This is a genomic window from Streptomyces wedmorensis (assembly GCF_000716445.1).
GTDB lineage: Bacteria > Actinomycetota > Actinomycetes > Streptomycetales > Streptomycetaceae > Streptomyces > Streptomyces wedmorensis.
In genome coordinates this window covers 1-41,246 of record NZ_JNWK01000064.1, presented here as the reverse complement: position 1 = coordinate 41,246, position 41,246 = coordinate 1, and the positions used below count along the sequence as shown (strand labels likewise).

Here is a 41,246-nt window from a genome sequence, read left to right as displayed (position 1 = left end):
CCCCCGACCCCAGCCCCGGCGTCCCCGCCCCCAGCCCCAGCGGCCCCGACACCGAAACCGGTCCCGGCGGCCGCGTCGCGGCGGATCGCGTCGTGGACGACGAGCGTCTGCGCCGCTGGCGTCTGGTGCTGGGGGGAGGGGAGGCGGACGGGACCGGGCGGGTGTTGGCGGGGACCGACGCGGCGATGGACGGGGCGCTCACCGCGTTGTACGAGAGCAAGGGGCAGGGCGGCGACCGCAGGGGGCGGGACCGGTCGGCGGGGCTGGGGGCCTCGGCGCCCTCCGTCGCCCGGTGGCTCGGCGACATCCGCACGTACTTCCCCAGCTCCGTCGTCCAGGTCATGCAGCGCGACGCGATCGACCGGCTCGGCCTGGCCACGCTCCTCCTGGAGCCGGAGATGCTGGAGGCCGTCGAGGCCGACGTCCACCTCGTCGGCACCCTGCTCTCCTTGAACAAGGCCATGCCGGAGACGACCAGGGAGACCGCGCGGGCCGTGGTGCGGAAGGTCGTCGAGGACCTGGAGAAGCGCTTGGCCACCCGCACCCGGGCCACGCTCACCGGTGCGCTGGACCGTTCCGCCCGGATCAGCCGCCCCCGCCACCGGGACATCGACTGGGACCGGACGATCCGCGCCAACCTCAAGAACTACCTGCCCGAGCACCGCACGGTCGTCCCCGAGCGGCTCGTCGGCCACGGGCGCGCCTCACAAGCGGTGAAGAAGGAGGTGGTGCTGTGCATCGACCAGTCCGGCTCCATGGCCGCCTCCGTCGTCCACGCCTCCGTCTTCGGTGCGGTCCTCGCCTCGATGCGGTCGATCGCGACCCGGCTCGTCGTCTTCGACACCGCCGTCGTCGACCTGACCGACCGGCTCGACGACCCGGTCGACGTCCTCTTCGGCACCCAGCTCGGTGGCGGCACCGACATCAACCGCGCGCTCGCGTACTGCCAGTCCCGGATCACCCGGCCCGCCGACACGGTGGTCGTCCTCATCAGCGACCTGTACGAGGGAGGGATCCGCGACGAGATGCTGAAGCGGGTCGCGGCGATGAAGGCGGCGGGCGTCCAGTTCGTGGCGCTGCTCGCGCTCTCCGACGAGGGCGCGCCCGCCTACGACCGCGACCACGCGGCGGCGCTCGCCGAGCTCGGCGCCCCGGCCTTCGCCTGCACCCCCGACCTCTTCCCGGAGATCATGGCGGCGGCTCTGGAGAAGCGCCCCCTGCCGATACCGGCGACCTGACCGCTACCACGCCGCGAGCGGCCCCGGGTACGGAATCCGCAACCCGGCACCACCCCCGCGGGTGCGGAATCCGCAGCCGGCGGACCACCCGCACGGGTGTGTGAGAGGCGACTGAGTCCTATATCACACAAGGGCCCGAGCGGCCCTCACCCCGGATCCGGGCGCGTCGTGAGGGGCCCGGAGGCCAGGCCCCGCCTGCCGCGAACGCCGCACGTCGGTACCCGGGACCCCCTACGGACCGCCCCGTGTTCCCTACGTTCTGTGACCCGGATCACCGCTCGGTTGTGACCTGCGATTTAGGGACCTACGTCCCACGGGGATAACCTGCGAGACGGACATGCCGCGTCCACGGACTCCGTGCACGCCTCCCTTGTGACAGCGCAGTCACGTTGCCCTTCGCGGCACGCCCACGCAGACAACGAACCGCGATCATCAGAAAAGGGACGGACGCGCGTGGACCTGTTCGAGTACCAGGCGAGGGACCTCTTCGCCAAGCACGGTGTACCGGTGCTGGCCGGTGAAGTCATCGACACGCCTGAGGCGGCGCGCGAGGCCACCGAGCGTCTTGGCGGCAAGTCGGTCGTCAAGGCGCAGGTGAAGGTCGGTGGCCGCGGCAAGGCCGGCGGCGTGAAGCTGGCGGCGAACCCGGACGAGGCCGTCGCCCGCGCGACGGACATCCTCGGGATGGACATCAAGGGCCACACGGTCCACAAGGTGATGATCGCCGAGCTGTCCCCGGAGATCGAGGCGGAGTACTACGTCTCGTACCTCCTCGACCGCACCAACCGCACCTTCCTCGCGATGGCATCGGTGCAGGGCGGCATGGACATCGAGGAGGTCGCGGAGAAGACCCCCGAGGCCCTCGCGAAGGTCCCGGTCAACGCCGTCGACGGCGTCGACATCGAGAAGGCCCGCGAGATCGTGGCCCTGGCGAAGTTCCCGGCCGACGTGGCCGAGGGTGTCGCCGAGGCCCTGGTGACCCTGTGGAAGACCTTCGTCGCCGAGGACGCGCTCCTCGTCGAGGTCAACCCGCTGGTGAAGACCAAGGACGGCCGCATCCTGGCCCTGGACGGCAAGGTGTCTCTCGACGAGAACGCCGACTTCCGTCAGCCCGACCACGAGGCGCTCGAGGACAAGGCCGCAGCCAACCCGCTCGAGGCTGCCGCCAAGGCCAAGAACCTCAACTACGTCAAGCTCGAGGGCGAGGTCGGCATCATCGGTAACGGTGCCGGTCTGGTCATGTCGACCCTGGACGTCGTCGCGTACGCCGGTGAGAACCACGGCGGCGTGAAGCCGGCCAACTTCCTCGACATCGGTGGCGGCGCCTCCGCCGAGGTCATGGCGAACGGCCTGGAGATCATCCTGGGCGACCCGGACGTCAAGTCCGTGTTCGTCAACGTCTTCGGCGGCATCACCGCCTGTGACGAGGTCGCCAACGGCATCGTCCAGGCCCTGGAGCTCCTCGCCTCCAAGGGCGAAGAGGTCACCAAGCCGCTGGTCGTGCGCCTCGACGGCAACAACGCGGAGCTGGGTCGCAAGATCCTGTCGGACGCGAACCACCCGCTCGTGCAGCGCGTGGACACCATGGACGGCGCGGCCGACAAGGCCGCCGAGCTCGCGGCTGCGAAGTAAGGGACGAGGTCAGAACACCATGGCTATCTTCCTGACCAAGGACAGCAAGGTCATCGTCCAGGGCATGACCGGTGCCACGGGCATGAAGCACACCAAGCTCATGCTGGGTGACGGCACCAACATCGTCGGCGGCGTGAACCCGCGCAAGGCCGGCACGACCGTCGACTTCGACGGCACCGAGGTCCCGGTCTTCGGCTCCGTCGCCGAGGCGATGAAGGAGACCGGCGCCAACGTCTCGGTCCTCTTCGTCCCGCCGGCCTTCGCGAAGGCCGCCGTGGTCGAGGCGATCGACGCCGAGATCCCCCTCGCCGTCGTCATCACCGAGGGCATCGCGGTCCACGACTCCGCCGCCTTCTGGGCGTACGCGCAGGCGAAGGGCAACAAGACCCGCATCATCGGCCCGAACTGCCCCGGTCTCATCACCCCGGGCCAGTCCAACGCCGGCATCATCCCGGGCGACATCACGAAGCCGGGCCGCATCGGCCTGGTCTCGAAGTCCGGCACGCTGACGTACCAGATGATGTACGAGCTCCGTGACATCGGCTTCTCGTCCGCCGTCGGCATCGGTGGCGACCCGGTCATCGGCACCACGCACATCGACGCCCTCGCGGCGTTCGAGGCGGACCCCGACACCGACCTGATCGTCATGATCGGTGAGATCGGCGGCGACGCCGAGGAGCGTGCGGCCGACTTCATCAAGGCGAACGTCACCAAGCCGGTCGTCGGCTACGTCGCGGGCTTCACCGCGCCCGAGGGCAAGACCATGGGCCACGCCGGCGCCATCGTCTCCGGCTCCTCCGGCACCGCCCAGGCGAAGAAGGAGGCCCTTGAGGCCGCGGGCGTCAAGGTCGGCAAGACGCCGACCGAGACGGCCAAGCTGGCGCGCGCGATCCTCGCGGGCTGACACCAGCGGTAGCTGTACGCGAGGGCCCCGCCCCCGCCCGGACATCCGGGCGAGGGCGGGGCCCTTTCGCGTACGGCGGCTACTCGGTCGTCGGGACCAGGCGTTCGGGGCCCGGGTGGGGCTCGGAGCGCAGCCTGTCGCGGAGTTCCAGGTCCTCGGGGCGGAGCTTCTGGGGGCCGCCGCGCACCGGCACCCCGTTGACGGTCTCGCCGGGGGCGTTGACCGGGATGTAGTGGGTCGGCGCGGTCGCGGCCGCGAAACCCGTGACGCCGATGAGGACCGCCGTCACCCCGAGCACCGCCCGCACCCAGGTGCGGCCCCGCCGCTCGCTGCCCGACCGGACGGTGCGGGCGGCCGGGAGGGTCGCCGTCGGGGCCTCCGCGACCAGCTCGCTCAGCCGCCGCTGCAGTGCCTCGGGTTCGGCGAGCTCGGGGATCCGCTGCCCGAGGACGGTGCGGGCGTGCAGCAGCCGGTTGGCGGCGGCGGGGGTGCTCGCCTCGGTCTCGGCCGCCGTCTCGGGCAGGTCGAGGCCGAGTCCGTCGTAGAGCAGGACGGTTCGGCGGTACGCCGGCGGGAGTTCGAGGAGCGCGCCGAGCAGGGTCCGCCGGCTCGCCTCGGTCGGCGGGGTGTCGGGGTGCTTGTGGGCGCGGCGCAGCCGGTGCCACGGGGAGAGGGCGTACTCGTACGCCGCCGCCCGCACCCAGCCCACCGGATCGGCGTCGACGGCGACCTCGGGCCAGTGGTCCCAGGCGTGGTGGAAGGCGTGCTCGACGGCCTCGCGGGAGAGCCGCCGGCGCCCGGTGAGCAGATAGGTCTGGTGGACGAGGCCGGGTCCGGCGTACGCGTAGAGGGCGTCGAACGCCTCCTCGGGAGTGAGGCCCGGCACCGCGGGAGCGGCCGCCGGGGCCTCCGGTGCGGGCACCGGCCGGGTCTCCTCCGCCGCCACCGGTTTCAGGCGCTCCTGCGGCCTCTGGGTGGCTTTGCGGGCGGGCCAGGGGGCGATCGCGGGGGCGGGGGACGGGGCCTTCGGCGGTTTGGCGGCCCGCTTCACCGCGGCCTTCGGGCGAACGTTGGGCGAGGCGGTGAGCGGCGTGGCCGGGCCGCCGGTCGCGGCCGGGGTGCCGGCCGGCTTCGGCGTCGTGCCCGGCGTCGTGGTGCCGGTGCCGGTGCCGGTGCCGGCGCCGGTCGCCTCCGGGGCGCGCGCGGCCGTCCGGGTGGACTCCGTCGTGGGGGTCGGCGCGGGCCCCTGGGGCTCCGGAGCGGAGGGTGCGTCGTGCTCGTCGCACGCGCCGAGCAGCTTCGCGTACGCCTCGCGCTTGCGGCCGCGGGGCGCGGAGCGCCCGGTCTCCCAGGCCTTGATCGTGGCCTTCGTGACGCCCATGGCCTCGGCGACCTGCTCCTCGCTGAGAGCGAGGGCCTCGCGCAACCTGCGCCGCTCCTTCGGGGGCGGCAGGGTGTCGGAGGGGGCGGAATCCGCGGTGCTCCGGCTCATCGGTGTCGACCTCCCGCAGCGCTTCTCTGGGCGGAAAAGTACATAAACGTATCTTGAGCGACACAACGGAACTTTGCCTGTTACGTCGCAAAAGCGCGTGTCGTTGGCAGCATGATCCCGTGACCCACGTGACCGAGCACCCCCTGGTCCAGGGCGGCCGTTCCGCCGCGCTCGCCACCGCCTGCGTCCGCGGCGGGGTCGCCGCCGGGCTCGGCCTCGGCGGGCTCGCGGTCCTGGTGACCGCGGCCTGGATCAGCTCCCCGTACCCCGACGGCGGCCCCGGCGGAGTGCTGCACCTGGCCGCCGGACTCTGGCTGCTCGCCCACGGGGTGGACCTGGTCCGCACGGACACCCTGTCGGGCCTGCCCGCGCCCCTCGGCGTCGTCCCGATGCTCCTCGTCGCCCTGCCCGTCTGGCTCGTCCACCGGGCCGCCCGCGACACCCTCGACGCGGCGGACGGGGACGGCCGTCCGCGCACCTCGGCGAGCGGCGCCGTGGCGTCGGTCGCCGGTGGGTACCTGCTGGTCGCGGCCGTGATCGTGGTCTACAGCGAGAGCGGCCCGCTGGCGGCCGACCTGATCACGGCCGGGCTCTGGCTGCCCGGCGTCGTCGTGGGCGCGGCGGGGGCCGGGGTCTGGACGGCGCTCGGCCGCCCTCTCCCCGGCGGGCGGCACACGGCCGCCGCCCTGCGCGCGGCCGGGCTCGGACTCGTCACGCTGCTCGGCGGCGGAGCGGTCGCAGCGGCCGTCTCGCTGGCCTGGCACGCGGGAGAGGCCCAGGCGGTCTTCACGGGCCTCGCGGGGGAGTGGTCCGGGCGCGTGGCCGTCCTGCTGCTGGTCCTGGCGCTGCTGCCGAACACGGCCGTCTGGGGGGCCGCGTACGGGCTCGGGCCGGGCTTCACCCTCGGCACGGGCGCCCTCGCGACCCCGTTCGGCCTCGTCGGCGACCCCGCCGTACCGCCCTTCCCGCTGCTGGCCGCACTGCCCGCCGAGGGGCGCGGCACCTGGGTCCACTGGCTGGCCGTCGCCGCCCCGCTGGCCGCCGCCGCCGTCCAGGGCGGGCGCGTGGGCCGTGCGGCGCGGACCTGGGCGGCCCGGGACGCCGCCCTCACGGCCCTGGGCGCCGCCTGGGGCTGCGGGGCGGCCGTCGCGGTCCTCGCCGCCGCCGCGGGCGGCCCGCTCGGCAGCGGCCGGCTCTCGGCCTTCGGTCCCGTCTGGTGGCAGGCGGGCGCCGCGACGGTGCTCTGGGGCGCCTGTCTCGGCGTCCCCACGACGCTTGCGGTACGGGCCTGGGGCCGTCGCGTCCCGCGCCCGAAGAACCTGCCGGTGTCGGCCCCCGCGTCCGGCGGCGCGTCCGTGCCGGGCCCCGCCGCGGCGAGCGGCATCCCGGCCCGCACCGCGTCCTCCGGCGCCTCCACCCCGGGCCGGTCGGCCCGCACCGCGTCCTCCGGCGCCTCCACCCCGGGCCGGTCGGCCGGGGTCGCGGGCCGGAAGTCCTCCGCGGACCGGCCCCGCGGTGCAGAAGCCGCGGCTCAGGACCTCGCCGACCTCGACGACGACTCCGGCTACGAGCCGTACGACTACCTCCCGGCGGCCTGGGAGCCCTCGCCCCCGATCCCGCTCCGGGCCTCGGCCCGGCCCTCGGCCGTCCCCCCGGACCTCGACCCGGTCCGGCCCCCGGCCCCGTCCTCCGACGGCACGCCGGAGCGGGCTGCCGGCCCTGCTCGGGCCACCGTCGAGCCGGAGGTCCCGCCGCCCGCGGACACCCCCTGAGCGCGCTACTCCCGGACGCCGAAGCCCGCGCGCAGCGGCTTGGGGAGGAGGTCGTTGCAGGCGAGCTGGCCCGCGTGGGTGAGGGCGTCGTCACGGCACTCGTAGAAGTCGCGGTAGACGACCTGCATGGTGAAGCCGACCGCGACGATCATCAGGGCGACGCTCGCCGCGACCAGACCGCTGATCGCGGCCGTGCGCATCGAGCGGAGCGGGGCGCCCGCCGCGGACGCGCCCTGCCCGGAGGCCTGACCCGGCAGCGGCCCCTGACCGGGGGCCGTTCCGCCGGTCCGACCCTGGACCTGGCCGGGGACCTGTCCCGAGGCCTGGGACGCCGGCTGTGATGTCGGCGACAGATCGGCCGCCGGCTTCGGCTTGGCGCGGAGGGAGCTGATCGCCCAGTAGAGGCCGAGGGCGCCGAGCAGCAGGGCCAGCTCCGGGATGTCGAAGATGGCGAAGAAGAAGGCCCACATGCCCGCGAGGATCGCGTACCGCGCCCGCCGCTGCGCCGGGTCCGTCGGGTCCCAGCGGAGCCCCTGACGCCCGGGCCCGCTCTGGCCGGGACCGCCCTCCGGTCCGCCCTGGCCGCCGCCCTGCCGCTCCGGACCGCGACCGAAGCCGTCCGTCGAGGGGCCGGGCTGGCGCGGGCTCCAGCGGCCGTCGGACGGGCCCGACGCGTCCGGGCTCCCGGACGCGTCGTCGTCCGAACCCTCCGGCCGCCGCGGCTGCCACGGCTGGTCGGGGCGCCCCTCGGGCGGCGGTGCGAACGGGTTGTCGTCGTTCGTGGACTGGCGTTCCGGCATCTGCTGAACGTCTTCCCTCTGTCGTCGCGACCACGGCCGCATCCGTGGTCTCCACTGCTGTCTCGTCCGCCGCTCTGCGCTGATCGCCAGGCGTCGGACCCTGACGCTACCGCCCTGCTCCGCCCCCGTCCCGTGGGGGCCGTCCCGTGTGCCGGTATCGTTGCTGACGGTCGAGCCATTCGTAGGGTTCCCCGTATCGAGGGGCACGATTCGTTCGTACGACCGTACAAACACCACGGAAAGTAGTGACCCAGTGGCTGCCGCCCGCCTCGTCGTCCTGGTCTCCGGGTCCGGTACCAATCTGCAGGCCCTCCTCGACGCCATCGCCGCCGACCCCGAGGGGTACGGAGCGGAGGTCGTCGCCGTCGGTGCCGACCGCGACGGCATCGTCGGCCTGGAGCGCGCCGAGCGCGCCGGGCTGCCCACCTACGTGTGCCGGGTCAAGGACCACGCCACCCGCGAGGAGTGGGACCGCGCCCTGACCGAGGCCACCGCCGCCCACGAGCCGGACCTCGTCGTCTCGGCCGGCTTCATGAAGATCGTCGGCAAGGAGTTCCTCGCCCGCTTCGACGGCCGCGTGGTCAACACCCACCCGGCCCTGCTGCCCAGTTTTCCCGGTGCCCACGGAGTGCGCGACGCCCTCGCGTACGGCGCGAAGGTCACCGGATGCACCGTCCACTTCGTCGACGACGGTGTCGACACCGGCCCGATCATCGCCCAGGGCGTGGTCGAGGTGCGGGACGAGGACGATGAAGACGCTCTCCACGAGCGCATCAAGGAAGTCGAGCGCTCGCTGCTCGTCGACGTCGTGGGGCGCCTCGCCCGGCACGGCTATCGCATTGAGGGACGAAAGGTTCATGTCGGTGAACACGGACACCGTTAAGCCCATCCGCCGCGCGCTGGTCAGCGTCTACGACAAGACGGGGCTCGAAGAGCTGGCCCGCGGTCTGCACGAGGCCGGTGTCGAGCTCGTCTCCACCGGCTCCACGGCCGGGAAGATCGCCGCCGCGGGCGTGCCGGTCACCAAGGTCGAGGAGCTGACCGGCTTCCCCGAGTGCCTGGACGGCCGCGTCAAGACCCTCCACCCGCGCGTGCACGCCGGCATCCTCGCCGACCTGCGCCTCGAATCGCACCGCGAGCAGCTCGCCGAGCTCGGCGTGGAGCCCTTCGACCTGGTCGTCGTGAACCTCTACCCGTTCCGCGAGACGGTCGCCTCCGGCGCCACCCCGGACGAGTGCGTCGAGCAGATCGACATCGGCGGCCCGTCCATGGTCCGCGCCGCGGCCAAGAACCACCCGTCCGTGGCCATCGTCACCAGCCCCGAGCGGTACGCCGACGTGCTCGCGGCCGTGCAGGCCGGCGGCTTCGACCTGACCGCCCGCAAGCGCCTCGCCGGCGAGGCCTTCCAGCACACCGCCGCGTACGACGTGGCCGTCGCCTCCTGGTTCGCCGACGACTACGCCGCCGCCGACGACTCCGGCTTCCCCGACTTCCTGGGCGCCACCTACACGCGCAACAACGTCCTGCGCTACGGCGAGAACCCGCACCAGGGCGCCGCGCTCTACGTCGACGGCACCGGCGGCCTCGCCGAGGCCGAGCAGCTGCACGGCAAGGAGATGTCGTACAACAACTTCACGGACACCGACGCCGCGCGCCGGGCCGCGTACGACCACACCGAGCCCTGCGTCGCGATCATCAAGCACGCCAACCCGTGCGGCATCGCGATCGGCGCCGACGTCGCCGAGGCCCACCGCAAGGCGCACGCCTGTGACCCGCTGTCCGCGTTCGGCGGCGTCATCGCCGTCAACCGCCCGGTGTCCGTCGCGATGGCCGAGCAGGTCGCCGAGATCTTCACCGAGGTCATCGTCGCCCCCGGCTACGAGGACGGCGCGGTCGAGATCCTCGCCAAGAAGAAGAACATCCGCGTCCTGAAGGCCGAGGGCGCCCCGGCCAACCCCGTCGAGGTCAAGCCCATCGACGGCGGCGCCCTCCTCCAGGTCACCGACCGCCTCCAGGCCGAAGGCGACGACCCGGCGAACTGGACCCTCGCGACCGGCGAGGCCCTGTCCGCCGACGAGCTCGCCGAGCTGTCCTTCGCCTGGAAGGCCTGCCGCGCGGTCAAGTCCAACGCGATCCTCCTCTCCAAGGACGGCGCCTCCGTCGGCGTCGGCATGGGCCAGGTCAACCGCGTCGACTCCGCCAAGCTGGCCGTCGAGCGCGCCGGCGAGGAGCGGGCGCGCGGCGCCTACGCCGCCTCCGACGCCTTCTTCCCCTTCCCCGACGGCCTGGAGATCCTCACCGCGGCCGGCGTGAAGGCCGTCGTCCAGCCCGGCGGCTCCGTCCGCGACGAGCAGGTCGTCGAGGCCGCCAAGCAGGCCGGCGTCACGATGTACTTCACCGGCACCCGCCACTTCTTCCACTGAGAGTGATCCCACAGGGCCCCTCCTCCGGGAGGGGCCCTGTGGGCTTCCCGGAGCAGCCCGTGGGCTTCCCGTGGGCTTCCTGTGGGCGGATCCGCCGAACGGGTGGACTCTGGTCTAATGGGTTGCTCTTTTGTCGGCCGCCGGTGCTGGGGGACGTGGTGTTGGACGTACTGAACAGGCCCGCTGCGGAGACCACCGGCGCGGAGCCGTCCGACGGCCTCTCCCCGGCGCCCCTGCGCCCGTACCTGATACTCGCGGGCGTCCTGTGCGGCCTGTACTTCCTCTACTCCTGGGTCCAGTACACGCACTTCAGGACCCCCTCGTGGGACCTCGGGATCTTCGGGCAGTCCGTCCGGGCGTACGCCGAGTTCCGCGCGCCCGTCGTCGACATCAAGGGCCCCGGCTTCCACATACTCGGGGACCACTTCAGCCCGGTCACCGCGCTCCTCGCGCCCCTGTACTGGATCTGGCCCTCGCCGGTCTCGCTGCTCTTCGGCCAGGCCGCGCTCTTCGCCGCGTCCGCCGTCGTCGTGGGCCGCACCACCCAGCAGGTCCTGGGCAGCCGCGCCGCCGGCATCGGGCTCACCGTCGCGTACGGGCTGTCCTGGGGCCTCCAGGAGGCGGTCAAGTCCGACTTCCACGAGATCGCGTTCGCCGTCCCGCTGCTCGCCCTGACCTGCCGGGCCCTGATCCTCGGCCGCTGGACGGCGGCCGTCGCCTGGTCCGTCCCGCTGGTCCTGGTCAAGGAGGACATGGGGCTCACCGTCGCCATGGTCGGCGCGGTCCTCTTCCTGAAGGGGCAGAAGCGGCTGGGCGCCGCCCTGGCCGGGTTCGGAGCGGCGGCCTTCGCCCTCACGGTCCTCGTGCTGATCCCGGCGGCGAGCTCGCTCGGCCAGTACGACTACTGGTCGAAGATCGAGAAGACCGGTCAGGGCGCCGAGACCTCGTTCGGGCAGGTCATCGGCGACGCGCTCGCCTCGGGGGAGCGGTGGGAGATGGTCTTCTACCTGCTCGCCATCACCGGCTTCCTGGCCCTGCGCTCCCCGCTGATCCTGCTCGTCCTGCCCACCCTCGGCTGGCGGTTCCTCTCCCAGGACGCCAACCACTGGGGCATGCACTGGCACTACAGCGCCATCCTCATGCCGATCGTCTTCCTGGCCCTCGTGGACGCCGCCCGCTCCGTGCGCACCTCGCCGCGGGCCTGGCTCGCCTCGTACGGGAAGGTCGTCGTCCCCGTCGCGACGGCGGTCGCGCTCGTGCTGGCCGCGAACCTGCCGCTCCGGGAGCTGTTGAAGTCGGAGACGTACGCCACGGACGTCCGGGCCGAGCAGGCTCGGGCCGCGGTGGACGCGGTCCCCGACGGGGCGAGCGTCGAGGCGGACGTCTCGCTCCTCGCCCACCTCACGGCGGACCACCGGGTCTACTGGGTGGGCACCTCGAAGGGCGCCACCCCGGACTACCTCGCGTTCGACCTGCGCGGCTGGGGGCAGCAGGTCTCCGACCCGGCGCAGCTGGCTTCGCAACTGCATCCGGAGGCGCGGTACGAGATCACGTACCGATCGGACGGGTTCGCGGTGCTCAAGCGGGTGTGACCCGGAGGGAACGGCGGAGGGGCCGGGTTCCGCGCCTCTCGGTGCGGAACCCGGCCCCTCACGGGTTCGTGCTCAGTACTGCTGCTTGTTCCGGTTGAACCAGGCCGCGCCGTCCGACTTCGCCACGAAGACGATGACCAGGACGGAGAGGGCCAGGCTGACGATGCCGAGCGGCAGCGAGAAGAGGCTGAACAGCGCGCCGATGGCGCCGTAGACGATCGAGCCGATGCGGATGCCGTTGCCGCCGGAGCGGAACTTGGCGGCCAGCACCATGCCGACGGCGGCGAAGACCAGCGAGATGACGCCCGCGACGATCAGGATGCCCTGACCGAAGTCGGCGAACGCCTCGGCGTCGGCCGACGAGGCGCCCGACTTCTCCAGCTCGCTGTCGACCGCGAAGGACAGACCGATGATCGCGATGCCGCCGATCAGGTTGAAGGCGCCCAGGATCCACAGCATCACGCGCGCGGCCTTCACACCGCCGGGCATCTCGGTCGGGCCTGCCGGGTAGCCGCCGTACGGGGAGACCGGCGGGGCGGCCGGGTAGCCGTAGCCGCCCTGCTGCGGGGGCACGCCCTGGGGGGCCTGCTGCGGGTAGCCGTAACCGGGCTGCTGGCCCTGGCCCTGCTGGCCGTAGGGGTTGTTCGGGTCACCGAAGCTCATCGCGGGTTTCCTCCGTGAATTTTCTCTGTGCGGGGACGACGCGGCCCGCGCGGAGGACTTTCACGGCATTTCAGCGGATTTCCCCCCGGCACTTTCCGCGGTACTGCGCGGATCATCGTCGTCGCACCGTCGACTCCTTGTCCAGTCGATACGTGGTGGAGTTGTGCAAGTGCAACCTGTCGCTCCGGATGACGGTGGCCTCGGCGGGAGCGAATTGGAACAAGGCGGGGGTCATCCGGGAGGATGTCTCCATGAGCGCCCAGATTCTCGATGGCAAGGCCACCGCAGCCGCGATCAAATCCGATCTGACCGTCCGTGTGGCGGCCCTCAAGGAGAAGGGCATCACGCCCGGCCTCGGCACCGTCCTGGTCGGCGACGACCCGGCCAGCCAGAAGTACGTGGCCGGCAAGCACCGCGACTGCGCGCAGGTCGGGCTCGCCTCGATCCAGCGCACGCTGCCCGCCACCGCCACCCAGGAGGAGATCGAGGCGGTCGTTCGGGAGCTCAACGAGGACCCCGCCTGCACCGGCTACATCGTCCAGCTCCCGCTGCCCAAGGGCATCGACGAGAACCGCATCCTGGAGCTGATGGACCCGGCCAAGGACGCGGACGGCCTGCACCCGACCAACCTCGGCCGACTCGTGCTCAACGAGCCCGCCCCGCTGCCCTGCACGCCGAACGGCATCGTCACCCTGCTCCGCGCCCACGGCGTGGAGATCAACGGTGCCGAGGTCGTCGTCGTCGGCCGCGGCGTCACCATCGGGCGTCCGATGCCGCTCATCCTGACCCGCCGCTCCGAGAACGCGACCGTGACCCAGTGCCACACCGGCACCCGGGACCTCTCGGCGCACCTGCGCAACGCCGACATCATCGTCGCGGCGGCCGGCGTGCCGCACCTCATCAAGCCGGAGGACGTGAAGCCGGGTGCCGCCGTCCTCGACGTCGGCGTCTCGCGCAACGGAGAGGGCAAGATCCTCGGCGACGTGGACCCCGGCGTCGCCGAGGTGGCCGCCTGGATCTCCCCGAACCCGGGCGGCGTGGGCCCGATGACCCGCGCGCAGCTCCTCGTCAACGTCGTCGAGGCCGCCGAGCGCGCGGCCGCGGCGCTCTGACGTGACCTCCGGGACCCCGGGGACACCCGGGAACCCGGCCGGGGCGGCGGACACGGCGACGGACGAGGCGACCGGTCCCGGGACGCCGGACTCCGCGACCTCGGGCGCCTCCGGCTCCGGGGATCCGGGCGCCGGGGTTACCGGCGCCGGGACCTCGGGCGTCGGGGACACCGCTTCCGGAACGGTGGACGGCGCGGCGGCGGAGGCAGGGGCGAAGAGCGGTCCGTGGAAGCGGCCGGCGCCGACCCTCACCACCGACACCGCGCGGCCCGAGGGCGGCGGCCGGGCGGCGCCCGGCGACGCTCCGGCACCCGCTCGGCAGTGGCCGCTGCTCACCGTTCTCGGCCTCGCCGGGATCGGTCTGGTCGTGGTGGGCACGGACCCGTTCCCGAAGGCCTTCCGGGTGGGGGTGATCCTGGTCGGGGCCGCGCTCCTCGTCGGTGCCGTGCTGCGCCGGGCCCTGCCGTCGGTCGGCATGCTGGCCGTCCGGTCCCGTTTCACGGACATGATCACGTACGGGGTGATGGGCGCCCTGATCGTGTTCCTCGCGCTGATGGCGCAGCCGGAGCCCTGGCTGCGGATCCCGTTCCTGGAGGACGTGCTCCACCTGACGGTCACCTGACCCGGCGAACCTCACGACGGCGCCCGCCCTCTCCCCCGTGGGAGGGCGGGCGCCGCCGCGATCAAGGGTCATGTACGTGCCAACGGGGATTCAAGATCCGTCGGCGCGCTGTGGCACGGAAGTGACCATTCCGGTACCTCGGCCGCGCATCCGGGTACGGAGCACCCCCGGACCTGCCATCCTTCGGGGAGGCAGGGGACAAGGGGGATCGCACATGCCTCGCTGGAAGGCGCTTCCGGACGAACTCGACCCGGACATCCGCGCGTTCACGGAGCGGCTCCGCCGCCTCGTCGACCGCAGCGGCCTCGGCGTCGCGGCCGTCGCCGAACGCACCGGACACGAACGGTCCGCCTGGGACACGTACCTGAGCGCCCGTCTGCCCGTGCCCAGGGGTGCCGTCGTCACCCTCGCCGAACTCACCGGCGGCGACGCGGGCAGCCTCGCCGCCGACTGGGAACGCGCCGAACACGCGTGGTCGCGGACGGGACGACCGCCGCTTCCCGCCCTCCCTGACGCCGAGGCCGACTCCGACTCCGAGACCGGCTCCGGCTCCGACTCCGAGACCGGCTCCGGCTTCGAGGCCGGCTCCGAGACCGGCGCCGGTGGCGACCGCACCCTGCAGATCCGCCGCCTCGACCGCGTACCCGCCCCCGGCGGCGCCCCGGCCCCGGCCCAGGTCCCCGCACCTCCCCCCGCCTCCTCCGCGCCCCGCTCCCGTCGCTCCGTCGTGCTCCTCTACGCGGCCGGGATCATCGGCGCGCTGCTCGTCGTCACGGCCGCGCTGCTGCTGGTGGACCTCGGCGGCGCGGGCGGCGCGGACGGGCCGACGGCCGCCCCGCCGGTCACGGCGACCCCGAGCGCGGCGCCGCGCACCAGCCTGCCGGCGGGCGTGGAGTGCGCGGGAGCCGACTGCACGGGGCAGGACCCCGAGGCCATGGGCTGTGGCGGGCCGCTGGCCGAGACGGTCGCGCGGGTCCGCGTCGGCGCCGCGCTGGTGGAGGTCCGGCACAGCGGGACCTGCGCCGCCGTATGGGCGCGGATCACCGGCGCGGCGCCGGGGGACGCCGTCACGGTGGAGGCGGCGGGCGCGGTCGAGCGCGTCGTGCTGCCCGAGGGTGCCGACACCGACGCGTACACGCCGATGCTCGCCGTCACGTCCGCGGCGGACGCGCGCGCGTGCGGCACGCTCGTGGACGGGCGTGTCGGATGCACCGTGAACCCGTGACGGCGGAAGGACCCGAACGGGCCCCGGACAGAGGCCCGGAGGGGCTACCGGACGGGTGGCAGTGAGCCGGACCACAAGGGGGTGGGGGTTCGCGGGGCCTCGGGTCGGATAGCCTGACCGCTGGAATTCTCTTCACGTCGAGACACCGATCGATCACAGCGATCGATCGTCGATCGTCGATCAAGGAAGGGACGTCCAGCACCAGGGGCAGGGACCCCCACCGCCAGCTGTCTTACGGAGATCGCCATGACCCGCACTCCCGTGAATGTCACCGTCACCGGCGCGGCCGGCCAGATCGGCTACGCGCTGCTCTTCCGCATCGCCTCCGGCCACCTGCTCGGCGCGGACGTGCCGGTCAAGCTGCGCCTCCTCGAGATCCCGCAGGGCGTGAAGGCCGCCGAGGGCACCGCCATGGAGCTCGACGACTGCGCGTTCCCGCTGCTCAAGGGCATCGACATCTTCGACGACCCGAACAAGGGCTTCGAGGGCGCCAACATCGGTCTGCTCGTGGGCGCCCGCCCGCGTGGCCCGGGCATGGAGCGCGGCGACCTGCTCGCCGCCAACGGCGGCATCTTCAAGCCGCAGGGCGAGGCCATCGCCGCCCACGCCGCGGACGACGTCAAGATCCTCGTCGTCGGCAACCCGGCCAACACCAACGCCCTGATCGCCCAGTCGGCCGCCAAGGGCGTCCCGGCCGAGCGCTTCACCGCGATGACCCGCCTGGACCACAACCGCGCGCTGACGCAGCTGGCCAAGAAGACCGGCTCCTCGGTCACGGACATCAAGCGCCTCACCATCTGGGGCAACCACTCCGCGACCCAGTACCCGGACATCTTCCAGGCGCAGATCGCCGGCAAGAACGCCGCCGAGATCGTCAACGACGAGGCGTGGCTGGCCGACGACTTCATCCCGACCGTCGCCAAGCGCGGCGCCGCGATCATCGACGCCCGTGGCGCGTCCTCCGCCGCCTCCGCCGCGAACGCCGCCATCGACCACGTGTACACGTGGGTCAACGGCACCGCCGAGGGCGACTGGACCTCCATGGGCGTCCCGTCCGACGGCTCCTACGGCGTCCCGGAGGGCCTGATCTCCTCCTTCCCCGTCACCTGCAAGGACGGCAAGTACGAGATCGTCCAGGACCTGGAGATCAACGACTTCTCCCGCACCCGCATCGACGCCTCCGTGCGCGAGCTCTCCGAGGAGCGCGACGCCGTTCGCGAGCTCGGCCTGATCTGAGCCCCGGCCCGACCCGGGCCCACGCTCCAAGTGCTCGGTGCCCCCGGGCCGCACGACCGACCGTGCGGCCCGGGGGCACCGTTTTTCGCGCCGACGCGGAACTGCGACCTCCCTTATGCTGTCCCACCGGTCCCGGCCAACTCGGCCGAAAACACGGACGGTTCCATACAATCGGGGGAGACTTGTCGCAATCTTTCGTGCCCCAGCAGCCCAGTCGGCCGCCGAGCGCGCCGCCGGTCGCCGACCCGCGCCGCTTACCCGCCACCAGCGAGGCGACCCGGCTGCTCTGCGCCGGCACGTACCTCGACGACGGGTTCCGTGACGCGGTCATCGACCAGCTGTACGTCCACGAGGAGCGCTTCGCCGCCCCGTCCCTCGGCTACGACGCGAGCCGCGTCCTCGCCCACGCGCTGCGCGCGCGCCGCGTCGAACTCGGCTGGGCCGCCGGGATCGTCGCCCTCTGGATCATCGCGATCCCGCTCACCAAGGGCCTGGTCAGCCTCCTGATCGCGCCCTTCCTCATCCTCGGCCTGGCCCGCTGGATCCGCGGCCGTTCGGCCACCGCCCCGGTCTACCGGCTCGTCCCCGCGTTCGTCCTGCGCTGGTACGGGCGGCTCACGTTGCTCCAGTCCGCACTCCTCCTCTTCGTCCTCGTCTCCGGCGACGACGAGTCCGGCGGGGACCTCCTGGAGGAGCTGCTCGACCCGGACGGCGTCCTGGGCTTCATGGTCGGCCTGGCCGCCCAGGAGCTGTGGGGCGTCGGCAAGCTGGAGGCGTGGATCACCGTCGCCGTGCCGCTGCTCGTGGCCTGGGCGGTGGCCACCCAGCGCGGCCAGTTCGCCCGCGCGCTGACCCGGGAGCTCTCCCGCGAGCGCTTCCCCGACCAGCGCTCCGACCCGGCCGAGCAGGCCGAGGGCGCCCGGTCGCGCCGCCTGCGCGACCGGATCCGCGTCGAACAGCACGCGCGGCTCGTCCTGTACGACGCGGACCGCCCGTTCTGCGGGGCCGGCGAGCCGTACGAACCCTGGTCGCTCTCCGTCGAGCTGCGCCCCCGCAAGAACCTCGACGGCAAGGCGCCCGAACCGCTCGACAACAGCGCCATCATGCGTCACGTCGTCCCGCTGGTGGAGGCGCTGCGCACGCCGTCCCCGCACGGGTCGCCGCAGATCCAGGCCGCCGTCCGGGACCGGCTGCGCGAACTGGAGATCGACGAGGTCGTGTTCCTGCCGGTCGACGGGCTGCCGGACCGCACGGCGGCGCCGTACACCCCGGAGGGCTTCGAGGCGCACCGTTCGGGCGCGATCGAGGAGGGCGGCGAGACCCGCCGCCACTTCCTCCGGATCAGGGTCGGCGGCTGGGGCGAGGAGATCGTCACGACCGTCTTCGTCCGCGTCCACACGCAGGGCGGCATGCTGATGCTGGAGGTCGCCCCGCACGTGCTGCGGCCGGTGAAGCCGCTCTACCGGTACGCCGACCGGAACGCCCACCGCTTCCTGCACAACCACCACTTCGGCAGGGCCGTCTGGGCGCTGGGCGAGGTCCCGCGTTCCGGCGGGCAGGCCGTGGCCACGCTCTGGCGGGGGCTCGGCCACGTGTGGCGGGTGCTCACCGCGGGCAACGCCAACGCGCTGCCCGAGGGTCCGCTGGTCTCGGTCCGCGAGCTCGGCTCCGACGACGAGGCCTCCCTGTTCCAGGAGATGGACGTCAGCCGGTACCTGAAGAGCATCCAGGACCGGGTCGCGAACGGCGTGACGGTCGCGCTCCGTCAAGCCGGATACGAGACGGCCGAGTTCGAGCAGAAGATCGTGCACGTCGCCGAGGGCGGGACGTTCATCGAGAACACCAAGGGGAACGTCACCCTCGGCAACAACAACACCGTGACCAACAAGACCTTCACCACTTCGAAGACCGGAGGCGACCGTGGCTGACAACGACAACTCCCGCGACCGCGGCGGCATTCACGTCACCAACACCAGCGGCAACGTCACCATCGGCGACAACAACACCGTCACCAGCACGGTGAACGGCACCCAGCCGGCCCGCGACCCCCGGCAGGAGCAGCTGCTCCAGGCCGTCCTCAAGCTCCGGGCCGACCTGCGGGGCGTCGTCGCGACCGACCAGACGGCGGCCCTGGACGAGGAACTGTCCGACACGGCCGACGAGATCGAGGGCCACGGCCGCGCCGACGCCGGCCGCCTGCGCCGCCTGCGCCAGGCCCTCACCGACGCCGGTGCGGTGACCGGGATCCTCGCCTCGGGCGTCGCCGTCGGCCAGGCCGTCGGCACCCTGCTCGGAGGGTGAGATGAGCGGTCACGGGGGCGCCCGCTGGAACGACGAGACCCAGAGCTGGGAGCGGGTGGCACCGGCCGGACCTGCCGGCCAGGGTGCCGCTCGGAGCGGGGACGAGCACGGCCCCGTCGTACCCCCTCCGCCGCCCCCGGACCACGCGCCGGAGTACGACCCGTACCCCGGCACGTCGGGGTACGGGCCGGGGCAACCGGAGTACGTCCCCGAGACGGGCGGCTGGCACCACCCCGTGTCCGGCGGCACCGGGGCGGACCGGCCGCGTCCGCGGGCCGCGCTCGCGGCCGGGGTGGCCGTGGCCGTGCTGGCCGCGGGTTCCGTGGGCGGCTGGCTGGTCTGGGGCCGGGACGACGCCGAGGACCCGGCGGCGGGCGGCCCCGCGGTCTCCGTCTCGGCGCCGCCGGAGACCGGCGATCCCACCGCCGACCCCACGACCGGCACCCCGTCGGACTCGCCGTCGCCGTCGGACACGTCCACCCCGATGGACGACGTGCCCCCGCCCGGCTACAGCGCGCAGCAGGACCTCAAGGGCTTCACGATCGCCGTCCCCGACGGCTGGGACCGCACCGAGTCCGACCAGGGCGTCTTCTTCAACGCGCCGGACGGCCGGAGCCTGATCCAGGTCTTCGTGGTCCGGGAGGCGGGCATGACGCCGTACGACGCCCTGCGCGGCGCCTCCGAGGACGGCCGCGCCAACAAGCCCGGGTACACGGAGATCAGCCTCGGGCGGGTCACCGGCGAGCCGGGCGCCCCGGCCGACGCGGCCGAGCTGGTGTACGCCTACGACCGCGAGGGCGGCCGCCGCAAGGTCGTCGACCGCGCCTTCACGGCCGCGGACGGCAACCACTACGCGATCCTGGCCGCCGGTCCGGAGTCCGACTGGCCGAAGCAGCGCGAGGTCCTCGGCGTGGCCCTGGAGTTCTTCCGCCCGGGCGCGTACTGACCGGCCGGACGCCCCGCCGTCACGACGCCCCGCCGTCACGACGCCCGCCGTCACGACGCCCGCCGTCACGACGGCGGGGTGTCCGGGGTGCCCGGGTGCCGGGACGCTCAGGCTCCGGGCGTCCCCCCGTCGCGGAGCCTCGCCGCGAGGGAGGCCAGGTCGTCGAGCGACCGCAGGAGCAGGCCGTCGCCGAAGGTGATCCGGGTCGCGCCCAGGCGGCCGAGTTCGGCGAAGGACGGGCCGCCGGGGACGGCCAGGACGTTGAGCGGGAGGTCACCGAGGGCGGCACGCAGGACCGGGAGGTCCGCGGCCGGGGCCGCGATCGGGTAGACGCAGTCCGCGCCCGCCGCCGCGTAGAGCAGGGAGCGGGCCACCGCCGCCTCCGCCGGTTCGGGGACCCCGCGGATGTACACGTCCACGCGCGCGTTGACGAAGAGGTCCGGGCCCGCCGCGGCCCGCACCTCCGCCAGCCACTCCGCATGGGCCTCCGGGTCCCTGAGCGCGCGGTCCGGTCCGGTGTCCTCCAGGTTGACGCCGACGGCGCCCGCCTCCCGTACGCGCTCCACCAGTTCGGCCGCCGGAAGCCCGTAGCCGCCTTCCAGGTCGGCGGTGACGGGCACGGAGACCGCCCGGGCGATCCGGGTCACGGCGGCGAACATCTCGGCCGCCGGCGTCGCCCCGTCCTCGTACCCGAGGGAGGCGGCGACCCCGGCGCTCGGGGTGGCGAGCGCCGGGAACCCGGCCGCCTCGAAGACGCGGGCGCCGGCCACGTCCCAGGGCCCGGGCAGCACCAGCGGATCGTCCGCGGCCCGCCCCTGGTGGAGGGCGTGCAGGGCCGCGGCCTTCGGGTCCCCGCTCACGCGGAGCGCGGGGTGTAGTGGCCGGGCGTCATCCGGGTGGTGACACCGATCCGGTTCCAGGCGTTGATCGTGGTGATCGCGGCGATGACCCGGGCGAGCTCGGTCTCGTCGAAGTGCGCGGCGGCCCGTGCGTACACCTCGTCGGGCACGAAGCCGTCGGTGAGGACGGTGACGGCCTCGGTCAGCGCGAGGGCCGCGAGCTCCCGCTCGGTGTAGAAGTGCCGGGACTCCTCCCAGGCGGAGAGCTGCACGATCCGCTCGATGGTCTCGCCCTCCGCCAGCGCGTCCTTGGCGTGCATGTCGATGCAGAACGCGCAGCGGTTGACCTGCGAGGCCCGGAGCTTGATCAGGTGGTACAGGGTCGGGTCGACGTCCTTCGCGGCCGCCGTCTCCAGCCGGACCATCGCCCGGTAGAAGTCGGGGAGCAGCTCGGCCAGGGCGAGGCGGGGGGCGTGCTCGTGGGCGGTGGCCCCGGAGGCGGCCGTCGTGTGCGAGGTGCTGGTCGTGGTCGTCATACGGATCACCGTACGAGCGCTGTGGCACACGGGTATGGTCCATTTCCATGGCGAACGAGCGGGCCACTTTCGGATCCGACCTGCATCTGGAGCTGCGCGGGCCGCGGCTGCGCGAGGGTCTCATGGAGGCCCTGCGGGAGGCCGTGCGCAGCGGGCGCCTGGAGGCGGGCACCCGGCTGCCGTCCTCCCGGTCGCTCGCCGCCGACCTCGGCATGGCCCGCAACACCGTCGCCGACGCCTACGCGGAGCTGGTCGCCGAGGGCTGGCTCACGGCCCGACAGGGCTCCGGCACCCGCGTCGCGCGGCGCGCCGCCCCGCGCCGGACACCGCCCCCGGCCCCCGGCGCCCCGCTCCGTCCCGGGCCGCGCACGCCTCGGGCCGCCCCGTCGGCGGGCGCCCGGCGGCCCGGCACCCCGGCGCACGACCTGAAGGCGGGCAGCCCCGACCTCGCCTCCTTCCCGCGCGCCGAATGGCTCAAGGCGTACCGGCGGGCGCTCACCGCAGCCCCCAACGACGCCTTCGGGTACGGCGATCCACGCGGCCGTATCGAACTGCGCACGGCGCTGGCCGAGTACCTCTCCCGCGCGCGGGGCGTGCGCGTCCGGCCCGAACGGATCATGGTCTGCGCGGGGTTCGTGCACGGCCTGATGCTGATGGGCGAGGTGCTGCGGGGCCGCGGGGTGCGGGGCGTCGCCGTCGAGTCGTACGGCCTGGACGTCCACACGAACCTCCTCGACCGCGCCGGGCTCGGCCTCCCGCCGTTGCCGTTCGACGAACGGGGCACCCGGGTCGAGGAGTTGGCGGCGGGGGAGTTCGGGGGCGCCGGCGCCGTCCTCATGACGGCCGCCCACCAGTTCCCGCTGGGCGGCGCGCTGCCGCCGGACCGGCGGGCGGCGGTCGTCGACTGGGCGCGCGCCTCGGGCGGCTTCGTCCTGGAGGACGACTACGACGGGGAGTTCCGGTACGACCGGCAGCCCGTGGGCGCGCTCCAGGGCCTGGACCCCGAGCGGGTCGTCTACCTGGGCACCGCGAGCAAGTCCCTCGCGCCCGGCCTCCGCCTCGGCTGGATGGTGGTGCCCGAGGAACTGATGGGGGAGGTGGTGGCCGCGAAGGGGGCCGCGGACTGGGTGTCGAGCGCGCCGGACCAGCTGGCCTTCGCGGAGTTCCTCGGCTCGGGGGCGTACGACCGGCACGTACGGGCGAGCCGGCTGCGCTACCGGCGGCGCCGCGACCAGCTGGTGGCGGCGGTGGCCGCCCACTCGCCCGCGACCCGGGTCAGCGGGATCGCGGCCGGCCTCCACGCGGTCCTCGCCCTCCCGCCCGGCACCGAACAGGAGGCGCTCCGCGCCGCCGCCTGGCACGGTCTCGCCGTCCAGGGGGTCGACCAGTTCCGCCGCCCCGGCGTGCCCGCCACCCTCGACGGCCTCGTCGTCGGCTACGCCACGCCCCCGGACAGCGGCTGGCAGGGCGCGCTCCGGGCCCTGTGCCGGGTCCTGCCCTGACCGGCCCGCGGCGCGTCCGCGTCAGGGCGTGCCCGGGTTCCGCTCCGGTGCGGGGTCCGGGCCGGGGCCCTTCGTCGCACCCCGGCCCGGGTCGGCGGGCGCCCCGTCCTTCCCGGCGAGGCCCGCGCCGGGGGGACGGCCCGGAATCCGCCCCGCTTCCACACCGGGGTCCGCCGCGGGTTCCGCACCGGCGTCCGCGCCCGTGGCCGCCGCCGGCACCGCGGGCGGTTCGCCGAAGCGGGCCAGGGTGAGCGATCCGGCGACGGCGATGGCGAAACCGGTGACGGCGAGCCAGCCGAGGCCCTCGCGGGTGCTGTCGCCGAGCCAGACGACGCCGACGATGGCGGGGCCGATGGTCTCGCCGAGCACGGCGCCGGCGGTCGCCGTGGTGACCGAACCGCGCTGGAAGGCGGAGGTGAGCAGCATGAACGCGGCGCCGCCGCCGACCAGGAGCGCGTACCAGACGGGGTCGGTGAGATCGATGCCGTCGATGAGCCGGACCGCCACCTCGACCACGCCGAAGCCGAAACCCGCCCCGAGGCCGAGCACGAGCGCACGGGACCGCTGCGGCAGCCGGCCCGCCACCACGCCGAGCAGCAGCACCCCGAACGAGATCGCGAGCAGCGCCCAGCGCAGGGCTTCCGAGCCGTCCTTGTGGCCCTCCTCGCCGGAGGCGAGCGCCAGCATGGCGAGCCCCGCGCAGACCACGCCCACGGCCGCCCACTCCACCCGCTTCAGCCGCACCCGCAGCACCCGCGAGGCGATGACCGCCGTCACCGCCAGGCTCGCGGCGAGGGCCGCGCCCACCACGTAGATGGGCAGCGTCCGCAGCGCGACGATCTGCAGGGCGAACCCGAGGCCGTCCAGGCCGAGACCGGCGAGGTAGCGCCACTGCCGCAGGGCCCGCCACATCAGCGCGACGTCGACACCACCGCCCGTTCCCGGCTCCGCGGCCCGCGCCGCCACCGCCTGGAACACCGAGGCCGCACCGAAGCAGACGGACGAGGCCAGCGCACAAATCATCCCGAGAAGCACGAAATGACTCTAGGGGGTGAGGCCGGAAAGTACCGGCCTACACTGTGCGGTCGCGAGGGTCGTGACCGCGACGGACGCGATCGCGAAGGGGAGGGCTACGGACATGCGCAAGCTCAGGTCGAGCACGGTGGTGCTCGGCGGAATGGGTGTGCTCGCGGCGACGATAACCGCGTGCGGTTCGGAGCCGGACCGGCGGTGCGTGGACCCGCTGAGCCGCGAGGAGCTGCCCAGCTACCGGTGCGAGAGCGGCGGCGGGAGCGACGACGACAACGGCAGTACGACCCGCGGCTCGTACTACTACGGCGGTTCCGTCCGTGACAGGAAGGTGAGCGGCGGCAGCTTCGACAAGACCGCCGTGGACACCGGCGGCTTCGGCTGCTCCGGCACCGGCGGCGGCTGAGGCGGCACGGCACCGTGGAACGTCACACCATCGAGCCCCGGCCCGGCTGGCAGCGGACGGTCGAGGAGCAGGGGCTCGTCTACCCCCTGACCCGCTACCCGGACGGCACGCTGCGCCCGTACTGGGACGAGAGCGCGTACTACTCCTTCTCGCTGCCCGAGGTCGAGGCGCTGGAGGAGGTCGTCGAGGAGCTGCACGCGATGTGCCTCGCGGCGGCCGCGCACATCGTCGAGCGGAACCGGTTCGCCGAGCTCGGCATCACCGATCCGAAGCTGGCGGGCCTGGTCGCCGAGTCGTGGCACAGGCGTGCCGAACTCCCTTCCCTCTACGGACGGTTCGACCTGCGCTACGACGGTACGGGGCCGGCCAGGATGCTGGAGTACAACGCCGACACCCCCACCTCGCTCGTGGAGGCCGCGAGCCCGCAGTGGTTCTGGATGGAGGAACGGTTCCCCGGCGCCGACCAGTGGAACTCGCTCCACGAGCGGCTCGTCGACGCCTGGAAGCGGCAGGCGCACCTGCTGCCGCCGGGCCCCGTCCACTTCGCCCACTCGGACGGGGACGAGCTCGGCGAGGACCTGATGACGGTCGCGTACCTGCGCGAGACCGCCCAGCAGGCCGGCCTCGACACCGAGGCGCTCTCCGTCGAACGGATCGGCTGGGACCGGCTCTCGCGCCGCTTCGTGGACGACCGGCTGCGCTTCATCCGCAGCTGCTTCAAGCTCTACCCGTGGGAGTGGCTGACCACCGACCGCTTCGGCCGGCACGTCCTCGACACCCTCGACAACGGCGGCGGGACCGGCACCACCTGCTGGATCGAACCCGCCTGGAAGATGCTGCTCTCCAACAAGGCGCTGCTCGCGATCCTCTGGGAGCTGAACCCGGGCCACCCCAACCTGCTCCCCGCCTACCTCGACGGGCCGCGCGAACTCGCCGGGACCACCGGCTGGGTCGCCAAGCCGCTCCTCGGCCGCGAGGGGGCGGGCGTCACCCTGCACGAGGCCGGCACGGCGCCCTTCGTACGGGACGGGGAGGCCTGCTGCTACCAGGAGCTGGCCCCGCTGCCCGACTTCGACGGCAACCGGGTGGTGCTCGGCGCGTGGGTCGTCGAGGACGAGGCGGCGGGGCTCGGGATACGGGAGTCGGCGGGGCTCGTCACCGACGAGTACGCCCGCTTCCTCCCGCACGTGATCCTCTGAGGCCCCCGCGTGACCCTCCGAGGCCTACTCGGGGACGTACTCCCGGAGCGGCGCGGGCTTGAGGCCGGCCGCGTCGGCCAGGTCCAGGGCCCGCTTCAGGTCCTGTGCCACCGTCTCGTTGAAGTGCAGCAGGATGATGTCGCCGGCCTTGAGCCGCGGCGCCGGCGGGGTCCACCCGCCCCAGGTGGTGAGGTCGTGGGTCCAGGTCACGACGGCCTTCGCCCCGCACGCCCGGGCCGTCGTCCGGGTCGTCTCGTCGTACGTGCCGTACGGCGGCCGGAGCAGCCGCGGCCCGTCGCCGAACTGCGCGAGATGGCGGTCGCGGGCCCCGCAGACCTGCGCCCGCTGGCCGGCGGCGTCGAGCGCGGTCAGGTCCGGGTGGTCGACGGTGTGGTTCTCGACGCGGGAGCGGCCCTGGTCGAGCAGGGTGCGGAAGTAGCCGGAGTCGTACGAGTACGCGCCGGGGAGCAGGAAGAGCGAGGCGGGTACCCGGCGGTCGAGCAGCAGCTTCGCCGCCGCCGGGTCGTGGTACCAGCCGTCGTCCAGGGTGATGAAGACGACCGGGTCGGTGGTCTCGACGTGGGAGACCACCGGGACGGGCTCGGGCCAGGCCGCCTCCGGGGCGGCCTGCGCGGGTCCCGTGACCGCGCCGAGCAGCGCGAGCGGGACGAGGGCGGCGAGCGCGGCACGCACGGCGTGACGCAGACGGAGTCTCGGCATGGCCGCATCATTGGCCTAGACCAACTGTCGTGTCAATGGCCCGAGTTGCCCCGAGGGGCACCTCCGCCCGGCCTCCCGGACGCGCCGCCCGCCCGCCCCGAAACGGACGCCGTCAGTCCGACAACACGGCCCTCAACTGCTCCAGACCCCAGTCCAGGTCCTCCTTCGAGATCACCAGCGGCGGCGCGATCCGGATCGTCGAACCGTGCGTGTCCTTCACCAGGACCCCGCGCGCCATCAGCTTCTCCGAGATCTCCCGGCCCGTGCCCCGGGACGGCGCGATGTCCACCCCCGCCCACAGACCGCGCCCGCGAACCGCCTCCACCGCCCCGCCGCCGACGAGCAGTCCCAGCTCGCCGTGGAGGTGCTCGCCCAGCTCCGCCGCCCGCTCCTGGTACTCGCCCGTCCGCAGCATCGCGATCACCTCCAGGGCCACCGCGCAGGCCAGCGGGTTCCCGCCGAACGTCGACCCGTGCTCACCCGGCCGGAACACCCCGAGCACATCGGTGTCGGCGACCACCGCCGACACCGGCACCACGCCACCGCCCAGCGCCTTCCCCAGGATGTACACGTCGGGGACCACGTCCTCGTGCTCGCACGCGAACGTCCGGCCCGTCCGGCCCAGGCCCGACTGGATCTCGTCCGCCATGAACAGCACGTTCCGCCGGCGCGTCAGCTCCCGCACCCCCGCCAGATAGCCGGCCGGTGGCACCAGGACACCCGCCTCGCCCTGGATCGGTTCGAGCAGCACCGCCACCGTGTTCTCCGTGACGGCCGCCTCCAGGGCCGTCAGGTCCCCGTACGGCACGATCTCGAACCCCGGCGTGTACGGACCGAAGTGGTCCCGCGCCTCGTGGTCCGTGGAGAAGCTGACGATCGTCGTCGTCCGGCCGTGGAAGTTGTTCCCCGCGACCACGATCTTCGCGTGCCCGTCCGGCACGCCCTTCACCTCGTACCCCCACTTCCGGGCGGTCTTCACCGCCGTCTCGACGGCCTCCGCCCCCGTGTTCATCGGCAGCACCGCCTCCTTGCCGCACAGCTCCGCGAGCCGCGTGCAGAACTCGGCGAAGCGGTCGTGGTGGAAGGCCCGGGACGTCAGCGTCACCCGCTCCAGCTGCGCCTTCGCGGCGTCGATCAGACGCCGGTTGCCGTGCCCGAAGTTGAGCGCCGAATACCCGGCGAGCATGTCGAGGTAGCGGCGGCCCTCGACGTCCGTCATCCAGGCCCCGTCCGCCGAGGCGACGACGACCGGAAGGGGGTGGTAGTTGTGCGCGCTGTGCGCGTCCGCGGCAGCGATCGCGTCTTCTGTCCTCGACACGGGATCTCCGTTCGTCCTGCGGCTCGGGGGTGACCCAGGGGGCTGTGGCCCCTTTCATATCGTCGCTCGGATGCCGGACGGGGAAACCTCGGCGACGGCGCGCCCGCTAGTCTGGAAACACGCACGGCGACTGGCGTACGGGGAAGGGACCCCGGGGGAGCCGTGCGCGGCAGACCACACGAGGCGCCGCCCGCCTGGGCGTCACGGGACCGAAGTCCCGCGTGGCGCCGCGCCTCACGCAGTGCCCCGGGACCCGCCCACGCCCGGAGGACACCACCATGACCAGCCCGCAGCAGCACCCCGCACTCGCCGCGGCCGACCCCGAACTCGCCGCCCTGGTCGGCGCCGAGGAACGGCTCCAGAGCGAGACCCTGCGCCTCATCCCCAGCGAGAACTACGTCTCCGCCGCCGTGCTCGAAGCCTCCGGCACCGTCCTCCAGAACAAGTACAGCGAGGGCTACCCCGGCCGCCGCTACTACGAGGGCCAGCAGAACATCGACCAGGTCGAGACCCTCGCCGTCGAACGCGCCAAGTCCCTCTTCGGCGTCGACCACGCCAACGTCCAGCCCTACTCCGGCTCCCCGGCCAACCTCGCCGTCTACCTCGCCTTCGCCGAGCCCGGCGACACCGTCATGGGCATGGCCCTGCCGATGGGCGGCCACCTCACCCACGGCTGGGGCGTCTCCGCCACCGGCAAGTGGTTCCGCGGCGTCCAGTACGGCGTACGCCACGACACCGGTCTCATCGACTTCGACGAGGTCCGCGAACTGGCCCTCAAGGAGCGCCCCAAGGTCATCTTCTGCGGCGGCACCGCGCTGCCCCGCACCATCGACTTCGCCGCCTTCGGCGAGATCGCCCGCGAGGCCGGCGCCGTGCTCGTCGCCGACGTCGCCCACATCGCCGGCCTCATCGCGGGCGGTGCGCACCCGTCCCCGGTCGGGCACGTGGACGTCATCTCCACGACCACCCACAAGACCCTCCGCGGCCCGCGCGGCGCCATGCTCATGTCCCGCGAGGAGCACGCCAAGGCCCTCGACAAGGCCGTCTTCCCGGGCCTCCAGGGCGGCCCCCACAACCAGACCACCGCCGCCATCGCCGTCGCCCTGCACGAGGCGTCCCAGCCCTCCTTCCGGGCATACGCCCACGCCGTCGTCGCCAACGCCAAGGCCCTCGCCGAGGCGCTCCTCGCGCGCGGCTTCGACCTGGTCTCCGGCGGCACCGACAACCACCTGATCCTGATGGACCTCACCCCCAAGCAGGTCCCGGGCAAGATCGCCGCGAAGGCCCTCGACCGGGCCGGCATCGTCGTCAACTACAACACCGTCCCCTACGACTCCCGGAAGCCCTTCGACCCGTCCGGCATCCGCATCGGCACCCCGTCCCTCACCTCCCGCGGCCTCGGCACGGAACACATGGCCCAGGTCGCCGAGTGGATCGACCGCGGTGTCGCCGCCGCCGGCACGGGCGACGAGGACGCCCTCCGCGCCATCCGCGCCGAGGTCGCCGACCTCATGACCGCCCATCCGGCCCCGGGCCTCCCGACCTGACCCCCACGGCCGGCTCGGCCCGCCCGAGCCGGCCTCGGCCGCCGCGATCCCGCCGCCGCGATCCGCCCCGCCGCGATCCGCCCCGCCGCGGCCCGACCCGGTCGTTCAGCCGACGGACTCCGCCGTGCGGCGGGCCCGCTCCGGGTCCGGTATGCCTTCCAGGCGGAAGGTGAGCGGGCCCCCGTTCGTCGCCCAGAGGAGCGTGGGGCCCGCCGTGCGGACCCGGTGGGTCCAGGCCGCGCCCGTGCCGTCCGTCATGGGGAAGGTCAGCAGGTGCGGGGTGGCGAACCAGTAGCCGTGCGCGCCGTCGGGGAGGTCGACCCAGCGCGGCGGCGTGGTGACCTGCTTGGCGAAGCCGATGTCGAGCCGCGCGGGGAACTCGTCGAGCCGGACGGTCCGCTCCCCGTCGCGCCAGCACAGGCTGATCACCGCCCGCCCCCGCTCGGCCGACCCCGTCACCACGACGGCGTCCGGCGGACCGAGCAGGTCCGGTATCAGCGGCTCGAAGCCCGCCAGCCGCGCCGCCCGAGCCGTGGACACCGGATCGGGGCACCCCGGCACCACGCCGCCGGACGCGACGCGGTGGCCGTCCGGGTCGTACCGCACGGCGACCCCGCCGAAGCCGAACCAGTCCGCCACCGTCGCCCGCACCGGGGGCGTCAGCACCAGCACGACCAGCACGCCGGTCAGACCCGCCAGCAGGACCCGCCACCGCTCGCCCGCCCACGCCCGGGCCCGCGCCCACCACCACCGCCGGCCCGGCCGCGGCTCCGGCTCCGGAGTGGGCACCCGCTCGGCGAGGAGCTGCGCGAGCACCCGCTCGGCCATCGACTCCCCGTCGACGTCCGGCACCCGCAGCCGCCGCCCCAGCTCCCGCAGCTCGTCCGGCAGACCCTCGTCAGCCATGCTCCCCACCTCCTTCCAGGCCTTCCTCCAGCACCCGTCCCAGCTTCTTCAGCGCCCGGCTCAGCCGGGACTTCACCGTCCCCCTCGGCCAGCCGAGGGCCAGCGCCGTCTCCGTCTCGTCCAGCTCCAGGAGATAGCGGTGGATCACCACCAGCCGGTGGTCCTCGGCGAGACCGTCCAGGGCCTCCCACAGCCGCCGGCTCCGCTCCCGCGCCTCGGCCGCGACCGCCGGGTCCGCCGACTCCGGTATCAGCGGCTCGGCGGCCCCCAGCAGATCCGCCTCCCGGTCGTGGACGGCGCGCCGCCGACCCGCCGACCGCACTGTGTTCCTGGTCTCATTGGCGACGATCCGCAGCAGCCACGGCCGGAACGCCGAGCCCTCCCTGAAACGCCCCAGCGTCCGGTACGCCTTGAAGAACGCCTGCTGCACCACGTCCTCGGCGTCCGGACCCGCGCCGCACGCCACCGCCGCCCTCAGCGCCACCGCCGTGTGCGCGCGGACCAGCTCCGCGTACGCCTCCGGCTCTCCGGCGCGCACCCGTGCGATCACCACGGCCTCGTCGTCGACCAGGCCCCCCTCCCGCGTCCTCACACTCTTGATACACCGGTCGACGGGGATCGGTTCCCACACCTGAGAGAATGATTCGCATGGCCTCTGACAGTCCCCGCGTGCTCTCCGGAATCCAGCCCACGGCAGGCTCGTTCCACCTCGGCAACTACCTCGGCGCCGTCCGCCAGTGGGTCGCCCTCCAGGAGTCCCACGACGCCTTCTACATGGTCGTCGACCTGCACGCCATCACGGTTCCGCAGGACCCCGCCGAGCTCCGCGCGAACACCAGGCTCGCCGCCGCCCAACTGCTCGCGGCCGGCCTCGACCCGGAGCGCTGCACCCTCTTCGTCCAGAGCCACGTCCCCGAGCACGCGCAGCTCGGCTGGGTCATGAACTGCCTCACCGGCTTCGGCGAGGCCTCCCGCATGACCCAGTTCAAGGACAAGTCCGCCAAGCAGGGCGCCGACCGCGCCACCGTCGGCCTCTTCACGTACCCGATCCTCCAGGTCGCGGACATCCTGCTCTACCAGGCCAACGAGGTCCCGGTCGGCGAGGACCAGCGCCAGCACATCGAGCTGACCCGCGACCTCGCGGAGCGCTTCAACGGCCGCTTCGGCGAGACGTTCACGATCCCGAAGCCGTACATCCTCAAGGAGACGGCGAAGATCTTCGACCTCCAGGACCCGACGATCAAGATGAGCAAGTCGGCGTCCTCGCCGAAGGGCCTGATCAACCTCCTGGACGACCCGAAGGTCACCGCCAAGAAGGTCAAGAGCGCCGTCACCGACACCGACACCGTGATCCGCTTCGACCCGGAGAACAAGGCCGGCGTCTCCAACCTGCTCACGATCATGTCCACGCTCACCGCCACGTCCGTCGCGGACCTGGAGAAGAGCTACGAGGGCAAGATGTACGGCGCGCTGAAGACGGATCTGGCCGAGGTCATGGTGGACTTCGTCACGCCGTTCCGGGCCCGCACCCAGGAATACCTGGACGACCCGGAGACGCTGGACTCGGTCCTGGCCAAGGGAGCGGAGAAGGCCCGGGCGGTCGCGGCGGAGACGCTGGCGCAGACGTACGACCGGATGGGCTTCCTGCCCGCCAAGCACTGAGTCCAAGGACCCTGGCCACAAGGGCGGTGCAGGCCGCACACTGGCGGCTGCACCACTGCACACAAATCGACCGACGACGGAGGAGAACGACGTGGGGACCGTAACGCTCGGCGTTTCGATCGCGGTCCCGGAGCCCTACGGCAGCCTGCTCCAGGAGCGGCGCGCCGGCTTCGGGGACCCTGCCGCGTACGGCATTCCCACGCACGTCACCCTCGTCCCGCCGACCGAGGTGGCCGAGGAGCGGCTGCCGGCGATCGAGGCGCACCTGGCGGGCGTCGCCGCCGAGCACCAGCCCTTCCCGGTGCGCCTGAAGGGCACCGGGACCTTCCGGCCGCTGTCGCCGGTCGTCTTCGTGAAGGTCGAGGAGGGCGTCTCCCTCTGCAACCGGCTCCAGCACCGGATCCGGGACGAGGCAGGGCCGCTGGTGCGGGAGCTCCAGTTCCCGTACCACCCGCACGTCACCGTGGCGCACGGCATCTCCGAGGAGGGGATGGACCGGGCGTTCGAGGAGCTCGCCGGGTACGAGGCGGCCTGGACCTGCCGCTCCTTCGCCCTGTACGAGCAGGGCCCGGACGGGGTGTGGCGCAAGCTGTGCGACTACCAGTTCGGCAGCGGCCGGACGATCCCCGCCGTCCCGTCGCAGGGCGGCAGCCCGGTCGACGCGCCGACCGTCACGCCCGCGGGCTGACCGGCACGACACCCTGAGAGGCCCCTCACACCGGCAGAAGCCGGAAGAGGGGCCTCGGCGCGTGCCGTACGGCCGCCATCACCATCCGCAGTGCCCCCGGCACCCACACCGTCTCCGAGCGCCGCCGCAGCCCCAGTTCGATCGCGCTCGCGACCGCTTCCGGGGTCGTCGCGAGCGGCGCCGGGGCGCGCCCGGCGGTCATCCTGGAGCGCACGAACCCGGGGCGTACGACCATGACGCGCGCGCCGGTCCCGTACAGCGCGTCGCCGAGGCCCTGGGCGAACGCGTCGAGCCCCGCCTTCGACGAGCCGTAGATGAAGTCGGCGCGGCGGGCCCGCTCGCCGGCCACCGAGGAGAGCACCACGAGCGAGCCGTGCCCCTGCGCCTGGAGCGCGCCCGCGCAGACCAGGCCCGACGAGACGGCGCCCGTGTAGTTGGTCTGGGCGACCCGGACGGCGGCGACCGGGTCGGACTCGTCGCTCGCCTGGTCGCCGAGGACGCCGAAGGCGAGCAGCACCACGTCGATGTCGCCCTCGGTGAAGACCTTGCCGAGCCGTTCCTCGTGCGACGCGGTGTCGAGCGCGTCGAACGGCACGGTGTGCACCTCGGCCCCGAGCCGGCGCAGCGAGTCCGCGGCGGCCGTCAGGGCGGGGGAGGGGCGGCCGGCCAGCCAGACCGTGCGGGTGCGGCGCGCGATCAGCCGTCGGGCGGTGGCGAGCCCGATCTCGGAGGTGCCGCCGAGGACGAGCAGGGACTGCGGGAGGCCGGAGGCGTCCTTCATGGTGGGTGCTCCTCGGAGGACGGGACGACGGGACGGGTCCGGCTGAGGACAGGCCCGGGGCCGGTCGTGACAGCCATGGGGGTGACCGTATAGCCGCCCCTGTCGCATATGTCGGTATTGCTCCGGGATGTCGGTCACGGGTCTGCGCGACCCGGAGAGGGATTCTCGTACTCCGGTCAACTCACGGATCAAGGGGCACGCGTACGACATGGACTGGCTCACCAAGCTCCCCGTCATCGGCCCCGTGGTCACCCGTCTCATGCGGACCCACGCCTGGCGCTCCTACGAGACCCTGGACGCGGCGCACTGGACCCGGCTCGCCGCCGCGATCACCTTCCTCTCCTTCCTCGCGCTCTTCCCGCTGATCACCGTCGCCGCCGCGATCGGCGCCGCGCTCCTCACCGACGACCAGCTCGACCGGATCGAGGAGAAGGTCGGCGACCAGGTGCCCGGCATCTCCGACCAGCTCGACATCGGCGGGCTCGTCGCCAACGCGGGCACCGTCGGGCTCGTCGCCGGCGCCATCCTGCTGCTCACCGGCATCAGCTGGATCGGCGCGATGCGGGAGTGCCTGCGCGCGGTGTGGGGGCTCGACGACATCGAGGGCAACCCGATCCTGCTCAAGGGCAAGGACGCGCTCATCCTGGTCGGGCTCGGCGGCGTGGCCCTCGCCTCGCTGGCCGCGTCCTGGCTCGGCTCCACCGCCGTCGGCTGGAGCGCCGACCGGATCGGCATCTCCGGCGACGGGGCGGGCGGCTTCTTCCTCCAGGCGGCGGCCGTCCTCGTCGCCGTCGTCGCCGACTTCCTGATCCTGCTGTACGTCCTGACCCTGCTGCCCGGCGTGGAGCCGCCCCGGCGCCGCCTGGTGGTGGCGGCGCTCATGGGCGCGGTCGGCTTCGAGCTGCTCAAGCTGCTGCTCGGCGGCTACATGAAGGGGGTCGCGGCGAAGTCGATGTACGGCGCGTTCGGCGTCCCGGTCGCCCTGCTCCTGTGGATCAACTTCACCGCGAAACTCCTGCTGTTCTGCGCGGCCTGGACGGCTACGGGGTCTTCTCCCCGGACTCCTGAGGCTTCTCCGACTCCTGAGTCTCCTGAGGCTTCCCGGACTCCTGAGTCTCCCCGGGCTTCTCGGACTTCTGAGCCTCCTCGCCCTCCTGAGGCTCCCCGGTCGCCGGGTCGTCCTGGGACGGGGAGCGACGACGGAGAGCCGCCGACGCGGCCAGCGGCCAGCGGCGGTTGACGAGGAAGACCGCGGCGGCCAGGAGCAGGAGCACCCCGCCCGCCACGGCGAGCGCGATCCCGACGCCGCCGGACCGGCCGGAGGCCGCGGCCTCCGCCGGAGCGTTCTTGCCGGGCGCGGGCGCCGGAGCCGTACCGTCGTCCGGGGCGGCCGACTCGGTACGGGCCGACCGGGGCGGCACCAGCTCGCCCACCGGGGTCACCTTCCCGGACGCGGCGAAGCCCCAGTCGAGCAGCCGGGCCGTCTCCCGGTAGACCGCGTGCTGCTCCTTCGAGGACGGGTTCATGACGGTGACCAGCAGCACCTTGCCGTTCCGCTCGGCGACCCCCGTGAAGGTGGCACCCGCGTGCGTGGTGTTGCCGTTCTTGACCCCGGCGATGCCCTGGTACGGCGCGACGCCGAGGTCGCCGGTGAGGAGCCGGTTGGTGTTCTGGATCTCGAAGGTCTCGCGCTTCTTGCCCGGCTTGGCCTCGCCGGGGAACGCGGCGCGGGGCGTGGCGGCGTACTCGCGGAAGTCCGGCTTCTGCATGCCGCTGCGGGCGATGAGTGTCAGGTCGTACGCGGAGGAGAGCTGGTTCGGGGCGTCGTAGCCGTCCGGGGAGACCACGTGGGTGTCGAGCGCCTGGAGCTCGGCCGCGCGCTCGTTCATGTCCGTCACGGTCCGGTCGAGCCCGTTGTTCATGCTCGTCAGGACGCGGACGGCGTCGTTGCCGGAACGGAGGAAGACGCCGAGCCACAGGTCGTGGACGCTGTAGGTCTGCTTCTCCTTGATGCCGACCAGGCTGGAGCCCTCCCCTATCCCGGCCAGGTCCTGGCTGGTGACCAGGTGGTTCTGCGTCCTGGGGAACTTCGGCAGCAGGGTGTCCGCGAACAGCATCTTCAGGGTGGACGCCGGGGCGAGCGGCCAGTGCGCGTTGTGCGCGGCGAGGACCGCGCCGGTCTCCGCGTCCGCGACGATCCAGGAGCGCCCGGACAGCTCCTTCGGCAGCACCGGGGCGCCGGGGCCGAGCTTCACCTGCGTGCCTGGCTGCCCGAGCAGTGGACCGCCGAGCTTCGACATGACGGCGGGAGGCTTGGGCTGCTTGTCCTTCTCGTCCGCCCAGGCGGGGGGCGCGCCGGTGACGAGGGGCAGGAGCACGGCAGCAGTGACCGCGCAGGCGGTCCTCTTCGAAGCAGACACGGTCGAGAACGTACAGGTACGGAACAGGGATCCGAACCCCGCGGGGCGGTTCGTCCGGGCTCGTCCACCCGGACGCGGGGACGGGGAGGCGGACGGTGATACTGGGGCCATGAAGCTCAGCCGCCGCGTCTCCTGGTTCCTGCTCGCCTTCGGGGTGTGGAGCTGGTTCATCTGGATCACCTTCCATGCGTAAGTAACTGTTAGACCTCCTGGAACGGGAAAGTGCAGGTGAGTGGCTTGACTCCCTTCGTTTCGGCCGTGGGGGCCGAGAAGCTGGACACAGTCAGGGCGGGCGTGTACGCCCGCCAGTCGAAGGCGCGGCCCGACTCGTCGGAGGCGTCGCCAGAGGCGCAACTGGCAGCCGGTCAAATGCTTGCCGCTAGCCGAGGGTGGGAGGTGGTTCACACCTTCAAGGACGTCGGTCGATCCGGTTGGGATCCGAACGCGGTCCGCCCGGAGTTCGAAGCGCTCATGGACGCCGTGCGCGCGGGCGAGATTGACGTGGTGATCGTCAACGAGTTGTCCCGGCTGACTCGTAAGGGCGCGCATGACGCGTTGGAGATCGACAAGGAGTTCAAGAAGTACGGGGTCCGCTTCGTCTCTGTGCTGGAGCCGTTCCTAGACACGTCCAACCCCATCGGCGTGGCCGTCTTCGCCCTGATCGCCGCCCTAGCGAAGCAGGACAGTGACATCAAGGCGGAGCGCCTTCGGGGGGCAAAGGATGAGATCAGGGCCGTCGGTGGGCGGCACTCCTCGTCGGCACCGTTCGGCATGCGAGCCGTTCGCGAGAAGATCGGGAATCTAGTTGTCTCCGTTCTGGAGCCTGACGAGGACAACCCCACACACGTAGACCTTGTGAAGCGAATGGTCACGATGTCGACTGACGGTGTCTCAGACAACAAGATCGCCACTACCTTCGCGGAAGAGGGGATCCCGGCGCCTGGTGAGGCTGAGCGCCGCGCTACTCCAAAGCGAGTTGAGGCCATCAAGCGCCGACGCGTGTCCGACAAGGAGAGCCCCATTCAGTGGCGCGCCCAGACTGTTGGGTGGATCCTCTCGCACCCTGCAATCGGAGGCTTTGCGAGCGAGCGCGTCAAGCGCGGGAAGGCCTACGAGAATGTGGTGGCGCGCAATCTCGTCGGCAAGCCACTAGCGCCGCACAAGGGGATCATCGCGGGGCGGGTTTGGCTGGAGCTCCAAGAGAAGCGGAAAGCGCGAACTCAGCCCGCTCGTAAGTCCGGCGGAGACACGTCGCCCACGCTCCTTAGCGGGTGGCGTTTCTCGAAGTGTGAAGTCTGTGGCGGAGCGCTCGGGCAGACTCCGGGGAACGGCGATGGCTCCTACATGTGCGCCAACCCAAAGGGGCACGGAGGGCTCAGCATCAAGCGTGGCGAGCTAGACGACTTCGTCGCGCGGCGAGTGTGGGCGCGCCTTGAAAATGCCGACATGGAGGACGAGGAAGACATGGCGTGGGTAGAGGCCGCAGCCAAGCGCTTCGCACGTCGGAAGGATCTATCCAGCGCTCAGGAAGAGCGCCGGGAAACGGAACTCCACCTCGACCACGTCAGGACGTCCATCGCTGAACTCCAAGAGGACCGGCGGCGGGGGCTGTACCGAGGACGGGATGAGCTCGGCACGTGGCGCGCAACGATGGAGCAGTACCGGGCATACGAAGATCAGTGTGTTGCGCGGCTGGCGGAGCTGGAGGAAGAGACGTCGGCAACGGTCCGGATCCCCGCAGAGTGGACGGAGCCCGGCGAGGACCCCATCGGCAAGGAGAGCCCGTGGGCCGCATGGGACATCTTCGAGAAGCGCGCGTTCCTGGACTTGTTCCTTTCCGGGGTGTCCGTGGGCAGGGGACGCGACCCTGAGACACAGAAGTACATCGCCGTGGAGGACCGCGTAACCCTGCACTGGCGCCCGCTCCCCGTAGACGACGAGACCGACGAGGACTGACCGCCGAAACGATGAGGGCCCGCACGACGTGTGCGGGCCCTTCGTGTGTTCAGGAGTCTGACTGTGTCGACCATGCGCCAGCCGGCGGACGTTTAGGCAGCTCGGCGCCAGGGCGCGCCGTGAACCACTCCATATACGTGCGGAGGGCTGCGGAGCGGTCGCTCCCCGACGCCTGGACGGCCCTGTCGAAGTCCTTCCAGAGATCGTCATCGATACCGCGGAGACCGCGCAGCCGCGACGCATCGACGACGAGTGGACTACGAGCGTCTGTGACTCCTGCCTGACCCACGCGACTGAGTAACACTGCGTAACGTCCCGCCCTCGGCAGACCCGTCTCTTCAGTCCGTGGAGGCGGGTCGTCGGCGTCCCTGGCGACGTCGAGCAGCGTCCTCGTCCTCCGGCGGAGTCAGACCGTGCCGAATTCCGATCGGGCCGCATAGCGTCTGACCTGCGGGTTTGGTCAGAGTGGCAAATCTGGCCCCTAGTTCTATTTTTCCCTTGACTCGTCTTAGAGAAAAGGGAAATACCAGTTAGTTCGCCACTTGGACCTCGGTTCGGCCCCGGCGGCCGACCTGACGTAGCGCGACGCAGGGGGGGGGCGAGGTGGGGGCAGCGTCGGACGTCCCGCAGCGTGTGCGGCCGGCGTCACCCAAACATCGGCGCGCTACCCCCACGTAACTCATTTAGCAGGGTCCGCGTCACAAACGCGCGCTACCCCCCAATCACTTAGGTAGGGGGTTGGCGCGTCTCAGCGCTACCAACCCGCAATCACTCTCTGAGCGACGTGTAGGGCGTCGCTCCGCGACGAAGCGAGGAACACTGTGTACGACGAAACTGGAGCCCCCGTGCGCCGCCGGGCAAGCCGTGGGTACGAGGCTGAGGGACTGGATTACCTGGCGCTGGAGATGGAGGCGGGCGGCGCCTACGTGTCTCCCGGGCGCATGCCATGGCGGGGGCTCAGCGGACACGACCCGCTCGACGAGCTGTCCGACGAGGAGTTCGACGCTCGGAATTTTGAGGACTGGGAGGATGCGGGGCTCGACGAGGAGGACCGGCCGAAGCGGTACCGGCCTTCGGGACGCAGAGTCGACGTCGTCCCGCCCGTCGTCAGTGAGGTGACGGTCCGAGTAGACCCGTCGATCGCGGAGACCTTCGCCGAACGTCAGGCACAGGCGCCCGAAGGAGCCTCCTGGGGTGTAGACGGCGGACACGTCACCGTAGAGGGATCCTTCAAGGTCTGGCGCGGCGCGTGCCTGAGGTGCGCTGAGGAGTTCGTGCAGCGTCGCCCTGCGAGTCGGCATCGCGCAGGCGACGAGCCGCAGTCTGCACGAGACCGCGTGATCGACGAGGCAGTCCAGACCTTCGCCGCAACCGGCCGATGGACATCCGACGTCGGCGAGCGAGCGTCGGCGGCCTTCGCGGATGGGATGCCGTGGGAGGCGGAGCGACTCGCGCTGAGGAGTGCCGTCGAGTTCACGGAGACGTGCGCCAACGATGCATTCGAGGCCTTCGCCCCTGACGCACTCGCGCACCTTGCGGGGCGGCTGGCCAGCGTTCTCAGCGACGCTCTCGCAGCCTCCGGGAAGCTCGGTGGAGCGCGGAGCGCGGACGACGCTATCAAGGCCGGAGGCGACGCCGTGGAGGCATGGGGGCGCCTTCAGGGGTGCGTCTCTGCCGTCACCAACGTGCGTGCGGCGCAATGGGCGTTGCTGACGCCGAAGCTACGACGTCACGAGCTGCCTGGCAGCAACGAACAGCGCAACCTTGCGACGCGTTGGCGATCAGCCGGCCACGGCGAAGTACGAGGAGCCCGAGCCGATGACGTGCCGGAGTTCGTGCGAGACGCCGCGCGGTCCAAGGGGTACTCCGTCGCTTCGGTGCTCTGGCTTGCTGAGAGCGGCGCGGCCTACGTACCGGAGTCGTTCGAGGAGCTGGCGGAAGAGGTTGAGCTCGCGACGCCGGCGCCCATCGTCTACGACGACCACGGTCCGGTACGGGACATGTCGCCCATCGAGACTGTTATTCCGACGCCGAAGGCTGCCGACGTCTACCCGCACTCCCGGACGCCGCAAATCGACTTCAGCGGTCCCACCCCGAAGAACCCCACCCCCAACGCCACCCCGGGCGACCCCGCGCCGCCCGTCTGGCGCTGACTGGAAGAGAGGTCCTGAAATGGAACCCGAGCCGAACCCAGAGCAGCCACACCCCGCAGTGCTGGAGCTGGCCAAGCTTCGCGCCGGCCTCGCCGCAGGCCTTACGCCCGAGCAGAGCGAGCGACTCCGCGGAACCAGCGATGAGGAGCTGGCAGCCGACGCGCAGGCCCTCGCGACAGCATTCGGTGCCAACCAGGCGCCCCCCGCTCCTCGTTCCGGTGGCAACCGTGGCCCGGACGTCGGCAGCGGAGGACGAGGAAGCGTCAGCGCTGGCGCCGCCCTCTACCGCGATCGTCACGGGCTCGACGAGGACGGCAGGCGGCCCGAGAAGAAGCCGGTGCCGACCGGAAACGGCAACCCGTTCGCTGAGAGCGGCTACAGCATGGAGCGCTGAGGGGCTCCGCACCTCGGAGGGGCAACCCTTGGGGCCGCCCCTCCCGAAGGCGTTAACGCTTGAGGTACTGGAGCACGATAAGGCCCGCACCTGTAACCGCGAGGCACGCGGTCCCCGCCTTGGTGAGGCCGTCAAGAACGGTGCCACCAAGTTCGGTGACGATGATAAAGGAAAGAAGGCCGACCACCGCACCGACGAGCATCACGATGATGATGTCGCGAACCGGGTGCGCACAGATAGTGGTGGTGCCGCTGGACGTCACGCTGTTTCCTCCCGAGTGTCACTGACGCGTACTGCATGGAGACATGCCTCACCTGTTGGTGTGGTCTCCAGCTAGGAGCCGACAAGGCAGCTCCTGGGCCTACGCCGTCACGGCGAGGCCAAATACGATCAGTTCGTCCTTTTCGGATTCGGGAAGGGGTAGGCACGTGTGTAGGCTTCCAGCCGGTACACGCGACCAATAAGTTACTGCACGGCCAACTGCCCGGCAAGTAACCATTGTTCGGCGGCGCAGGGGCTACAGGTAGCAGGGGGGTGACCCCCACCGGGCAGACGTCCAGACCGTACAGGTGCTGGTCCTCTCTGTATGTACGGGTCTGGGGGATCTGAGCGAGCCTGCGCGGACGCGCCTGGCACTAGGGCGGGAGACGCCTACACAGCCCCTCCTAGGGGGCGCTGAGGGTCGACCCTGCCCCTAAAGCGTGACTCGTCAGCGTGGCTGACGTCATTAAACTCGCAGGTGAGAGGCTTGAAAGTGTGACCGGCCGGTACATCGCAATGACGGGGCGCCGACATGGCAACGCCCCGCCCGTTCTTGCGGATGTCTCAGGCCTCGTCAGCCGACTGGCGCCTTAGGGGCGCTCGCTCGAAGGCGACCGCGCTCGACCTCAGCCCTGAGGTCGTACCAGGCGCGTACCGTCTTCCGAGCCTCGCGCAGGAGCGCGGGAAGACGCTTGAAGATCGTAAAGAGCGCGCCGAGAACAGCCGCAGCGCCCGCGATCCAGCCGTAAGTTTCCATCTGGTCCTTCACCCTTCTTGGGTGGTCGGACCGTGGGCAAGGCGCACTCGGCCCGACCACACGCACGTGTAGTCGAAACCGAGATGCGCCGCCCAACAAGCCCCGCACTAAGAGTCTGCCGATCATTAACCTGTCACTTTGATCTTAATGTCGGGGGTGCTGCTTTGGGCGGCCACTCGGGCTCGGAGGGCCGTCAGGGCGGTCGGTGGGGTGA

General features: G+C 72.3%; 35 protein-coding genes, 3 pseudogenes and 1 riboswitch. Of the genes and pseudogenes, 25 read left to right on the top strand and 13 right to left on the bottom strand.

Going from position 1 to position 41,246, the window contains the following annotated elements; genetic code table 11:
- The first annotated feature begins 92 nt into the window (after positions 1-92).
- The 3 genes from OO54_RS34735 to sucD all read left to right on the top strand — a co-directional run bounded on the left by OO54_RS34735 (position 93) and on the right by sucD (position 3,774).
- On the top strand, positions 93-1,238 hold the full coding sequence (locus OO54_RS34735; protein ID WP_033210590.1) for a VWA domain-containing protein: 1,146 nt from the start codon (positions 93-95) through the stop codon (positions 1,236-1,238).
- Positions 1,239-1,691: 453 nt separating this feature from the next.
- Positions 1,692-2,870, top strand: a complete 1,179-nt coding sequence (gene sucC / locus OO54_RS34730) for an ADP-forming succinate--CoA ligase subunit beta (protein ID WP_033210588.1) — start codon at positions 1,692-1,694, stop codon at positions 2,868-2,870.
- A gap of 19 nt (positions 2,871-2,889) precedes the next feature.
- A complete protein-coding gene (sucD, locus tag OO54_RS34725) occupies positions 2,890-3,774 on the top strand; it encodes a succinate--CoA ligase subunit alpha (protein ID WP_015035673.1) in 885 nt (294 codons plus the stop codon).
- A gap of 79 nt (positions 3,775-3,853) precedes the next feature.
- On the opposite strand, the gene OO54_RS34720 is transcribed toward sucD, so the two are convergent.
- Positions 3,854-5,266: a helix-turn-helix domain-containing protein gene (locus OO54_RS34720; RefSeq protein ID WP_033210582.1), complete on the bottom strand. Its 1,413-nt coding sequence runs from the start codon at positions 5,264-5,266 to the stop codon at positions 3,854-3,856.
- A gap of 119 nt (positions 5,267-5,385) precedes the next feature.
- Here OO54_RS34720 and OO54_RS34715 point away from each other — a divergent pair, with 119 nt between their 5' ends.
- Positions 5,386-7,038, top strand: coding sequence for a cell division protein PerM (locus tag OO54_RS34715; RefSeq protein ID WP_033210580.1), 1,653 nt, complete (start codon positions 5,386-5,388; stop codon positions 7,036-7,038).
- 5 nt (positions 7,039-7,043) lie between these two features.
- Here the strand turns inward: OO54_RS34715 and OO54_RS34710 are convergent, their stop codons facing one another.
- On the bottom strand, positions 7,044-7,838 hold the full coding sequence (locus OO54_RS34710) for a hypothetical protein (RefSeq protein WP_200146772.1): 795 nt from the start codon (positions 7,836-7,838) through the stop codon (positions 7,044-7,046).
- A 253-nt stretch (positions 7,839-8,091) separates the two neighbouring features.
- On the opposite strand from OO54_RS34710, the gene purN reads away from it, so the two are divergent.
- The 3 genes from purN (at position 8,092) to OO54_RS34695 (ending at position 11,853) form a co-directional block, all read left to right on the top strand.
- Positions 8,092-8,721: a phosphoribosylglycinamide formyltransferase gene (gene purN / locus OO54_RS34705; protein ID WP_017239667.1), complete on the top strand. Its 630-nt coding sequence runs from the start codon at positions 8,092-8,094 to the stop codon at positions 8,719-8,721.
- Positions 8,696-10,261: a bifunctional phosphoribosylaminoimidazolecarboxamide formyltransferase/IMP cyclohydrolase gene (gene purH, locus OO54_RS34700; RefSeq protein ID WP_033210574.1), complete on the top strand. Its 1,566-nt coding sequence runs from the start codon at positions 8,696-8,698 to the stop codon at positions 10,259-10,261. Before purN ends, purH begins: the two co-directional genes overlap by 26 nt.
- A 158-nt stretch (positions 10,262-10,419) precedes the next feature.
- A complete protein-coding gene (locus OO54_RS34695) occupies positions 10,420-11,853 on the top strand; it encodes a DUF2079 domain-containing protein (protein ID WP_399522932.1) in 1,434 nt (477 codons plus the stop codon).
- A gap of 72 nt (positions 11,854-11,925) precedes the next feature.
- Here the strand turns inward: OO54_RS34695 and OO54_RS34690 are convergent, their stop codons facing one another.
- Positions 11,926-12,516, bottom strand: coding sequence for a hypothetical protein (locus OO54_RS34690; protein ID WP_033210566.1), 591 nt, complete (start codon positions 12,514-12,516; stop codon positions 11,926-11,928).
- Between the two features lie 251 nt (positions 12,517-12,767).
- On the opposite strand from OO54_RS34690, the gene OO54_RS34685 reads away from it, so the two are divergent.
- From OO54_RS34685 to OO54_RS34655, 7 genes are all read left to right on the top strand, one after another.
- Complete coding sequence (locus OO54_RS34685) at positions 12,768-13,628, top strand: bifunctional methylenetetrahydrofolate dehydrogenase/methenyltetrahydrofolate cyclohydrolase (RefSeq protein WP_033210563.1); 861 nt, start codon at positions 12,768-12,770, stop codon at positions 13,626-13,628.
- 1 nt (position 13,629) lies between these two features.
- A complete protein-coding gene (locus OO54_RS34680; RefSeq protein ID WP_033210561.1) occupies positions 13,630-14,250 on the top strand; it encodes a DUF3017 domain-containing protein in 621 nt (206 codons plus the stop codon).
- A 214-nt stretch (positions 14,251-14,464) separates the two neighbouring features.
- A complete protein-coding gene (locus OO54_RS34675; RefSeq protein WP_033210558.1) occupies positions 14,465-15,475 on the top strand; it encodes a helix-turn-helix domain-containing protein in 1,011 nt (336 codons plus the stop codon).
- 246 nt (positions 15,476-15,721) lie between these two features.
- The gene (locus OO54_RS34670; RefSeq protein ID WP_033210555.1) at positions 15,722-16,711 is read left to right on the top strand and encodes a malate dehydrogenase; all 990 of its coding nucleotides are present in this window, start codon (positions 15,722-15,724) and stop codon (positions 16,709-16,711) included.
- A 182-nt stretch (positions 16,712-16,893) separates the two neighbouring features.
- Entirely contained in the window at positions 16,894-18,639 is a 1,746-nt protein-coding gene (locus tag OO54_RS34665; RefSeq protein ID WP_234439574.1) for a hypothetical protein, read from the top strand.
- Positions 18,632-19,012 (top strand): hypothetical protein, encoded by a 381-nt coding sequence (locus tag OO54_RS34660; protein ID WP_033210552.1) that lies wholly within the window; start codon positions 18,632-18,634, stop codon positions 19,010-19,012. Before OO54_RS34665 ends, OO54_RS34660 begins: the two co-directional genes overlap by 8 nt.
- A 1-nt stretch (position 19,013) precedes the next feature.
- Complete coding sequence (locus OO54_RS34655; RefSeq protein WP_033210549.1) at positions 19,014-19,958, top strand: chromosomal replication initiator protein DnaA; 945 nt, start codon at positions 19,014-19,016, stop codon at positions 19,956-19,958.
- 107 nt (positions 19,959-20,065) lie between these two features.
- On the opposite strand, the gene OO54_RS34650 is transcribed toward OO54_RS34655, so the two are convergent.
- Complete coding sequence (locus OO54_RS34650) at positions 20,066-20,818, bottom strand: isocitrate lyase/PEP mutase family protein (protein WP_033210546.1); 753 nt, start codon at positions 20,816-20,818, stop codon at positions 20,066-20,068.
- Positions 20,815-21,333, bottom strand: coding sequence for a carboxymuconolactone decarboxylase family protein (locus OO54_RS34645; protein WP_033210543.1), 519 nt, complete (start codon positions 21,331-21,333; stop codon positions 20,815-20,817). The genes OO54_RS34650 and OO54_RS34645 overlap by 4 nt, the downstream gene beginning before the upstream one ends.
- Before the next feature lie 47 nt (positions 21,334-21,380).
- On the opposite strand from OO54_RS34645, the gene pdxR reads away from it, so the two are divergent.
- Positions 21,381-22,835 (top strand): MocR-like pyridoxine biosynthesis transcription factor PdxR, encoded by a 1,455-nt coding sequence (pdxR, locus tag OO54_RS34640; RefSeq protein ID WP_033210541.1) that lies wholly within the window; start codon positions 21,381-21,383, stop codon positions 22,833-22,835.
- 204 nt (positions 22,836-23,039) lie between these two features.
- Here pdxR and OO54_RS34635 read toward each other — a convergent pair.
- Positions 23,040-23,858, bottom strand: a pseudogene (locus tag OO54_RS34635) (hypothetical protein); the annotation flags it as partial.
- Positions 23,859-23,973: 115 nt separating this feature from the next.
- Between OO54_RS34635 and OO54_RS34630 the strand changes: the two are divergent.
- Together OO54_RS34630 and OO54_RS34625 are read left to right on the top strand one after the other, a co-directional pair.
- Positions 23,974-24,270: a hypothetical protein gene (locus OO54_RS34630; protein WP_033210536.1), complete on the top strand. Its 297-nt coding sequence runs from the start codon at positions 23,974-23,976 to the stop codon at positions 24,268-24,270.
- A gap of 14 nt (positions 24,271-24,284) precedes the next feature.
- Positions 24,285-25,469 (top strand): glutathionylspermidine synthase family protein, encoded by a 1,185-nt coding sequence (locus tag OO54_RS34625; protein ID WP_033210533.1) that lies wholly within the window; start codon positions 24,285-24,287, stop codon positions 25,467-25,469.
- 24 nt (positions 25,470-25,493) lie between these two features.
- Here OO54_RS34625 and OO54_RS34620 read toward each other — a convergent pair whose 3' ends face one another.
- Together OO54_RS34620 and rocD are read right to left on the bottom strand one after the other, a co-directional pair.
- Positions 25,494-26,189: a polysaccharide deacetylase family protein gene (locus OO54_RS34620; RefSeq protein ID WP_033210530.1), complete on the bottom strand. Its 696-nt coding sequence runs from the start codon at positions 26,187-26,189 to the stop codon at positions 25,494-25,496.
- A 112-nt stretch (positions 26,190-26,301) separates the two neighbouring features.
- Positions 26,302-27,507: an ornithine--oxo-acid transaminase gene (rocD, locus tag OO54_RS34615; protein ID WP_033210527.1), complete on the bottom strand. Its 1,206-nt coding sequence runs from the start codon at positions 27,505-27,507 to the stop codon at positions 26,302-26,304.
- Between the two features lie 116 nt (positions 27,508-27,623).
- Positions 27,624-27,714, top strand: a riboswitch (ZMP/ZTP riboswitch).
- Between the two features lie 71 nt (positions 27,715-27,785).
- Here rocD and OO54_RS34610 point away from each other — a divergent pair.
- Positions 27,786-29,054 (top strand): serine hydroxymethyltransferase, encoded by a 1,269-nt coding sequence (locus OO54_RS34610; protein WP_033210526.1) that lies wholly within the window; start codon positions 27,786-27,788, stop codon positions 29,052-29,054.
- A gap of 105 nt (positions 29,055-29,159) precedes the next feature.
- On the opposite strand, the gene OO54_RS34605 is transcribed toward OO54_RS34610, so the two are convergent.
- Both OO54_RS34605 and OO54_RS34600 read right to left on the bottom strand, forming a co-directional pair.
- On the bottom strand, positions 29,160-29,960 hold the full coding sequence (locus OO54_RS34605) for a hypothetical protein (protein WP_033210523.1): 801 nt from the start codon (positions 29,958-29,960) through the stop codon (positions 29,160-29,162).
- Complete coding sequence (locus OO54_RS34600; protein WP_033210602.1) at positions 29,953-30,552, bottom strand: RNA polymerase sigma factor; 600 nt, start codon at positions 30,550-30,552, stop codon at positions 29,953-29,955. The genes OO54_RS34605 and OO54_RS34600 overlap by 8 nt, the downstream gene beginning before the upstream one ends.
- A gap of 56 nt (positions 30,553-30,608) precedes the next feature.
- Between OO54_RS34600 and trpS the strand changes: the two genes are divergently transcribed.
- Positions 30,609-31,622, top strand: coding sequence for a tryptophan--tRNA ligase (gene trpS / locus OO54_RS34595; RefSeq protein ID WP_033210520.1), 1,014 nt, complete (start codon positions 30,609-30,611; stop codon positions 31,620-31,622).
- 91 nt (positions 31,623-31,713) lie between these two features.
- Positions 31,714-32,310, top strand: coding sequence for a 2'-5' RNA ligase family protein (locus OO54_RS34590; protein ID WP_033210518.1), 597 nt, complete (start codon positions 31,714-31,716; stop codon positions 32,308-32,310).
- A gap of 25 nt (positions 32,311-32,335) precedes the next feature.
- Here OO54_RS34590 and dprE2 read toward each other — a convergent pair whose 3' ends face one another.
- Positions 32,336-33,091 (bottom strand): decaprenylphospho-beta-D-erythro-pentofuranosid-2-ulose 2-reductase, encoded by a 756-nt coding sequence (dprE2, locus tag OO54_RS34585; protein WP_033210517.1) that lies wholly within the window; start codon positions 33,089-33,091, stop codon positions 32,336-32,338.
- A 208-nt stretch (positions 33,092-33,299) separates the two neighbouring features.
- On the opposite strand from dprE2, the gene OO54_RS34580 reads away from it, so the two are divergent.
- On the top strand, positions 33,300-34,331 hold the full coding sequence (locus tag OO54_RS34580; protein WP_051787527.1) for a YihY/virulence factor BrkB family protein: 1,032 nt from the start codon (positions 33,300-33,302) through the stop codon (positions 34,329-34,331).
- A gap of 337 nt (positions 34,332-34,668) precedes the next feature.
- On the opposite strand, the pseudogene OO54_RS48890 reads toward OO54_RS34580, so the two are convergent.
- Positions 34,669-35,391 (bottom strand): annotated as a pseudogene (locus OO54_RS48890) (D-alanyl-D-alanine carboxypeptidase family protein); the annotation flags it as partial.
- A gap of 229 nt (positions 35,392-35,620) precedes the next feature.
- On the opposite strand from OO54_RS48890, the pseudogene OO54_RS48885 reads away from it, so the two are divergent.
- From OO54_RS48885 to OO54_RS42665, 4 genes and pseudogenes are all read left to right on the top strand, one after another.
- Positions 35,621-35,695, top strand: a pseudogene (locus tag OO54_RS48885) (SCO4848 family membrane protein); the annotation flags it as partial.
- A 44-nt stretch (positions 35,696-35,739) separates the two neighbouring features.
- Positions 35,740-37,467, top strand: coding sequence for a recombinase family protein (locus tag OO54_RS34570; protein ID WP_078905500.1), 1,728 nt, complete (start codon positions 35,740-35,742; stop codon positions 37,465-37,467).
- 821 nt (positions 37,468-38,288) lie between these two features.
- Positions 38,289-39,620 (top strand): hypothetical protein, encoded by a 1,332-nt coding sequence (locus OO54_RS34565; protein WP_033210515.1) that lies wholly within the window; start codon positions 38,289-38,291, stop codon positions 39,618-39,620.
- Positions 39,621-39,639: 19 nt separating this feature from the next.
- Positions 39,640-40,014, top strand: a complete 375-nt coding sequence (locus OO54_RS42665) for a hypothetical protein (protein WP_157856554.1) — start codon at positions 39,640-39,642, stop codon at positions 40,012-40,014.
- A 52-nt stretch (positions 40,015-40,066) separates the two neighbouring features.
- On the opposite strand, the gene OO54_RS34555 is transcribed toward OO54_RS42665, so the two are convergent.
- A complete protein-coding gene (locus tag OO54_RS34555) occupies positions 40,067-40,276 on the bottom strand; it encodes a hypothetical protein (protein ID WP_033210510.1) in 210 nt (69 codons plus the stop codon).
- Between the last annotated feature and the right edge of the window lie 970 nt (positions 40,277-41,246).

What these genes read in the sequence shown, in the direction of transcription:
- OO54_RS34685 (WP_033210563.1), top strand. Translation starts at nt 12,768, where the DNA reads ATGAGCGCCCAGATTCTCGATGGCAAGGCCACCGCAGCCGCGATCAAA.
- OO54_RS34645 (WP_033210543.1), bottom strand. Translation starts at nt 21,333, where the DNA reads ATGACGACCACGACCAGCACCTCGCACACGACGGCCGCCTCCGGGGCC.
- OO54_RS34720 (WP_033210582.1), bottom strand. Translation starts at nt 5,266, where the DNA reads ATGAGCCGGAGCACCGCGGATTCCGCCCCCTCCGACACCCTGCCGCCC.
- OO54_RS34630 (WP_033210536.1), top strand. Translation starts at nt 23,974, where the DNA reads ATGCGCAAGCTCAGGTCGAGCACGGTGGTGCTCGGCGGAATGGGTGTG.
- OO54_RS34605 (WP_033210523.1), bottom strand. Translation starts at nt 29,960, where the DNA reads ATGGCTGACGAGGGTCTGCCGGACGAGCTGCGGGAGCTGGGGCGGCGG.
- OO54_RS34580 (WP_051787527.1), top strand. Translation starts at nt 33,300, where the DNA reads ATGGACTGGCTCACCAAGCTCCCCGTCATCGGCCCCGTGGTCACCCGT.
- OO54_RS34670 (WP_033210555.1), top strand. Translation starts at nt 15,722, where the DNA reads ATGACCCGCACTCCCGTGAATGTCACCGTCACCGGCGCGGCCGGCCAG.
- OO54_RS34655 (WP_033210549.1), top strand. Translation starts at nt 19,014, where the DNA reads ATGAGCGGTCACGGGGGCGCCCGCTGGAACGACGAGACCCAGAGCTGG.
- OO54_RS42665 (WP_157856554.1), top strand. Translation starts at nt 39,640, where the DNA reads ATGGAACCCGAGCCGAACCCAGAGCAGCCACACCCCGCAGTGCTGGAG.
- sucD (WP_015035673.1), top strand. Translation starts at nt 2,890, where the DNA reads ATGGCTATCTTCCTGACCAAGGACAGCAAGGTCATCGTCCAGGGCATG.
- trpS (WP_033210520.1), top strand. Translation starts at nt 30,609, where the DNA reads ATGGCCTCTGACAGTCCCCGCGTGCTCTCCGGAATCCAGCCCACGGCA.
- dprE2 (WP_033210517.1), bottom strand. Translation starts at nt 33,091, where the DNA reads ATGAAGGACGCCTCCGGCCTCCCGCAGTCCCTGCTCGTCCTCGGCGGC.
- OO54_RS34620 (WP_033210530.1), bottom strand. Translation starts at nt 26,189, where the DNA reads ATGCCGAGACTCCGTCTGCGTCACGCCGTGCGTGCCGCGCTCGCCGCC.
- purH (WP_033210574.1), top strand. Translation starts at nt 8,696, where the DNA reads ATGTCGGTGAACACGGACACCGTTAAGCCCATCCGCCGCGCGCTGGTC.
- OO54_RS34610 (WP_033210526.1), top strand. Translation starts at nt 27,786, where the DNA reads ATGACCAGCCCGCAGCAGCACCCCGCACTCGCCGCGGCCGACCCCGAA.
- OO54_RS34710 (WP_200146772.1), bottom strand. Translation starts at nt 7,838, where the DNA reads ATGCCGGAACGCCAGTCCACGAACGACGACAACCCGTTCGCACCGCCG.
- OO54_RS34690 (WP_033210566.1), bottom strand. Translation starts at nt 12,516, where the DNA reads ATGAGCTTCGGTGACCCGAACAACCCCTACGGCCAGCAGGGCCAGGGC.
- pdxR (WP_033210541.1), top strand. Translation starts at nt 21,381, where the DNA reads ATGGCGAACGAGCGGGCCACTTTCGGATCCGACCTGCATCTGGAGCTG.
- OO54_RS34675 (WP_033210558.1), top strand. Translation starts at nt 14,465, where the DNA reads ATGCCTCGCTGGAAGGCGCTTCCGGACGAACTCGACCCGGACATCCGC.